The organism is Ruegeria sp. CH8 (assembly GCF_056536985.1).
Window position 1 is genome coordinate 225218 of the sequence record NZ_JBQFQR010000004.1, and the last position, 57062, is coordinate 282279.

The window sequence follows — 57062 nt, forward strand, 5'->3', positions numbered from 1 at the left end:
GCGGATCGGGACCATCGCGCGCATCCGGTCGGCATTGCTGTCGGTGATGACCAGCACCGGAACGTCTGACACGGTCAACTGGAACCCCGGCCCACGCGGCTGTGCCTCGGGGTCGAGCGCGAAGATGATCTTGCCCAGACGTTCATAGTCCATCGGCGGCTCGGCTTCCTGAGCAGCCAGGCTTCCGGCCAGAAAAATCAGCGTTAGGGCTAGTCGGATCATCGCATCTCTCCTGCAGGCTATGCCCCAACCATAGGTGCCGGCTGACAGGCTGACCAAACAAAGCTTGGTGAAGAGCTTAATCCGTCCGACCGCAAGTTTGAACGATCTGCAAGGTTTGACGGCCTTGCTGCGATAGCCCGTTCAGGACCGCCCCTCTACCTATGTTTCAGCGGTTGGCCATCCGGTTAACCGAAACCTGAACAGGAAAGGAAATTCCAATGAAGTCTCTGGTTCTGACCACCCTCATCGCCGCTCTGCCGCTGGTCGCGGCCCCGGCCTTTGCCGCAGACGAAATCAACGTCTCAAACGGTATCTCCGCCGCAGGCGCGCCGCTGGCCGCGCATGGTGTCGATCTGGTCGCGCTGGTGAATGACGGCAACCCTGTCGAGGGCTTTGCCACCCATTCCGCCACCTATGACGGCGCGTCATACTACTTTACCAGCACCGCGAACCGCGAAGCGTTCGAAGCCAACCCCGCCGCCTATCTGCCGCAGCATGGTGGGTTTTGTTCGTTCGGCGTGTCCGTGGGCAAGAAGTTCGACGGCGACCCGGACCAGTATTTGGTTGCGGATGGCAAGCTGTACCTGTTCCTGAACGCTGAAACCCGCGCAGCCTTCCTGAAGGACGTGACAGCCACGGCAAAAACCGCTGACGATCAGTGGGCGAATATCAAAAGCGTCGCCGTCGGCGAATTGTAATCGTGAAAGCCCGCGGCGTTATGGCGTCGCGGGCATTTTCTGTTCGATGAAGGCCACGGCCTGAGACAATGCCGCCTCGATACTCAGTTCAGAGGTGTCCAGCAGAACGGCATCTTCGGCGGGCTTCATCGGCGCGGTGCTGCGCTCTGCATCCCGCGCATCGCGTTCGCGCACATCGGCCAGCACCTGTTCACGGGTGACGTCCGACCCCTTGGCGCTCAGCTCCAGAAACCGCCGTTCGGCCCGCACCTCAGCGCTGGCGGTGACGAACAGTTTCACCTCAGCCTCAGGGCAAATCACCGTTCCGATATCGCGCCCGTCCAGAACCGCGCCCCCGGCACGTTGGGCAAAAGCACGCTGAAAATCGACCAGCGCCGCGCGGACCTCGGGGATCACCGCCACCTTCGACGCTGCCTGTGCAATCTTGGCCGTGCGCAGATCGCCCTGTTCCAACTCCTCAGCGGTCAGTGCCTGCGCCGCCTCGACAGGATCGCTGCCGTCCAGCGTCCGACGTCCAACCGCGCGGTAGAGCAATCCGGTATCCAGATGCGCGAACCCGAAATGCGCAGCTACGCCTTTCGAGATCGTGCCCTTGCCCGCCGCCGCAGGGCCGTCAATGGCGACCGTAAAGCTCACGTGCGTTCGACCTTGGCACCCAAAGACGCCATCAGCGGTTCGAAAATCGGGAACGAGGTTGCGATCGGGCCGCCGTCATCCACGGAAACCGGGGTTTTCGCGCCCATCCCCATCACCATGAACGACATGGCGATGCGGTGGTCCAGAAAGCTTTCGCAGGTGCCGCCGCCGGGGACGTTGCCGATGCCCAGCCCGTCGACCGACCACCATTCCTCGCCCTCTTCCACGGTCACGCCGTTGGCGCGCAGCCCGCGTGCCATGGCGTCGATCCGGTCGCTTTCCTTGACGCGCAGCTCTTTCACGCCGCCCATCATCGTGGTGCCGGTGGCATTGGCCGCGACCACGGACAGAACCGGATATTCGTCGATCATCGAGGCCGCCCGCTCCGGCGGCACGTTGATGCCCTTCATAATGGGCGAGTACTTTGCGCGCAGATCGGCGACGGGTTCACCGCCCTCTTCGCGTTCATTTTCATAGGTCAGATCGGCACCCATTTCACGCAACGTGGTAAACAGACCCGCGCGGGTCGGGTTCAGGCCGATACCCGGCACCAGAACGTCCGAGCCGGGCGTGATCAGCGCCGCACAGACCGGAAAGGCCGCGCTGGACGGATCGCGCGGTACGGCGATGACCTGCGGCTTCAGTTCGGGGCGACCGGTCAGAGTGATCACCCGGCCTTCGTCAGTGTCTTCAACGGTTATTTCGGCACCGAAACCGGCCAGCATTCGTTCCGAATGGTCGCGGGTGGCCTCTTTCTCGATCACCACCGTCTTGCCGGGGGCGTTCAGACCGGCCAGCAGAACGGCGGATTTCACCTGCGCAGACGGCACTGGAACTTCATAGCGGACCGGAACGGGTTCTGCCGCGCCCACGATGGTCATCGGCAAGCGCCCTCCGGAACGGCCCACGGATTGCGTGCCAAACAGCTCCAGCGGATCGGTCACCCGCGCCATCGGGCGTTTGTTCAGGCTCGCGTCGCCGGTGAATGTCGCCGTGATCGGGCAGGTCGCCATCGCGCCCATGATCAGCCGCACCCCGGTGCCAGAGTTGCCGCAGTCGATTACCTGATCGGGTTCGGCAAAGCCACCGACGCCAACACCATGCACGGTCCATTCACCGCCGCCGTGATCCGTCACCTCGGCCCCAAAGGCGCGCATCGCCTTGGCGGTATCCAGAACGTCTTCTCCTTCAAGCAGGCCCGAGATTTTGGTCTCACCCACCGCCATAGCACCCAGAATCAGCGACCGGTGCGAGATCGATTTGTCGCCGGGCACCTCAGCCGTGCCGGTCAGCGGGCCGCAGGGATGCGAGGTCATCGGGATGGGCGTGCCGTGTCCGGACATGGGGGCTCCTGTTTTCGCTATCAGTGCCCAAGCCGATTAGCGAATTGGCGCCGGTTGGTCCAGCGGCAATGACGCGCCACTTGGGTGCGAAAGCGTCTGTCAGGCCTCACCCAGCCATTTCGAGGGGTTTTCTTCCGCGATCTGCCGGAAAATCTCTTCCCCCAATACATTCCGCAACCGGATACAGACCGCCTTTTCCGACAGCGCCTCCAACCGGGTCATGTAGTAATCCGACCCGAACAGAACCCGGGACCTGAGCCTTTCGCTTTCGTCATCTTCGCCGGTCAGGAACATTCTCAGAAACGGGGCGTATTCCTCGAACTGAAACAGTGTGTAGGAAATGTCGGTCCACAGGCCCGGATAGTCTCCGCTGCCGATCATGCGCCGAATCGCGACCTGCCAGTTTCGGCCAAAAGCATCGTCCAGAGGATCCTCAAGGTCCGGATTGATGTAAGCATCCCAATCACGCTGCCCACCAAAATGCGCTAGGCAAATCCGAAGTTTTGGATGCGCACGCATGACCGGAATAAAGGCCTCTGGCTCCGTGTATCGATCTGCCCAATGGTCTGAAAGATATCGCCCCTGTACGCCACCGCGCGAGCAATGAGACATTACGGGCAGGTTCTTTTCCTCCAACCGGGGGTACACTTTCTGCATCAGGACCGGATCGTCAGGCGCAAACCCCAATCGCGGATAGAGCTTGAGGCCACGGAACTTCAAACCGTCAATTGCGCGCCAAAGTTCCTGTGCCTGAGGGTCGGCCCGTGGGTCAATCGTTGCAAAAGGGATCACTGACCGACCAACCTCTGGATCACCGGAAAGCTTTGCCAACTGGTCATGTTGCACGCTCAGTGGGACCTCCGGCCTACCGAACCCAAACGCCGACATTTCCATTGGTAGCGCCACAAACCGAGTATTGTTCGGATAGTGTCGTCTCAGGTTGTCCAAAATATCGCGTTGGCTGGCCTCGTCCGCTTCCTTCTGAAAGCGGTACAGTCGAGCCAGTTTTTCAGAGACAGATTGTTGGCCGATCAGGTGTGCGCCAAATGACAAGGCCTTTATCAGCCATGGCATCTTCCTGAACGGTTTGAGCGCCGGGTACGGGTAAGCCGCCGGCACATGACGCGAATGGAACAAGTGCGTGTGACAGTTCGTGATCCGAATATCAGACATGGCAATCCTGGAAAAAAGCTAAGCTAAGAAACACACTCAGCCTAGCACAGCGTTCAGGATTACAGAAATTTGAAACGGATCAGACCCCGGTTCGGCGGAAGGTCAAATAATGCGGCGTCCGCCCTTCGCGCAGAGCCTTTTGTTCATAACGGGTGGAAATCCAATCCTCCCAAGGCTCGCGCCAATCAACAGGGCGCTCGGCCAACCATTCGAAGCCGGCACGCGGCACCTCTTCCAACGTCTGGCGAACATAGTCGGGGATGTCAGTGGCCACGCGGAAAATCGAGCCGGGTTTCAGCACCCGCGCCAGAGGCTCCAGATGTTCCTGAGTCACAAAGCGGCGGCGATGGTGCCGGGTTTTGGGCCACGGATCAGGATACAGCAGGAACGCGCGAGAGATGCTGGCTTCGGGCAGCACGTCAAACAGATCGCGTGCATCACCGGGATGGACAGCAAGGTTCTCGACCCCCGCCTGACGTATCTTGCCCAACAGCATGGCAACACCGTTGATATAGGGCTCGGCGCCGATGATCCCGATATCAGGGTTACTGGCGGCCTGATGGACCAGATGCTCACCGCCGCCAAAGCCGACCTCAAGCCAGACCTCCTTGCCTCCGAACAGCGCCTTCAGGTCCAAAGGATGGCGTTCGGGGTTGGCCTCCCAATCGACAGCGCCCGGCGACAGGGTGTCGAGGTCTTCGTTCAGATACGTCTTTTGGCTGGGCTTGAGGGACTTGCCCTTGAAGCGACCATAGAAGTTTCTGCGGGGGCGTTGTGGTGTCTGGGTGCTCATGGCGGTGCCCATACTGCGCGGGTCTCCACGTTGCAACCCCGGCGCAGAACCGAAAAGCGCGCCGACCCCGGCGCGCTTTCATTGGTTTCAGATCAGACCGCCGCTTTCAGGGCATCGGCCAGATCGGTGCGTTCCCAACTGAAACCACCATCGGCATTCGGTTCACGACCGAAATGACCATAGGCCGCGGTGCGCTGATAGATCGGTTTGTTCAACTCCAGATGCTGACGAATGCCGCGTGGCGTCAGGTCCATCACCTGACCGACGGCTTTCTCGATCACCGCGTCCGCAATCTGACCCGTACCGTGCGTGTCCGCATAAATCGACAGAGGTTTGGACACACCGATCGCATAGCTCAACTGAATGGTGCAGCGTTCAGCCATGCCAGCAGCGACCACATTCTTGGCCAGATAGCGCGCGGCATATGCGGCTGAACGGTCCACCTTGGTCGGGTCTTTGCCCGAAAACGCACCACCACCGTGCGGCGCGGCACCGCCGTAGGTATCGACAATGATCTTGCGCCCTGTCAGACCCGCATCGCCATCCGGTCCGCCAATCACGAACTTGCCGGTGGGGTTTACGTGCCATTCAGTTTCTGCGGTCAGCCAGCCCTCGGGCAAGGTTTCGGTGATGTAGGGTTCGACGATGGCGCGGATGTCCTTCGAGGTCAGCGTCTCCTCCAGATGCTGGGTCGACAGCACGATCGAGCTGACACCGACCGGCTTGCCGTCTCTGTACACGACCGACAATTGCGACTTTGCGTCCGGCCCCAATGCGGGCTCGGTCCCGTTCTTGCGCACCTCAGCCAAACGACGCAGAATCGCGTGCGAATACTGGATCGGAGCCGGCATCAAAGCGGGCGTTTCGGTCGTTGCATAACCGAACATGATACCCTGATCGCCTGCACCCTCGTCCTTGTCTTCCGACGCGTCCACACCCTGCGCGATATGGGCGGACTGTTCGTGCAACAGGTTCGTCACCTCGACGGTCTCATGGTGAAACTTGTCCTGCTCGTATCCGATATCCTTGATACAGGCCCGCGCGATTTCGTCGATTCGACCCATATAATCGTGCAGCTTTTCTTGATCAGAAAGACCTACCTCTCCACCAATCACCACACGGTCGGTCGTGGCAAAGGTTTCGCACGCCACGCGCGCTTCGGGTTCTTCGTTAAGAAAAGCGTCAAGTACGGCATCGGATATCCGGTCGCAAACCTTGTCCGGGTGCCCTTCGGAAACGGATTCCGAAGTAAAAACATAGTTCTGTCGGGACATAAAAGTGCTCCATTAAGATTTCCCCATCACGCCAGGAAGCCGTTGTGACAGGCATGCGAGTGGATACGCCCACAGCAACACGGGGTCAATCGGTAATTAAACCCGTTCCCGTCGAGCGTTGCGCCAAAGCAGCGCATACAGTACCGCCAGCAGTGCGAAGACCGGGATATCCCCGATCCGGGCAAATAATGTCCGGGGCAGCGGTGCCGGTAATTTTGCGTCCACAAAGCCCGCCTGCCCCAAAGCCAGTGAGTCAGTGACGCGCCCCAACGGATCTATCATCGCCGACACCCCGGTGTTGGCCGAACGCATCATGGGCAGGCCCTGTTCAATCGCCCGCATCTGCGCCTGAGCCAGATGCTGATACGGTCCGGACCGCGTGCCGAACCAGGCGTCATTGGTGATTTGCAGCAGGAAATCCGCGCGCCCAGGCGCGGAAAAAACATCCTGCGTGAAAACCGCCTCATAGCAGATCAGTGGCAGGGCCTTACCCAGCTTTCCAGCGTCCATCAGTGCAGCGCCCGGTCCCGAACTGAACCCGTGACCAGCGGTGGTGGCCATCCCGTGGATGCCGAACCTTGCCATCAGGTTTCCGAACGGCACATACTCTCCGAACGGTGCAAGATGGTGCTTGTCATACAGGCCCTGCTGCTGTCCTTGCTCGTCCAGATAGATCATCGAGTTGTAGATGCGCGGCCCGTCACCCCGTTGAACTCCCAGAAACACCGGCACGCCCTGCGCTGCATCGGTAACGGCAGTCAAATACGGCTGCGCGCTGCCCAGCCAGGCCGGGATTGAGGTTTCCGGCCAAACGATCAGATCTGGCCGGGGATGTGCGGCAGTGAACTCGATCTGGCGCGCAAAGAACAAGGGCGCATAATCCGGGTCCCATTTCTGATGCTGTGGCGCGTTAGGCTGGATCAGGCGCACGGTGTGGTCGGTTTCTATGACAGGCGGGCGCGTTACAGCATAGCCCAGCGCCAAACAGGCCGCGCCAACCGTCAGTCCCAGTGGCAGTGCGAACCCGCTACGTTGCGCCAGCGCCGCGCCTAGGGGCAAGGTTGCCAGCAGAGTCACCGCCCCCAGACCATACGGCCCAAATAGGGACAGAACTTGCGCCACCGGCGTGTCGACCCAGATCTGCGCCAGACCAGCCCAGGGGAACCCCGTCAACACATAGCCCCGGGCGCATTCCGCCAGAGACACTGCGACTGCAAGAAAAACCGCCTGCCCGACAGGGTGTCCACCCGGTCGCTTCGCGGCCCAAAAGGCCAGCGCCCAAAACAGGGCCAACCCACCTGCCATGAAGATCAGGGCAAAGGGGGCCATCCAGGCGTGACGCTCGGCGTCTACGAAAAACGGCTCGACAATCCAACTGAGACCGTGGGCAAAGTACCCGGTGGCGAAGGCCCAGCCCAGCCAAGCGGCCCGTCCGCGCGTTTCCGTGGACAGAAACAGTGGGGCCAGCAACATCAGCGCAACCAGCGTCGTCGCCCAAACGCCATAGGGTGCAAGACCAAACGCCGCCAGTGCACCCAATAGGGCCGACAGCGAGAACCTTACCCAAAACGGCCAGCCCCGCGATGGGTTCATGCAGCAAGATCCGGCAACATGACACGCAGCCGCTTGATCCGGCGCGGGTCAGCGTCGATCACCTCGAATTCCGGGCCTTCGGGATGCAGAACAACCTCGCCCCGTGCTGGCACGCGACCCGACAGCATGAAGACCAATCCACCCAGAGTGTCGATCTCTTCCTCGTCCACGTCCTCGTGACTGGTTAGCGAGCGCCCGATCTCAGCCTCGAACTCTTCTAACGGCACCCGTGCCTGAACGATGTAGCAACCGGGCTTTTCCTGTACCCAAAGCTGATCCTCGTCAGCGTCGTGTTCGTCGGCAATCTCACCGACCACCTGTTCGATCAGATCCTCGATAGTCAGCAAACCGTCGACACCGCCATATTCGTCGATTACCAGCGCCATGTGGCGGCGTTCTGTCTGCATTTTCGTCAGCAGCACACCTATCGGCATCGAGGGCGGCACAAACAACAATGTCCGCAGCATGGACACCAGATCAAACTCGGTGCTGCCACCGTTGAACCCATGAGTCAGGGCGAAATCCTTGAGGTGTACGAACCCCAAGGGCGTGTCCAACGTGCCCTCATACACCGGTATCCGGGACAACCCGCTGTCGCGAAACAGTTGCGCCAGTTCATCTTTTGAAATTGTTGAAGGGACTGCGATGATCTCGGCCGTTGGAATGGCCACATCCTCGACCCGCATCCGCCGCAGGTTGATCATACCACGCGGCTGCGCTTTGTCGGCCTCGTGCCCATTGGCTACGTGGACTTCATCCTCGTCCGGTGGCGAGAACGCATCCACTATTCGAGAAAACAATCCGGGTTTCTCTTTGACATTGTCACCGCCGTTCTTTGGTTGCGCGCTCTGCGCCGCCATAGAACTGCCGTCTGTATCGCCCATAATCCTGTTCCAATTAATCGGCCGTATAGGCCCGTCTACGCGTTATATGGGTCATCAAGACCCAGTTTGCCAAGTATATCGACCTCGACGGCTTCCATCAAATCCGCGTCTTCATCACGGATGTGATCGTATCCCAATAAATGCAAAGTTCCGTGAATGATCAGGTGCGTGACGTGATCATCCATGGGCTTGCCCGCCTCGTCCGCCTCGCGCGCGCAGGTGTCATAGGAAATCGCAATATCCCCCAGCGTGATTTCACCTGTGAAGTCTGGTTCGGGCTGCAGCGGCGACTGGCCCGGTTGGTCAGCAGCCAAATCCTCGGCTGGCCAACTGAGCACATTGGTCGGAGTGGGCTTTTCCCGAAACTCGGCATTCAGATCGGCGATCCGGGTGTCGTCACAGGCCAGCAGACTGATTTCACAAAGATCAGCGTCCAGATTGCAATGATCCAATACCGCCTGAGTGGCCCGCGTGGCCAAGGGCTCCAGCCGCTGCCAGCGCGTGTCTTCGATCGTAATTTCAAGGTTCATGTCACTGTGCCCAAAGCCCACGGCTCTGGACGATTACCCCGTCTCACGGCCTGAGTCGGCCTCATACGCTTCGATAATGGCGGCGACAAGCGGGTGGCGTACCACGTCTTTCGAGGTGAAATAGTTGAAGCTGATATTCGGGATCGTCTTCAGCAACCGTTCGGCATCCGCCAGCCCCGACTGAACCCCGCGCGGCAGGTCTACCTGCGACCGATCTCCGGTGATGACCATACGGCTGCCCTCACCCAGACGGGTCAGGAACATCTTCATCTGCATGGTGGTGGCGTTCTGCGCCTCGTCCAGCACCACAAAGGCATTGGCCAGAGTCCGACCGCGCATGAACGCCAGCGGAGCGATTTCGATTCGTTTTTCTTCGATCAACTTGGCCAACTGCTTGCCGGGCAGAAAATCGTTCAGCGCGTCATAGAGCGGTTGCATGTAAGGATCGACCTTATCCTTCATGTCGCCCGGCAGATAGCCCAGCTTTTCACCAGCCTCGACGGCGGGACGGCTTAGAATGATCCGGTCCACATGCCCTCCGATGAACATCGAAACGCCGACAGCCACCGCCAGATAGGTTTTGCCGGTGCCCGCAGGACCGATTCCAAAGGCCAATTCGTTGTTGAACAGCGACTGAACATAAGCCTTTTGCGCATCTGTGCGTGGCTCAACCAGTTTTTTGCGGGTTTTGATTTCAACCGTACCACCCTTGAACATCTCAAGCTGGTCGCCGTCGCGGCTGCCGGTTCCTGTCTCAGAGCCGCCCATCCGAAGCTCGCGGTCCACGTCCGCAGCCTCTACATCGCGACCGCCCTCAAGACGGGTATAAAGCGCCTGCAGCACCTCGATGGCCTGTTTTTGCGAGTCTTCGTCGCCCATGACAACCAACTGATTGCCGCGTCGCACGATCTGCACAGACAGCTTGTGTTCGATTTCGGTCAGGTTGCGGTCATACTCGCCGCACAAATCAATCAACAAACGATTGTCAGGGAATTCAACAAACGCCTCGCTCTGGGGCATGTCATCTTGCGGTGGGGTAAGGGCACCGATGGCCAATCCGTTCTCCTGTCTTGGCGTTTCACCTTGAGCGTAGACAACAAATCTTGGTGGGCGCAAGCCACAGATTCAAATTTTCACCAATGGATGGTAAAACCGCCGACGCGGGACACAGATCGCTAAGACCCGCGCCATCAGAATGTATAGTTCAAACCAAATCTCAGGCCTCGGTAACGAGGTGTGGATTTCGTAGAAAATCCGTTGTCAAACTCAACGGTACGCGAATCGAACTGTACGTATTCATACTCGCCTGTGATCGACCAGTTTTCATTCAGCTTGTGCTCCGCCCCAATACTGGCCGAGAACCCGCCGCGCGTGTCACTGTCTTCAAAGCGTTGTGGGATGGGCCCAAGGGCCAGACTGCTGGTGGTTTCAACGTCGCCTTGCACATACCCGACTGAAACAAAGTAAAGGACAGAACCGCTTTTGTTGGTCAGACCATTGCGTAACCGTATCGAGAGAACGTCCGAGACCTTCGAACCTCCGGTGGCCGCGATGCCGCCAATCTCGGTTGAGACCAAATCATCAATCGTTCCAGTATCATAACCCAGTTCGACCCCATAGACATAGTCACGCCCGCCCGCGGCCGGAAGAACACCACGCCAGCCACCTCGAATACCGAAATACCCTCCGCGCAGGTCCAATTCACCAACTTGGAATGTTCCCGCCGGGGTCCGCAGACCGAATCGGTCCGACCCGTTTGAGGCATGACCGCCACTGAGGCCCAAATAGAAAGCGCTTACGTCATTACCAAGGCGCTTGGAACTGACAACCGGGGGATCAGTCACGCCCTGTTCGAGATTGCCCGCAACCGTTGCGTTAGAACAAAGTGAAAGGACCAAAACCGCAGTTAAAGCAACTCGGCTATTTGATCCAAAGTAACGCGTTAGAAAAAGCACTCGAAACCTCCATCGTCCCAGCCCGCAATTCGGGTCAGCACATACTTGGGTCTTAATGAACGCGCAAAACTAGCGTCCGAAAAAACCTGAGCTTTCTCGGACCATAGTTACCAGTGATAAATCAAGGGTTAAAAACGGAAACAAATGCTGACTATGGTTTTCAAACAGCACTTGCCCACAGGATCAAACCAGCGCCCCTGCTAACGAATTGGCCCCAGAGTCGGTGATCAAAACCTCTCGCAAATCACCCACGTCGACATTTGCATCAGACACATGAACCGAATGCAAATACTCAGACTTTCCAACCATTTGCCCCGGCAAACGACCAGTTTTCTCGAACAGTACGCGGACCTTGCGGCCAACCATCGAGTCCTGAATTTCTCGTTGATGCCGGGTGATCATTTCCTGCAGGCGCTGTAGGCGATCATCCGCCGCCGCAGGATCGACCTGAGGTCGTTCGGCCGCTGGGGTTCCGGGGCGTGTCGAATATTTGAAGGAATAGGCATAGCCGTATTTGACCTCTTCCACCAAATCCAGCGTGGCCTGGAAATCCTCTTCGGTTTCTTCCGGGAAGCCGACGATAAAGTCACCGGACATAACAATATCTGGGCGTGCGGCACGAATACGCTCGATCAGACGCAGATAGCTCTCAGCCGTGTGGCTGCGGTTCATGCGCTTGAGGATGCGGTCCGATCCCGACTGCACCGGCAGGTGTAGATAGGGCATCAGCTTTTCGCAGGTTCCATGCGCCTCGATCAGGTCCTCCGCCATGTCATTGGGGTGCGAGGTGGTAAAGCGGATACGCTCCAGCCCGTCGACCTTGTTCAACTCCCAGATCAGACCGGCCAGCGTCATGTCTCCGTTCAGGCCCGAACCATGGTAGGCGTTGACGTTCTGACCCAGCAGAGTGATCTCGCGCACGCCGCGTTCGACCAGATCATGCGCCTCACGAATGATGCGATCCGCCGGGCGGCTGACCTCGGCACCGCGGGTATAAGGCACCACGCAGAAGGCGCAGAACTTGTCGCAGCCTTCCTGCACGGTCAGAAACGCCGTCGGGCCACGCTTGGCCTTGGGGCGGTTCTTCAGCTTTTCGAACTTGTCCTCCTCGGGGAAATCCGTGTCCAGCGCCTTGGCACCGGTGCGGGTCTTGGCCTCCATCTCGGGCAGGCGGTGATAGCTTTGCGGCCCAACCACCAGATCGACCAGCGGCTGACGGCGCATGATTTCCTCGCCCTCGGCCTGCGCCACGCAACCCGCCACACCGATCTTCAGATCAGGCTTTTCCGCTTTCAGCCCCTTGAACCGGCCCAACTCGGAATAGACTTTTTCGGCGGCCTTTTCCCGGATGTGGCAAGTATTCAGCAGAATCATATCCGCATCGTCGGGGCTTTGGGTTTCGACATAGCCCTGCCCGCCCAGCGTCTCGGACATGCGCTCGCTGTCATAGACGTTCATCTGGCAACCATAGGTTTTGATGTACAGCTTTTTGGGTTCTGACATGGATATGGCCTTTGCGTTCGCGGGATCGGCGTCATCTATACCTTACGAACGCCGCTTGCAATGCCGGGGCGGATACCCGATTTTGGCCGAAGATTCCAGCAAAGTGGAACCGAACAGGCAATGCAATACGACTCACTCGACGTTTTCCTGAATTCAGGCAAATCGGCGCTGGCCAAAGGCCCCGTCGCCCTGATCTTTGCCGAGGACATGGTCGAGATCGACAGCACCATCCGGCATCACCTGCATCTGGGGTTCAAATCCGTAATCGCCTTCATGCCGCAGGATTTCGCGCTGGATCCCGAACTGTCCAAGCGCATTCACCGCGTCGCCCTGACCTGCGTGCCCAGCGCCGTTGTCTTCGACACCATCAACAGAATTATCCACGCCGCCCCCGGCACCTGGATGTATTATTGTTATAACGCCGAATACCTGTTCTTTCCGTTTTGCGAGACCCGAACGGTAGGCGAATTGCTGGCCTTTCACGCCGAAGAACGCCGCGACGCGATGCTGAGCCATGTGATCGACCTCTATGCCGACGACCTGAACGCCTATCCGAACGGAGTCGCCCCGGATCACGCGATGCTGGACAGCACCGGCTATTACGCACACACCCGCCACAACGCCGAAGGCCACCCGATCGAGCGGCAATTGGACATGTCCGGCGGCCTGCGCTGGCGGTTCGAGGATCACATTCCATACGAGCGCCGCGGCATTGACCGGATCGCCCTGTTCAAATCCCGCAAGGGTCTGGAACTGCGTCCCGATCACACCTTCAACGAGCCGGAATACAACACCTATTCCTGCCCGTGGCACCACAATATGACGGCCGCCGTCTGCTCATTCCGCGCCGCAAAGGCGTTGAAAAGCAATGCCGGGTCCACCTTCGATATCCCAAGCTTTTGCTGGCACAACTCGGTTCCGTTCCAGTGGACGTCGGGCCAATTGCTCGATCTGGGGCTGATCGAATCGGGCCAGTGGTTCTGACCCTAGCGCCGCAGCAGAACCGGGAACCAGTCTTCACGCAGGCGCTGGCCAGGGGCCATATCGTGACCTGGAAACGGCGGAGACGTCCGGCCCGGGCGTTCCACATAGCGCGCATCATCTCCAACCAGACGCAGCGAAAACGCCCGGCGGCGGCTGTCGGATTGGTTGCCACGCGCACCGTGCAGCGTGCGGTAGTTGAATGCCACCGCGTCACCCGGCTCCATCTCGAATTCCACCACCTTCATCCCTTCGGCATCCGGGTCTGGGACGGGAATGTACTGACCTTCATCTGAGAAGAAGCCCTCTTCGCTGACCCAGCGAGTCGGCAGAACCTCTTTCTCCCACCGATGAGAGCCCGCCACACAACGCAGCGTTGCCTGTTTCACCGGGTCTAGTGGGGACCAGAAGCTGATGGTTTGCTGCCCTTCGACAAAGTAGTACGGCCCGTCCTGATGCCACGGCGTCGCCATTGAGGTGCCCGGCTCCTTGACCAGAACGTGGTCGTGGAACATCTGCACGGTCTGCGATTTCATCAGATCCGCCGCAACCTCGGCCGCCGGAGAGGTTTCGATCACTTCGCGAAAATGATCAATCCGCGACCAATTGCAGTAATCGTCAAAGAACAGGCCGGTCTCGCCCTGTTTCTTGTTGTCCGACGCATAAGGCCCGGGGTCGGACATATTCGCGGCAACGCCGTCGCGCAGAGCCTCGACGTGATCGGCAAACAGCCCTTTGATCAGGACAACACCGTCCTGTTGGTAGGTGTCGATCATCTCTTGTGTGACCAGAGGGTGCGTCATGTCTGTCTCCGTGCCTTTGGGTGCTGTGATCTGCACATGGGGATGCCCTCTGTTCAAGTCATATCTTTCAAAGATACACTTAACTTCATGTTATATATTTCACTGCGCCAATATAAATATGTCTGCGCCATCGGACGGCATGGCAGCCTGTTGGCCGCCGCGCATCACCTGAACGTTTCGCAACCAGCGCTGTCTAACGCACTGACCCGGGTCGAAGAACAACTGGGCTATCCCCTGTTCGCACGCCGGCGCGGTGCGGCAATGGCGCTTACCCCACAGGGCCGCAGTTTCATCGAAGAGGCCGAGGCCTTACTGGCCAGCGCCGCCCGATTGGAAAATGCCGTCGAAACCAGCACGGGCAAGGCCCGGTTGCGGCTGGGCTGTTTCGTCGATCTGGCTCCGTTTCTGCTGGCCCGTGCGCTGCGGCAATTGCGCGCCGAGATGCCGGATGTGGTGGTATCTTACAGGGTGGACAGTTTCGAAGGGTTGATTTCCGGCCTGATCGACGGGCGGATCGACCTCGCGCTGACCTACGGGCTGAGCATGGACGCGACGTTCACCCGGCACACGCTGTACACCAACTCTCCGCGCGCGCTATTTTCGCCGGATCACCCTTTGGCCTCGAATAGCCAGGTTTCCCTGCGCGACCTAGCCACCCATCCGTTGATCCTGTCCGAAGAAGGCCTATCCGCACAACACGTGTTAGGGCTGTTTCGGCAGATCGGAGAAAGCCCGAAAGTGGCCCACCGCGCGGCCTCGCTGGAAATTCAACGCAGCCTCGCGGCCCACAATGAGGGCGTTGCGATCAGCTATGCCAACCCACCTGCCGAGGTCAGCTATGACGGGATGCCCCTGCTAAGCCTGCCGATTTCAGACCCGTTTGCAGCCGAACCCGTGGTACTGGCCCGACATGGCACAGGCCCCACCGATGCGCATACGTCGCTCGCCGAGCGGGCACTGACAGGACTGGTGACGTGAGGTTATTTCTTCCGCAGACGGATCACGACGTCGACCGAGGCGATCTCGACCCCGTCGGGGGCCTCGGGCAGGCGCTGAATCACCAGCTGATCTGAAGGCGCGTCGCTCAGGCGGCTTTCGTCTTCCCAGTAGAAATGGGGGTGATCATGGGTATTGGTATCGAAATAGCTTTTGGAACCGTCCACCGTGATTTCCTGCAGAACACCGGCCTCGCAAAACGCGCGAAGCGTGTTGTAGACCGTTGCCAGAGACACGGCATCGCCGTTCTTCTTAGCCGATTCAAACAAGCTTTCCGCCGTGACATGGCGGTGACGGCCGTCGCCAACCAGCAGCTCCGCCAAAGCCATACGCTGACGCGTCGGGCGCAATCCCGCATCGACCAACCAATTTGTGGCTCTGCTCTGGCTTTGAGGTGTCATCAATCCGATACCCGTTTGTTGCTGACTTATATATAAGTGCTCATGTCAGGTAATTTCAAATGAAATTCATTCGCAAAGATTGCCCTGAACACAACATGATGTGGGCGACCGCTCTTGCAGGACCTTGCATACGGGTGCTAGGTGAGGCCAGATTATAGAAACGGACCCCTGGCAGGAGAGGCGGCAGAATGGCCCAATTCCCGAGCAGCTTTGACAAGGACGATCTGCTGAAATGCGCCCGAGGCGAATTATTCGGCCCCGGCAATGCGCAGCTGCCTGCTCCGCCGATGCTGATGATGGACCGGATCACCGATATCTCGGCTGATGGTGGCGCGCATGGAAAAGGTCACGTTCTGGCCGAGTACGATATCACCCCGGACTTGTGGTTTTTTGACTGCCATTTCCCCGGCAACCCGATCATGCCGGGCTGTTTGGGGCTGGATGGTCTGTGGCAGCTGACCGGCTTCAATCTGGGCTGGCGCGGCTGGCAGGGCCGCGGCATGGCCGTGGGTGTGGGTGAGGTCAAGCTGACTGGCATGGTACGCCCGGACCGCAAGATGTTGACTTATAAAATCGATTTCAAAAAGGCGATCCAGACCCGCCGCCTGACCATGGGTGTGGCGGATGGTATCGTCGAAGCGGACGGCGAAATGATTTACGACGTCAAAGACATGAAAGTCGTTCTGTCCGAAGCCTAAGCCGGACCGGCCTGAAATAAGGAGCACGCACATGCGTCGAGTAGTTGTCACCGGTCTGGGGGTTGTCTCCTCCATCGGGAACAATGCCGAAGAGGTTCTGGCCTCGCTGAAGGCCGGCAAGTCCGGCATTGAGGCCAATGAGCAGATGGTTGAACACGGCTTTCGCAGCCAGATCGCCGGATCGCTGAAGATTGACGTGTCCGAGCATGTGGACAAGCGCACCCTGCGGTTCATGGGACCCGGTGCCGCCTATGCTCATATCGCGATGAGCCAGGCGATTGCCGATGCCGGCCTGACTGAAGAGCAGGTGGTGAACCCGCGCACCGGTCTGGTTGCCGGTTCGGGCGGCCCGTCGACCAGTGCGATGCTGACCGCACATCAGACGGTGCTGAAAACCGGTGCGACCAAGCGGATTGGTCCGTTTGCGGTGCCGAAATGCATGTGCTCGACGATATCCGCAAACCTTGCGACCGCGTTTAAGATCAAGGGCATCAACTACTCGATCACCTCGGCCTGCTCGACCTCGTTGCATTGCATCGGTAACGCGGCAGAACAGATCATGCTGGGCAAGCAGGACGTTATGTTTGCTGGCGGCGGCGAGGAATTAGATTGGACCCTGTCCTGCCTGTTCGACGCGATGGGTGCGATGTCTTCGAAATACAATGACGCGCCCAAGAAGGCCTCGCGGGCGTTCGATCAGGATCGCGACGGGTTCGTAATCTCGGGTGGCGGCGGCATCGTCGTGCTCGAGGATCTGGACCACGCGCTGGCGCGCGGCGCCAAGATTTACGCCGAAGTCACCGGCTATGCCGCCACTTCGGACGGTCACGACATGGTGGCCCCCTCGGGCGAAGGCGGCGAGCGCGCGATGCGTCTGGCGCTGGGCACCCTGCCCGAAGGCCGCAAAGTCGATTATATCAACGCTCACGGCACCTCGACCCCGGTTGGCGATGTGGGCGAGGTCGAAGCCGTCCGCCGCATCTTTGGCGAAGGCAACGTGCCGCCGATTTCATCGACCAAGTCGATGACCGGCCACGCGCAGGGCGCTGCTGGCGCGCTAGAAGCCATCTTCTGTCTGCTCATGCTGGACAATGACTTTATTACTCCGTCGATCAACGTCGACACGCTTGCCGAAGGCATCCTGCCCGGTGAAATTGCAACTCAAGTAGTTGAAAACGCAGGTCTGGACAGTGTCATGACCAATAGCTTCGGCTTTGGCGGCACTAACGGGTCCATGGTTCTGTCAAAATATAACGGGTGAAAATGATGTCGGATCTTCTCAAGGGCAAACGCGGCCTGATAATGGGCGTGGCCAACGACCGCTCGATTGCTTGGGGCATTGCCAAAGCCATGCACGAGGCCGGCGCGGAACTGGCATTCACCTATCAAGGTGAAGCATTCGGCAAACGGCTGGAACCCCTGGCCCAGAGCCTTGGCAGCGATTTCATGGTGGACGCCGATGTTACCGACGACGAGTCGCTGGACCGCGCGTTCAGCGAACTGGGCGAACGCTGGCCGACGATTGATTTCGTGGTCCACGCGATTGCCTATTCGGACAAGTCAGAACTGACCGGTCGCTTCCTGAACACCACGCGGGCAAACTTCAAACATTCTATGGATGTGTCGGCCTATTCCTTTATCGAGGTTGCACGCCGCGCCTATCCGCTGATGAAAGACAATGGCGGCTCGCTGCTGACTCTGACCTATCAGGGCTCGAATCGGGTTGTGCCGAATTACAACGTAATGGGCGTAGCGAAAGCAGCGCTGGAATCGGCAACGCGCTATCTGGCAAACGACCTTGGACCCGAAGGCATTCGCGTCAACGCCATCTCACCCGGCCCGATGAAGACGCTGGCGGGCGCGGCTATTGGTGGCGCACGCAAGACTTACAAGTTCTGCGATCAAAACGCGCCGTTGCGTTCGAACGCAACGCTTGAGGCCGTTGGCGGCACCGCCGTTTATCTTGCATCCGAAGCCGGTGCCTGCACCTCGGGCGAGATCATCAAAGTCGACGGTGGCTTCCACGTTCTGGGTATGCCGCAGCCAGATCACATGTGACCCGATCTTTCCCTGCCCGCGCCAAGATTTAACCATCTTTCGCGGGCACGGATAGCGGCATGAGCAAAGCAGAACACATCATCGCAAACACCTCTCGGGCCTCCCGTCGCAAACAAGGTTTTCTGGGACAACGTGGGCGGATCGCCTTGTTGACCCTAACCATGCTGCTAATGCTGTTTGTGTTCTATACGCAGGCAGATGTACGCGCAGACTTCGCATCCTGGACCAGCCTGATTTCAGGCTGATCCAACTCACTGGCCCAACGCGGTCAGTTGACCGAGACGACCTCAATATCGAAAATCAGGTCCTGACCGGCCAGAGGGTGGTTTGCGTCAAGCGTAACAGTTGCCTCGTCGGAATCGACCACCGTCACCGGCACGGCCTGCCCGTCTGGTGTCTGCATCTGCAACTGGGTGCCGGGGTCTAGCGGAACGTCATCCGGGATGCCTTCACGCGGAATTTGCTGACGTGCCGCGGGGTTGATCGGGCCATAGGCATCCACGCAGGCGATCTCAACCCGCTTTTTCTCACCCACGGTCAGACCCGGCATGGCCGTATCCAGCCCGGGGATGATCTGGCCTGACCCGACCACGAATTCCAACGGATCGCGCCCTTCGGAACTGTCGAACACATTGCCGTCCAACAGCGTCCCTGTGTAGTGGATGCGAACCGTGTCGCCTTCTTTGATTTCGGTCATAGGTGGCCTCCGGCCGTTATTGGTTTAAGCGGCCAAGCCTAGAGTGTGACACGACATTGTAAACCCTCCCCCCCTTTTGCGCCTGCAGCTCTTGTGCCAACCTGCGCGCGACTAAGGGAGGGGTAATGATGCCAATTACAACATGCGTATTCGACGCCTATGGCACGCTATTCGACGTCGCCGCAGCCGCGCGGCAGGCGGCAGCCGAGCCCGGTTTCGAGAAGCTGCAGCAAAAATGGCCCGAACTGGCCAATCACTGGCGTCTGAAGCAGTTGCAATACACTTGGCTGCGCGCAATCACTGACGCCCATGCCGATTTCTGGGACGTGACACAGGACGGGCTGGACTGGGCGCTTGAGGCCACCGGGCTGGACGGCGACCCGGGTATGCGCCAGCGGCTGCTGGATCTGTATTGGGAGTTGCAGGCCTACCCCGAAGTTCCCCAAATGCTGGCTGATCTGAAAGCCGGAGGGTTGAACACCGCGATTCTGTCGAATGGATCACTGCCTATGCTGGATGGTGCGGTGCAGTCGGCTGGGATCGGCGGGGTGTTGGATGACGTGCTGTCGGTCGAAAGTGTCGGCGTCTTCAAACCCCATTCCAACGTCTATGATCTGGTTCAACAGAGATTTGGCTGCGCCCGTGATGAAGTTCTGTTTGTCAGCTCAAACGGCTGGGATGCTGCAGGTGCCAGTGGTTATGGCTTCGTAACCGCGTGGGTGAACAGGGCAAAAGAGCCAATGGACCGCTTGCCATGGGAACCAACGCATGTACTGTCCGACCTGACAAGAATCCCTCAACTGGCTAGACTTTAATGGCATTTTTCACGACTTCCGACGACAGGCGCCTCTACTACTCCGATATCGGGTCCGGAACCCCGGTGCTGTGCCTTGCCGGATTGACCCGTAACAGCCGGGATTTCTCGTTCCTCGCGCCGCATATCTCTGACCTGCGGATGATCACGATGGATTACCGGGGCCGCGGGCAGTCGGACTACGATCCGGACTACATGAACTACAACGTTCTGCGCGAATCCCATGACGCAATCGAATTGCTGGATCATCTGGGGTTGGATCGCGTGGCCGTTCTGGGCACCTCACGCGGCGGCCTGATCGCGATGGCTCTGGCGGCCAGCCACCCCGAACGCCTGTCAGCCGTAGTCCTGACAGATGTGGGTCCGGTTATCGAAACCTCGGGTATGGCCAAGATCATGGATTATGTCGGGCGGCAACCGGTGGCGAAGACCTATGACGAAGCCGCGCAAACTCTGCAGCAGGTTATGGAGCCACAATTCCCTGGCGTCCCGCTCAGCAAGTGGCACGCGCAGGCCGAGGTGCAGTATGAACAGACCGAGGACGGTTTGGCTCTGCGCTATGATCCCGCCTTGCGCAAGGCCTTGCTGGATCAGGCCGCTGCCGGGGCCATCCCGGATATGTGGATGTTCTTCGAGGCGCTACGCGACATCCCGACCGGCGTCATTCGGGGCGCGAATTCGGACGTTCTCGGCAAAGAAACGCTGAGTGAAATGCATAAACGCCATCCCGGTCTTATCTCAGTAGAGGTTCCGGATCGCGGGCATGTTCCGTTTCTGGATGAACCGCAGTCGCTGGACCTTATTCGCAAGGTATTGGACGCCGCATGAGCACTTTGCAGATGATCGAAGCCGCCGCCGAGCGGCTGAAGGGCCACGTTCGGGAAACGCCCCTTCTGACCTCGCCGTTTCTGGATGAACTGGCGGGGCGCCGGGTGCTGGTGAAACCCGAATGCCTGCAACATACTGGCAGCTTCAAGTTTCGTGGCGCGTGGTCGGCGATCTCGGCTTTGGACGAGGCGGATCGGCAGCTCGGGGTAATCGCCTATTCCTCGGGCAACCATGCGCAGGGTGTGGCCTATGCTGCCGCGCAACACGGGATTTCATCGGTGATCGTCATGCCGTCGGACGCGCCGCAGCTGAAGATCGACAACACTCGCGCGCTGGGGGGCGAGGTGGTTCTGTACGACCGCGCCAATGAAAGCCGCGAAGAGATTGGCGAGTCGCTGGCTGCCGAGCGCGGCCTGACCCTGATCCGCCCTTATGACGAACCGCAGGTGATTGCCGGTCAGGGCACCACCGGGTTGGAGCTTGCCCGGCAAGCCGCCGAGATGGGCGTCGAGCAGGCCGATGTACTGGTCTGCTGCGGGGGTGGCGGGCTGACCTCGGGGATTGCGCTGGCACTGGAGGCTCATGCGCCCGGCCTGCGCGCCCGCCCGTGCGAGCCCGAAGGGTTCGACGACGTTAAACGCTCGCTGGCAACGGGCCGGATACAGAACAACAATGCTGCTTCGGGAAATATCTGCGATGCGATCCTGACACCGCAGCCGGGGCAGATCACCTTTCCGATCCTGAGCCGCCTGTGCGGGCCGGGCCTGTCGGTCACCGAAGAAGAAGCGATGCGGGCCATGGCACAGGCCTTCCTGCGACTGAAACTAGTGTTGGAACCGGGCGGTGCGGTGTCACTGGCCTCGGCCCTGTTTCGTCGTGACGAGATCGAAGGCGAAGCGGTGATCGTTGTGGCATCGGGGGGCAATGCAGACCCAGAAGTATTTGGAAAAGCACTGGAATTCCTGACCTGACATGAATCAATGATTGGGTCAATGTGATGTCTTAACGTATGGCGACGGGGATTGAGTCATGCAGATCTTGGATCTTGGCGAAGTGCAGTTGCACTATCGGGTCGATGGTGATCCGGATGGTGCGCCGATTGTTTTTGCCAACTCACTGGGCACCGATCTGCGTCTTTGGGACTCCGTGCTGCCTCACCTGCCCGCGGGCCTGCGGATCATCCGCTATGACAAACGCGGGCACGGGCTTTCGTCACAGCCCCCGGCTCCCTATTCCATGGGTGCGCTGGTGCGTGATGCCGAGGCGCTGCTGGATCATCTGAACGTGCGGGATTGCGTTTTTGTCGGCCTGTCCATCGGCGGGCTGATCGCGCAGGGTCTGGCGGTGAAGCGGATGGATCTGGTCCGTGCGCTGGTTCTGTCGAACACGGCCGCCAAGATTGGCATCCCTTCGATCTGGCAGGATCGGATGGACGCAGTGCGTCAAGGCGGTATCGAAGCACTAGCCGATGCAACGATGGAGCGGTGGTTTTCGAAGAAATTCCGGGCCTCACCAGAGCATCTGCTGTGGCGTAACATGATGGTGCGGCAGCCCGTGGACGGGTATCTGGGCTGTTGCGGCGCGATCTCAGGCACGGATTTCTACACCCCCACCAGCGGCCTGCGCCTACCCACGCTGGGGATTGCAGGCAGCGAGGACGGCTCAACCCCACCCGATCTGGTGCGCGAAACGGTCGACCTGATCCCCGGCTCGAAATTCGAACTGATGCGCCGGGCCGGTCACCTGCCCTGCGTCGAACAACCAGTTGAATACGCGGCCCTGCTACGCGATTTCCTGACCGAAACCGGACATATAGAAGGAGCGTGACAATGGCAGATTTCCTGTTGGTCCATGGGTCCTGTCACGGAGCCTGGTGCTGGCGCGATCTGATCCCCGCGCTTGAGGCCTTGGGCCATACGGCGCGCGCCATCGATATGCCGAGCCACGGCGCGGATCCGACGCCGATTGCCGATGTCACGTTGGATAGCTGCCGGGATGCGGTGCTGTCGGCCTCAAACCCGCAGACGATTATCGTCGGCCATTCCTGGGGGGGTTATCCGATCAGCGCGGCCGCAGAGGCCAACCCCAAAGCCATGCGAGCGCTGATCTACCTGTGCGCCTATGTTCCACAGGACGGCCTGTCTATGGTCGAGATGCGCAGGAGGGCCCCGCGTCAATTGATCATCGACGCTGTCGAAAAATCCACCGACGGTCTGTCTTACGCAGTAAGGCCAGAGAAGGTGCGCGACCTTTTCTACCACGATTGCGCACCGGAAATCGTGCCTTATGCCTTCGCGCGTCTTTGTCGGCAGGCCGTTGCCCCGCAGGAAACCCCTCTTCCCTTGTACGGCAATTTCGCACGCGTCCCCAAGGCCTATATTCGCGCCACAGACGACCACACGATTCCGACAGAGTACGAAGAAGAAATGAGCCACATCGCGCCCGAAGAGTTACGCGCAACGATCAACAGCTCTCATTCTCCGTTCTTCTCGCACCCCCGCCATCTGGCGGAAATTCTGGACGATCTGGAACAAAAATTGCCGGCGGCCTAACCAAGCGTAACGGGTGCTTCACACGTGAACCAAGCGTGCTAGGGTCCGGTTAAAACTTGCGACTAGGTGCCATGCGTCTGCCTTTTCTCTTCGTTCTCGGTACGGTCATGATCGACGCAATGGGCATCGGCCTTGTGTTGCCAATCATGCCCGACCTGATTGTCGAGATTCAGGGGGGTACCCTAGCCGATGCCGCAATCTGGGGCGGCGTTCTGAGTACTGCCTTTGCCGCGATGCAGTTCGTATTCGGTCCGATTCTGGGCAACCTCTCCGACGCCTTCGGGCGGCGCGCGGTTCTGTTGGTGTCGCTGTTCGTGATGTCGCTGGACTACGTGGTGATGGCCGTTGCAGGCAGCATCTGGCTGTTGCTGGCGGGGCGCATCATCGGCGGCATCACCGCCGCCACCCATGCCACGGCCGCTGCCTTCATGGCCGATGTGTCGAAACCGCATGAGAAAGCCGCGAATTTCGGCCTGCTGGGCGCGGCCTTCGGTGTCGGGTTCGTATTGGGCCCGGTGATCGGAGGGTTGCTGAGCGAATACGGCACCCGCGCGCCTTTCTGGGCCGCCGCCGCCCTATCCGCGCTGACGTTTCTAGCAGGTCTGCTGGTGATGCCGGAAACGGTGACCGACAAAACCCGCCGGGCCTTCAGCTTGCGCCGTGCCAATCCGGTAAACTCCCTCCGCGCAATCGCCTCACTGCCCGGTATTCGCCCGATGCTGTGGGTCTATTTCCTGTATTCGGTGTCGATCTACGTCTACCCCGCGATCTGGGCCTATTTCACGACCGAACGTTTCGGCTGGTCGCCACAGATGATCGGCCTGTCGCTGGGTGTCTACGGCATCGGTATGGCAGCCGTTCAGGGCGGCCTGATCCGCCCCGCAACCCGGTATCTGGGTGAGCGGGTCACGATCATCTTCGGCATGGGGTTCGAGATCGCCAGCTTCCTGCTGCTGGCCTTCCTGACCAACGGTTTCATTGCCCTGATGCTGATACCGGTTACTGCGCTGGGGGCGGTTGTCACTCCGGCTCTGCAGGCCCTGACGTCTCGTGCCACGCCGGACTCGCAGCAGGGTGAACTGCAGGGGGTGCTGACCTCCTTACACGCGTTGTCGATGGTGATCTCTCCACTGGTGATGACAAGCGTGTTCGCGCAGTTCGTGAAACCCGATGCAGCACTGTATCTGCCCGGGGCACCGTTTCTGCTGGCGATGCTGTTGATGGTCTTCGGGTTTGCACTCTTTTTGCGGTCGCGCCCTATCGCGGCGTAACAACGACCTCTGAATGACGGTTTCCGTCTTGCGACACAAAGTTTCTCGCGCCACCGTGGACCAAAGGGAATGAGGGACAAGAATGCAAACCATCAAAGCCGCCGTCTGCCGGGCGTTCAACGAACCTTTGATCATTGAAGACATCCAGATCGCGCCGCCGGGCACCGGTGAGGTCGAGGTAACGCTGGATGCAGTGGCGATCTGCCATTCCGACATCACTTACGCCACCGGTGCGTGGGGTGGGCATTTGCCAGCCGTCTATGGGCACGAAGCCGCAGGCGTGATCACCGCAACCGGAGACGCGGCCGGAGGGTTTCAGGTAGGCGACGCGGTCGTGGTCACCCTGATTCGCGCCTGCGGGTCCTGCCAATCCTGCGCAGGTGGTCAGCCGACGATCTGCGAGACGCCCTATGACTCGGTCAACGGTCCGCTGCGTACAGCGGATGGCGGGCCTCTGGATCAGGCAATGGCCTGCGGAGCATTTGCCGAGAAAGTCGTCGTCAGCCACCGGCAAATCGTGAAAATCCCCGAAACCATGCCCAAGGATGTCGCCAGCCTGCTGTCTTGTGGGGTGATCACCGGGGTTGGTGCAGCGGTGAATGCAGCCAAGCTCCGCCCCGGTCAGGACGTGGTTGTCATCGGTGCAGGTGGCGTCGGACTGAATGCCATTCAGGGCGCACGCCTCGCTGGCGCGCGGCGGATTGTGGCAGTCGACATGACCGAAGAGAAACTGGAAATTGCCAGGGAATTCGGCGCTACCCACGGCATTCTGGCAAGCCAAGAGCAACCATGGAAAGCCGCCTATAAGGCATTGGGCGGTCGCGGCGCCGATGCGGTTCTGATCACCGTTGGCGCGATCCCGGCATATGATCAGGCCCCGCGTTATTTGGGCCGTGGCGGCAAGGCGATCATGATCGGCATGCCGCATTCAGGCGATATGTCCAGCTATGAACCCGTTGTTCTGGCGGCGCTGGGTCAGGGGCTTGTCGGCTCGAAAATGGGCGATGTGGTTATTCAGCGCGATGTTCCGTGGATGATCGACCTCTATGAACAGGGGCGGTTGAAGCTGGATGAACTGATCTCGGGCCGTTGGTCTCTGGACCAGATCAACGAGGCAATTGAGAACACCAAAACCGGATCGGCCAAGCGCAACGTGATCCTGTTCGACAGGGGTAACGGCGGATGAAACTGCAGGACCTCGACATCATCGTCACCGCCCCGCCCGCGCCGGGCTGGGGTGGGCGCTATTGGATACTGGTGAAAGTCACCACTGATACCGGGATCACCGGTTGGGGCGAATGTTATGCGTCCTCGGTTGGCCCCGATGCGATGCAGCATGTCATTCGCGACGTCTTCGAAAGGCATATGCTGGGTGAAAATCCGGAAAACATCGAGCTGATGTTCCGTCGCGCCTATTCCAGCGGTTTCACCCAGCGCCCGGACCTGACCGTGATGGGCGCATTCTCGGGGCTTGAGATCGCGTGCTGGGACATTCTGGGCAAGGATCGCGACCGCCCCGTCTATGCCCTGCTGGGCGGGCTGATGAACAAGCGTATCCGGGCCTATACCTACCTCTACCCCCTACCCCAGCATAACCTGACCGATTTCTGGACCTCGCCCGAACAGGCCGGGGAATGCGCGGCCGAGATGGTGCGGCGCGGGTTCACGGCGGTGAAATTCGATCCCGCCGGCCCTTACACCATTCGCGGCGGGCATATGCCGGCGATGTCCGATATTTCGATGTCGGTCGCCTTCTGCAAAGCGATCCGAGAGGCCGTGGGTGACAAGGCCGATCTGCTGTTCGGCACACATGGCCAGTTCAACACGGCGGGCGCGATCCGGCTGGGCCAAGCGCTGGAGCCGTATTCTCCGCTCTGGTTCGAAGAGCCAACCCCGCCAGACATGATCGAGGACATGGCCCGCGTTGCCCGAAACGTCCGCATCCCGGTAGCCACCGGCGAACGCATGACCACCAAGGCCGAATTCGGCGCCGTCCTGCGTGCAGGGGCCGCCGAAATTCTGCAACCTGCTTTGGGTCGCGCCGGTGGCATTTGGGAGATGAAGAAGGTCGCCGCCATGGCCGAGGTGTTCAACGCCCAAATGGCCCCCCACCTTTATGCCGGGCCGGTCGAATGGGCCGCCAACATCCATCTCGCCGCGTCGATCCCGAACCTGTTGCTGCTGGAAACCATCGAAACCCCATTCCACGATGCCCTGATCAAAAGCACCCTTCGTGTGGACGAGGGCTTTGTGACCGCCCCGACCGCGCCCGGTCTGGGGATCGAAATGGACGAAGATCTGGCCCGCGCGCATCCCTACACCGGCGACGGGTTACACCTGCAAATGCAGGAAGAGCCCTGCGACTATGTCAACGGCAACGCCTTTCAGGGCGGTGCGCCAGCGACCGAGGGGTGACAATCAAAACCGGTTTGGGTCATATTGGTCCAACCCCAAGTTGCGAAACAGGCCGCTCGTGACCACCATGCCAGAAGACATCAAAAGCGCTCAGGCAGATAGTCCTGCCGATATGAAAGAAAGCGCCGCCCAAGCTGCGGCCTTTCTGAAAGTGCTGGCGCATGAGGGGCGGCTGATGATCCTGTGTCATCTGGGCGAAGGTGAAAAATCGGTCAGTGAACTTGAAGACCTGCTTCAAACCCGTCAGGCAGCTGTCAGCCAAATGTTGGCGCGACTGCGTCAAGAACGGTTGGTCTCGACCCGCAGGGAAGGAAAAACGATCTATTACTCGCTGCAGGACGGCAATACCGCGCAAGTCATCGGGCTGCTGTATAATCTGTTCTGCAAGCCGGACAGTTAGTTCGAGACATAGCCCGCAATCACCTGCAACAGCTTGAACGCGGTTGCAGCGTCGTTTTCGACCACAGCCAGGAATTCCTCCTCACCGATCCGCAGACAGGAAAGCTCGGTCTCGGCAACCATGCTGAGCGCGCGGGGTTCCTTGCGGATCAGCCCCAGTTCCCCAACCAGCGCCCCCGGCCCGACCTTGGTGATCAGTTGGTCGGGTCCTTCCTTCTGCGGCAGGTACAGCCCTGCCTCCCCTTCCAACACCACATAGGCGCCGTCGGTGGGCTGGTCGTCCTTCAGGAACACGACCTCGCCCGGCTGGGCATCATACCAGCGCGCACCAAAGGCCAGCAGACGCAACTGTCTGCGGTCGAGACCGGAAAACAGCGGTGTCTGCTCCAACGCGCGCAGCTTGCGCGCCAGGTCGGCCGAGGCGGCGCTGTCCTCTTCCACCGTGGTATCCCCTTTATCTGAAACCACACGACCTTGCCGGATTTCAACAAAACTGTCGAACTTGTCCGGGTTTTCAAAATGGTCATTCAGATAGATCACGGTCGTATCCGGCAACAACTCGCGCAGGTTTTTGTAGACCGCGACCTGAGTTGCCATGTCATAGCTGGCAAGCGCATTTTCCAGGATCAGAATATCTGGCTTCTTGATCGTCGCACGTGTAAAGGCCAACGGTTCGGCAAAGACGGCAGGCAGGTTCTGACCACCGATCGCGACCGGCACGTCGTAAATCAGCTCGACCACCAGCGGACGCGCACCGTTTGCGTCCAGAACATCGACAATCAACTTGCGCGCCTCGTCCGAACGACCGCCGCCAATTTGGCTGACCTTGCCGAACAGAGCATTCTCCATCACCGTCAGGCCGGGCGCGAAAGCGTCTTTATGCAGTGGCAAAAAGACATCCTGCAAGCCTTCTAACAGCTTTTCCGAGTGGCTATGACGCAGTTCCAGAATGCGGTTCTTAAGCTCATCCGTGAAGGCGGGCCCAATCTGTTCAGCCGAGATCACAAACGGCACCGCCAGAAGGTTCGCCAGCTTTTCGTCATCCAGCCCCGACACGCCCTCGTTCCGGGTCTTCTCGACAAGCTCAAGTGCGGTCTCGTAGGTTTTGGCTTCCAGACCAAGCTTGCGGAACAACGGATGGTCCGTTCCATCCAGACCAAAGATCTGGCGCAGCATCTCAATCACGTCGCGGGTCAGACTGACCAGCGTTTTGTCCAGCCCTAACTCGCGCAGCTGCCCAAGGAACACGGTCTGGCGGGCCAGCAAGTCCTGCGTCACCGGAACCCGAGGCGTCGCGAACAGCAGATTTTCCGCGACCGGTAGTGCCGAATTATAGGTGCACCAGTCAAAGACCAGCGCCTGTTGATCCAGCCCGGATTTTTGCACTGCCTGTTGCACAACAGGGCGCAGCTCAACCAGTTTCTGCGCAAGTTCCGGATGTTCGGCGGCGACGAATACCTGATCCGATCCACGTTGGAACAAAGCGGCCCCCGACCCCATTCCATCAATCAAATGCAACCACCAGTCCCGTAACGCTTCGGGGCTATCCAAACCGGCCAGCGACGGGTCGAGCCAGTCTGCTTGGTATGGATCGGCGCTGTTGCCTGCGCGTTGCGTCTCGGCAAAGTCGGGGTCGTCGGATTGGGTTGTCAGTGGCCTTTGTCGCATCGGCATCATGACATTGTCGCCCAGCGTGCCCTGAAACATGATCGGGCGTGACGAGGCATAGCCGATGCGTGCGGCAACGACGCTTTGGTGCAGGGCCGCCAGGTTTTCGCCACCCACCTCAACCCGGCCCGAGCTAGGCAGGATTTCCCGCGTCAGCAACTCGGCGACAGCGCGTCGATCCTCTTCGCTGGGGGCAGCAATGCCGATGGTTTGCCCGCCCGCAAATGTCAGGTTCAGATCATCCAAAACCTGATTGCCGTCCATGTCCCGGACCGAGACCCGATCCAGCACAATATCGCCGTTCAGACGCGGGCGGGTTTCGGGCTCGCCCTCGAACAGCTTTTCATCCGGCATCCCCGGAGGCGCAAAGCGTTCGATCACCACGTCCCAGCGCAGCGACATGTCCTGCGTCTGGTTGTAATAAGTCAGCAGTTCCTTCCACGGCGAGCTCAGATCCTTATACGCCGCCAGAGCCGCCACCAGCGCGCCCAGCGAGACCGAGCCCTGCAGCACCAGAAGACCACCAACCAGATAGAACATGAAAGGCGTCAACTGCGAGATGAAGTTGTTGATGAACTTCATAAAAAACTTTTTCTGGTAGATCTCGAACCGGATACCGAACAAACGCCCCAACTGTTCTGAGATCATCGCACGTCGATAGCGCCAACCGCCATTACCCCGCAGGGTCGAAGCCCCTGCGGCGTTCTCGCCGATCTGAGCGGCCAGAATGCGGACTTCCTGAATGCGTTTCTTGTTCAGCAGGTTGATCTGCCGCTGCAGCTTGGGGATCAGCCACGCCTGCAGCGGGATCAACGCTACGGCGGCAAGGCCGAACCAGACACTTTGCAGAAACAGGAAGGACAGGATCGTGATCATCTGCCCGGCCTGCAAAACGGGCTGGCTGATCGCGTCACCCATCAAACCGCCCATCGGCTCGCTTTCGGCGGTGATCATCGACACCATCTCGCCCTGGCTAACCCGTTCGAAATAAGGTTGCGGAAAGCGCAGGGCGCGGTTGATCAGTTGGTACCGGAACCGGCGCAACATCCGTTCGCTCAGCACGCCTTTCATGGTGTTGATGCGCATCTTCATCAGGCCATGCGCAAGCACCGCCACCAGAAAGGCACAGCAAAGGATGATCAGGAATGTCGTTTGCGGTAGCTCATATCCCAGAAAGTCGACCACAGGACTGGCCGCACCGATCGCATCGTTGATGATGCGCTTGGGCAGTTCCAGCGTTAAATACAACAATGGAAATAGCGTGGACGTCACGGCCAACAGGATCAGTTGATCGCGTTTTGAGTATTTCCAAATAAACCGGAAAATCGAACGTTCTATGGAACCTGCCCCTGTTGTGGATAACTGATCCGATCCTGAAGAAAGTGCCGCAAATCCAACACTCTGAATTTACAGCAATCGTGACCTGTGACGCAAATGGTTTCCAGTTAGAAATTATCCGCCATGTGTGAACAAGTTCATTTGCGCCGCAACGGTTTAGCCCGTAAGCTTCGCTTCAGGACGATATCGGGAGGAACAATTTGACTGCCAGCATAGGCGCAGTGCTATTGATGCTCTGCTTATTGCAGATCAAACATATGTTTGCGGACTATTTTCTTCAGACTCCAAAAATGTTGTCCGGGCGCGGTGAATACTTTCACTGGGGCCGCGCACAGCATGCAGGTGTGCATGTTGTCGGGTCAATAGTCGTCTTCCTGCTGTTCGGGGCGGCGTGGTCTTTTATTCTGATCATTTCCGCGCTGGAATGGATCGTCCATTTCAATATCGACTTTGCCAAGGCCAATTATTCGGACAAGAAAAAACTGTCGCCCGCACAGGCAGCTTTCTGGCGTGCCACCGGACTGGATCAGTTGATGCATAACCTGACCTATATCGCGATGGTCTGGGCCTGGGTGAAATTCGCCGCCTGACCGGCACTGTGCCTACGGCGAATTTCCGGATCGGCTAGCCCAAAACCGAAAAACTGCTTTCTTCATTGATCGGACGTTTGCGGGAATAGAAGCCGACATCGATCATCCGCTTGATATAGGGCAGTTCGAACTGCAGCGGCTGCGCATCGTGATCCGCCCCGCCTTCGCAATAGTCGATCAGAGCGGCCATCATCTTGCCCGCAATCGGCGCGTTCTTGTACTGGTTTCCACTGGTACCGCAGGCCATGTAGAACCCCGGCAGGCTGGATTTATCATAAATCGGAATCCAGTCGGTTGAGGCGTCATACAGATCGACCACTCCGCGTGTCTTGGACGGGATGCCGAGGCTGGGCACACGTTGCGCATAACGCATCGCCTGTGTGGTCCACTGGTCGGTGAAGTCGTGATTGTAGTGCACGTCATCCTCGCACCACTGATGCGGATCGCATTCCGGATCTTCCGAGCCGACCAAGATGTGGTTGCCATGCTCGGGGCGGCAGTAACAGGCGATGTCACTGTCCGAAACAATGGTACCATTGTTTTCGAAATCGAACCCTTCGGGCGCGGGGACGTGTACCACTTCTTGCCGCAGGGGGCGGGTTTCGATGGTCATATCGTCCAGCACACCCGCCATCTTGTTGATGATCGCCGAACCCGGCCCGGCCACATTCACCACCACCTTGGCGCGGAGTTCCTCGCCCGAAGCCAGTTTGACGCCGGTCACGCGCCCGCCGTTGGTCAGAATCTCCATCACTTCGGCGCCGGTACGCACCTCGGCTCCGTGCTGCTTGGCGGCATCCATAAGGTTTTGGGCCGACAAGGCCGGGTCGGTGACATAACCCGCCTGAGGCCAATACACAGCGCCTTGCATCTTGCCCCCGTTCGGTTGGCCGAATTCCGGGTCATCCATGCGGCGCGGCGGAGCGAAACTCTCCAGAGAATAGACCGGCAGGCGCTCGGTGATTTGTTCGGGCGACCATTCCTCGAACGGACAATCCAGATCAGCACTGTTCTTAATGTGCTTTTCCAACATCCCATTGGCGTCTGTTTTCATCACCAGACATCCCGTCTCGCGGAACTGCGCCAGATTGGCATCTGCGGGCAGGCCTAGATACGCGGCCCAGTCGCGCCAATAGTGATACCCCTCCCACGCAAATGCGGTGCCATCGAAGGTCGAGTAATGCATCCGAATGATCGCACAGGACCCTGCGGTCGACCCATGGCCCACCTGAGAATTGCGATCCAACGACAGGGTTTTCCACCCGGCTTTTGCCATCTCGAACGCGATGGCGGCTCCGATGACACCAGTGCCGATGATGATTGCGTCTGGTTGGCTCATGACAGGTCTCCTTTCCAGCAGCGCAGGGAATATACGCTGAATTCCTCAACTTCTTCAGGTTTTGGTTCGACGCCGGTGAACGCGTACAGGTAGTGCGGCACCATCGAAATCCGTGTTTCTATCGGCTCGTTCAGTTGAGCCAGATCGTACCCGATCTGCATGTAGTACAGCACGCGGGCACGGGTTTCGGCCTCGACCTCAGGATACCCGTAGCGGGCAAACATGGCGTGCAGAGCCTCAAGCCGCCGGGCGTCCGATTGATCCAAAGCGCGGCGTACCTTGCCCGATTTGCGTGCCCAGTCCCGCACGGCAAAGTCCAGTGCCGTATCGAACAGATCCGTGTTCACCACGCAGCGATGCACGTTGCAGACCGCCGCCGTGATGGTCTCCGCCGGGGCTTCAGCTTGTGCAACCAGACCCGCCGTATTCGTGGCCTGCCAGCGGGCCAGCAAAGCGTCCAGCAATTCTTGCCGCGACTTGAAGTACCAATAGAACGAGGACCGCGACACCGCCATCCGCTCAGCCAGGCTCAGAACCTTGATCTGGTCCACCCCGTCCGAGATCAGCACATCCATCGCCACGTTCAGCCAGTCGTCACGCGTGACCTTGATGTTGCCGACCAGAGGTTCAGCCTTAGGGTCGTCCCTGTGCAGGATCGGTTTAGTATTCATTCAACTCTCCGGCGGTGCGCCGCCTTCGGCAGTACGGCGCGTGATAAAATCCTGCAAGGCGCCCAGTCGGTCACTGTCACCGGTAGGTGGTTTGAAGTCGTTGAGAATACCCTTCCATACACCGGTTGCGCGGTGATTTGCATCAACCGAGCCGCGCTCGGTCCAAGTGCCGAAATTGGCATAATCGTGGACATGGGGCTGATAGAATTCGGTATTGTACCGCTCCATCGTCTGGCTCGTGGCGAAGAAGTGACCGCTGGGTTCAACCTCACGCAAGGCGGTGTCGTAACCGATCTCAGCGGTTTCGGCCTGCGCCCCGTGGCACAATTCGGCGACCATGTTCAGTACCTCAGCATCGCAGACCAGCTTTTCGAAGGATACGGTCAGCCCGCCCTCAAGCCACCCGGCCGAGTGGATGATCACCGTCGCCCCAGCCATCAGACAGCCCCAAAGACCGAACTGGTTCTCATTCGCCGCTTGCACGTCGTTGATGTTTGACGCCGAGCCGGCAGCGGACCGCCAGGGCACCCCCAGAAACCGCGCCAACTGTCCCGCCGCCAGCGACGCCTGAAAATGCGAGGGCGTGCCAAATGCTGGCGCGCCTGACTTCATGTCCACATTGCTGGTGAACGTGCCATAGCACACTGGCGCACCGGGGTTGGTCAGTTGGGTCAGTGTCAGCGCGGCCAACGCCTCGGCGTGGGATAGCGTAATCGCGCCCGCCACGGTGATCGGTGCCATTGCCCCCATCAGGGTAAAGGGCGTGATGATCGACATCTGACCATGACGGGCAAAGTCGATCAGGCCCTGCGCCATCGGGATATCCAATGTCCGTGGGCTGTTGGTATTGATGATCGTGTAGCAATGCGCATTGCCGCGAAACTCGTCATCCGACAGGCCCCGCGCGGTGGACAGCATCTCAAAGCAATCCATCACCTGCGGCGTGCCGCGCGAGAAGAAGAACGGGAACTTGTCCGTCAACTCCATCTGCGCCTGCGTGGTGAAGTAGTGGCGCAGGTGGGTCGGCACGTCTTGCGGCTCGACCTGGGGTGAGATCATCTGGAACACGTCGAAATTATGCGTGAGCTTCAGGAAGTCCAAATAGTCCTGCCCGGTCGCGGGGCGGCGGCCCCGTTCCAGATCGGTGGCATTTGGCGCCCCTGCCCCCGGCTGAAACACCAGACTGCCGAGTTCCAGCATAAAGTCGCGATGGCGTGCTCCGGCCTGGCAGGCGATCGATTTCGGGGCCGAAGCAACAGCGGCCTCGACCATATCGCGCCCGATGAAAACCATTTCGGTGTCTTCATCCACGCGCGCACCGCCCACAGCAAAGATCCGGCGCGCTTCGGGCAACAGGACCTTAACGCCCAGTTCCTCCAGCATGCGGAGGGACGTTTCGTGCATGTCCGCGATCTGATCCGCAGGGAACACTTCCATCTGCGGGAACGGGTTCCTGAGCTGACGATAGTTCACGTCGCGTTGGGGCGGGGGCGAAGCCTCAACCCCGCGCCCACGCCGTCGCCTGCCGCGTTCGGATGTTTGCGAGATCATCCTCAGCCCCTCATCGCTTTGCCCTGCGGGTCGTAGGGCGACGGCAAGATCACCCGCGCGGGGCGTTCGACACCGACCACGTGCACAGTCAGTTCGGTGCCTGGTTCAGCCTTATCGCGGTTGACCAGAGCCATCGCCAGCGACTTGCCGGTATAGTGGCCGTAACCGCCCGAGGTCACAAAACCCACGCGGTCTTGGCCCGACCAGATCGGCTCGTACCCGCTGGCGTCGGCGTCCAGAGCGTCCACCTGTAGCGTCACCTGAACCTGTGCGGGGCCGTTGCCGTCTCGTTCAGCCATGGCAGCGTCCTTGCCAACAAAGTCCTTGTCCCAGTCGATCCAACGGTCCATTCCGGTCATCCCCGGCGTGTAAAGTTGCGTGAATTCCGCCGACCAGATGCCAAAACTCTTTTCCAACCGGGTCGAGAGCATCGCGTTGAAGCCACATTCGCGGATACCCTCATCCGCTCCGGCTTCAAGCAGCATGCGCCGCAGCTCAATGTGATCGCCATAGCGGCAGTTGATCTCATACCCCTTCTCACCGGTTACCGACATGCGCGCGACGCGGGCGCGCACCAGACCAATGTCGAAATCACCGCAGCCCATGAATTTCAGGCCCGAGATATCCTGTTCCGCCAGATTCTCGACCACCGCCTGCGACTTCGGTCCGACCACGGCAAAGCCGCAGTATTCCTCACCCAGATCGCGGATAGTTACGCCGTCGATCATGTGATCGTCGAACCAGCGCATATGCCAGGCACGCAGATAGTAGCTGCCCATGATCCACCAGGTGCCGTCGCCCCAGTTGAGCACGGTCAGATCACCCTTGAGCCGCCCGTTCTCGCCCAGCATCGGAGCCAGTTTGGCGCGACCCGGTGCAGGCAGTTTCGATGCCATGACTTTATCCAGCCAGACCTCGGCGTTCGGCCCGGTGACCTCGAACCGCGAAAAGCCTGAAATATCCAAAAGGCCAACACCTTCGCGGATCACCTTGCATTCATCGGCCACTATTTCATGCGCGTTCGAACGCTTGAGCGTCGGCGTTTCCTCGAACCCTTTGGGTGCGAAGTACAGCGGCACCTCAAGGTCCCAACTGACACCCCATTTGCACCCGGCTTCGGTCATCGCATCATGCGCTGGCGCCATTTTTAGCGGACGACCTGCAGGCAGTTGCTCGTTCGGATAAGTCATCACGAAGCGACGGGAATAAAACTGGCCCGTCGTCTCGCGGATGTAGCGTTTGTTCTGGGCGAAATCGCCATAGCGCGCCACGTCCATTGGCCAGGCATCCGCCTCTGGTTCACCGTGGATCATCCATTCAGCCAGCGTCTTGCCGACACCGCCGCCCTGCAGGAAGCCCGCCATCACTGCACAAGCCGACCAATAGCCGGGTTTGCCCGGAACCGGGCCGACCAAGGGGTTCCCGTCCGGCGAAAACGTAAATGCGCCGTTCACCCATGTTTTGATGCCGACGTTTTGGATTGACGGATAGCGTTCAAAGCCCAGCGTCAGCTCATTCTCGATCCGGTCGAGCTGTTCCTGAAACAGTTCCTCGCCATAGTTCCACGGCGCGCCGTCCATGGCCCAGTGTTCGTGGTCAACCTCGTAGATACCAACCAGAACGCCTTTCTGGTCCTGCCGCATATAGGTAAAGCCTTCGAGGTCCACGGTCATCGGCATCTCAAAATCCGCCTCGGCCACTTCCGGAACAGTATCGGTGATCAGATAGTGGTGCTTCAGCGGAGAGACCGGCAATTCCACCCCGGCCATGCGGCCCACCTGCTTGGCCCAGAGACCCGCCGCGTTGACCACATGCTCGCACGTGATCGTGCCCCGGTCGGTCACCACCTGCCAGCCATCGGCAGTCTGGATCAGTTCCTCGACCTTGGTTTCTTCATAGTATTCGGCGCCGCGTTTCTTGGCTGCTGTGGCATAGGCCTGCACAGTGCCGGTCGTGTCGATATAGCCCTCACGATCCGCCCACATCGCGCCCAGAACGCCCTCGGTAGACATGATCGGGCAGCGTCTTTGCGCCTCTTCCGGGGACAGCAATTCGCAATCGTCGATGCCGATGGATTGGAAGATGCGATAGTTTGCCTGCAGCCATTCCCACCGCTCGGGCGTGCCAGCCAGCGTCAGGCCTCCGGTCATATGCAGACCGATATTCTGGCCGGATTCCTTTTCGATCTCACTGAGCAGGTCGATGGTATAAGACTGCAACGCCGCCATGTTTGGGTCGGCGTTCAGCGCGTGGACCCCTCCGGCCGCGTGCCATGACGAGCCCGACGCCAACCGCCGCCGCTCCAGCATCACCACATCCGACCAACCAAACTTTGCCAGGTGATACAGAACCGAGGCGCCGACGACGCCGCCTCCGATGACCACAACGCGATACTGAGATTTCATCTTGCTCTCCCCTGCATGGCTTGCAGTGGACGCTAAACGCACTGTTCACTTCTGTCTAGACATTTCTGTACAGTTCGGATCGCAAGACATCTGCGCACACAAATCGCCGTTTTAAAGTTGAGCGCTGGGCCGGGCAGCGACTTGTTCAAACCACGCCAGCGTGGCCCGGTTTTCCTGTGGAATCCGCCGCTTGATCACGCGGGCAAAGTCGACAAAGACAAAGGCGGTGATATCGGCCAAAGTGAATTCCACCCCGGCCAGATAGGGGCTGTCCGTCAACCGTGTTTCCAGCAGATCGAAGAAATATCCGACCCGCGTCGCACCCCGTTGCGCCAGTTCGGAAATCTGGGCGTGATTCTCGGGGCCCGGAACCGCACGGTTGGCAAAGGCGGGGTGGGTATTGCGCAGTACCTCGGCAATCGGCAGACCGCCCTGTTGTTCGACAATGCTGTTCCACATCAGAACCAGCCCCTGTTCGTCCGGGGTGCGACCCATCAGTGGCGGCTCGGGAAATTGCGCCTCAAGATAAGCAGCGATGCCAAGATTCTCGGACAGCACCGTGCCTTCATCGGTGACCAGAACCGGAAGGGTCGCGTTAGGATTGACCGCTTTGAACGCATCGCTCAGTTGTTCGCCCTTGGCGATTGAAACTTCGCGAGTTTCGATTTCCAGCCCTTTTTCGGCGATGAACATGCGAGCGCGACGCGGGTTCGGTGCGGTCGAGCAATCATAGAACAGCATCGCTTTCCCCTTATCTGCGATAAATGAAACACCGTCCCTCGACTGCGTCTGGCGGCAAGGGCAGTTCGGTTAGCGTATCAAAATACATCCGATCGCTGGACACCATCAGCCCGCCGGTCGCCAGCAGCGGCTCGATCAGGGGTGAGACGAACCGGGCGAACGCATCGTTCTTTTCCCGGTTATGTCCGCCAAGATCAGCGTGAATCAGGCTGGCGGTCGCGCCAAAACGATCCAGCGCGGCGGGTAATGTCTCGCGCACGTCCCCCAGTATTACGCGATCTTCGGGGGGTGTCGAATCCGGGTGAGACGCCACCGCACGTTCGAACACATAGACCGGGCGGTTTTTCACGTATTGCACCATGTGATGATAGGTGCGCCCATTGCCCAGCCCCAGTTCGAACACCGGCCCTGCCAGACCTCGCGTCTCGGCGATGGCGAAATCCAGACAGGCGCGCTGCGACACCATGCGGTCAATAAACAGATCTAGGCGGCTTTGATTGTCGGACACGGGGAAATCTCTCCTTGATACCAGTCGACTTGTCAGATGGCGCCGACAGGACGTTTGATGACAAATCCTCAAGACTTTGTGTAGGCAAATTGGCGTCAGTTTCACAATTCCGCGACATTTCACCCCAAGAACGGGTTTGACTAGCCAGCACCAACCGCGCGAAACTGCGACAAAAAACACGGGGAGTTGATCAAGCGCATGCCGAGCTACGGCCCAACGGGTGGAACACCTGAATGACGGCGTTGTTGTCCGTCCGCGATCTGAGCATCGGATTTGGCAAGGGTGAGCCCGTTGTCAAAGGCGTCAATTTCGATGTCGAGGCCGGGCAGACGCTGGCTTTGGTCGGTGAATCCGGATCAGGCAAAACGATCTCGTGTCGGGCGGCATTGCGGATTTTGCCGCGCACCGCACAGATACGCAGCGGCACGATTACGCTCAACGATTCCAAGGGCACCGAGGAACTGACCCGGATCAACGAAAAGCAGATGCGCGGTATTCGCGGCAACCGGATTTCGATGATCTTTCAGGAGCCGATGCGGTCCCTCTCGCCCTTGCACAAGATCGGCAATCAGGTCAGTGAGGTTCTGTGGTTGCATCGCGGCGCGTCCGAAGCGCAGGCCCGCAAAGAGGTGCTGACCCAGTTCGAACGCGTGGGCTTTCCCGATCCCCAGCGCGCTTATGATTCTTACCCGTTTGAATTGTCCGGTGGCATGCGTCAGCGCGCCATGATTGCGATGGCGATGGTCTCCAAGCCGGAACTGCTGATCGCGGATGAGCCGACCACTGCACTTGACGTAACGACACAGGCGCAGGTGCTGGGCCTGATCAAAGAGCTTCAGCGCGAGACCGGGATGGCCCTGATCCTCGTCACACACGATCTGGGTGTGGTCGCCAATATGGCCGAGCAGGTCGTCGTCATGCACAAGGGCCGCGTGATGGAGGCCGGTGCCGCCGCCCCCATCCTGACCGCACCCGCGCACCCCTATACGCAGCAGCTGTTCAACGCCGCGCCCGAGATTCCGGACGAGGAATCCGTCGGCATCCCTATGCCCGACGAAGACCTGATCCTGCAGATGAAAGGCGTGTCGAAAACCTACACCATGCGCTCCAGCAAGGGATGGCAGGGCGATAAGCTGATCCATGCCTGCCGCGGCGTCGATCTGAATCTGGCACGCGGCAAGACGCTGGCGATTGTTGGCGAAAGCGGGTCCGGCAAAACCACCGCAGCCCGCATCGCCTTGGGCGCCGAGCCGCCTGATCGCGGCGGAGAGGTCTTGTTCCGCACGTCACCGGACGCGGACCCGATCACCGTACACCACATGACCCGCGCCCATCGCACCGCCTTTCAGCGCAAGGCGCAGATGGTGTTTCAGGACCCCTACAGCTCGCTCAGCCCCAGAATGCGCATCCAGGACGCGATGACCGAACCGCTGGAAATTCACAATATCGGATCGACCTCGGAACAGCGGGACAAGGCAGCCGAGATGTTGAAGCGAGTCGGCCTAAACGCGGATATGCTGAAACGCTACCCGCACGCCTTTTCCGGCGGTCAACGTCAGCGCCTGTCGATTGCACGCGCCATGATGCTAGACCCGCAACTGATCGTCTGCGACGAGCCGACCTCGGCGCTGGATGTCTCAGTTCAGGAGCAAATCCTGACGCTGCTGGAAAACCTGCAGGACAGCCTGAACCTGTCCTATTTCTTCATCTCGCACGACCTTGCCGTCGTGGCGCGCATTGCCGACGAGGTCGCCGTGATGCGCCGGGGGCTGGTGGTCGAACAGGCCCCGCCCGAGACACTTTTCTACAATCCCCGCCACCCCTACACCAAGGCGCTGATTGCCGCTCAGCCAGAACCTGACATCAACCGTCCCATTGACCTGAAACTGGTTGCTTTGGGCGCAGGTTCGCCAGACAGTTGGGATGACGCCTTCCGATTTACCGACTCCGTGATACCTTCACTGGTAGAGATGGAGCCCGGCCATAAGGTAAGATGCCATGTTTAAGACCACTCGCCCCCTGTTTCTGGCCGCCACGCTGGCCGCCGCATGGATGCTGCCCGCCACGGCAGACACCCCAACTCCTGTTGAAGGAGAATTCTGGTCCACCGAAGTGAACGCCGGCAACCTGCCCCCTGTTCAGGACCGCCTTCCGGACGAGCCGCTGGTGGTTGATCTGGCCGCCAAAGGACGTGAGTTCGGAACTCCCGGCGGCACACTGCGGACCATGGTCACCCGGTCCAAGGACATCCGCCAGATGGTGGTTTATGGCTACGCCCGGCTGGTGGGGTTCAACGAGAACTACGAACTGGTGCCCGATCTGCTGGAGTCCTTTGAAAGCGAAGGCAATCGCAAGTTCACGCTGCATCTGCGCGAAGGGCACAAATGGTCGGACGGGTCACCCTTCACCTCCGAGGATTTCCGCTATTGGTGGGAAGACGTGGCGAATAACGAACTTCTCAGCCCCTCCGGCCCGCCGGATTTTCTGATCGTCGAGGGCAAGCTGCCCACCGTGTCCTTTCCCGACGAGACCACCGTTGTCTATGAGTGGGAAGACCCAAACCCCGATTTCCTTCAATCACTGGCTCAGGCGCGCCCACCCTTCATCTACCGGCCATCTGCGTTTCTGAAGAAATACCACGAGCAATATGCGGATACCGAAGAGCTTGCTTTTCTGGTCAGCGATGCCCGCGTTAAAAGCTGGGCGGCACTACATAACAAGCTGGACAACCTGTACAAATACGACAACCACGAACTGCCGACCCTGCAGCCTTGGCTGAACGCAAGCTCGGGCAAGAAGATCCGGCATAACTTTGTGCGCAACCCCTATTACCACCGCATCGACAGCAAGGGCGTGCAACTGCCTTATATCGACGTGGTCGAGATGGAGATCGTCGCCCCCGGTCTGGTTGCCGCCAAGGCAAACGCCGGTGAAACCGATCTGCAGGGCCGTGGGCTGGCATTCAGGGACGCCTCGATCCTGAAAAAGGGCGAAGAGGTCGGGAACTACAAGACCCGCCTGTGGAAGACCGGTGTGGCCTCGCAAATTGCGATCTATCCGAACCTGAACTTTGCCGATGACGGCTGGCGCGAGGTTCTGCGCGATGTGCGTGTACGTCGCGCATTGTCGCTGGCCATTGATCGCAAGACAATCAATCAGGCACTGTATTTCAAGCTGGCGCAACCCGGTGCCATGTCGGTTTTGCCTGCGTCTCCGTTCTACAGTGAGAAAAACGCGCAGGCCTGGGCACAGTTCGACGTCGAACAGGCCAATGCTCTGCTGGATGAGGCCGGTCTGACCGAGCGCAACAAAAACGGCATTCGCCTGCTGTCCGATGGTCGTCCGATGGAACTGATCGTCGAAACCGCCGGTGAACGGCAAGAGGTTGAGAACGCCCTGCAGATCGTCACCGACACCTGGCGCGAGATCGGTGTCGATCTTGTCATGCGCCCACTGGACCGCGATATCCTGCGTAACCGCGTCTTTGCGGGAAACACCATGGCCTCGGTCTGGTTCGGCTGGGATGACGGCATCCCGCAGGCTCATACGTCGCCCGCCTATTTGGCTCCAACCGATCAGGTCTTTCTCGCCTGGCCGAAATGGGGCCAGTATTTTCAAACAAGCGGCGATGTCGGCGAAGCGCCTGACATGCCCGAGGCCGAACGCCTGATGCAACTGGCCCATGATTGGGAGGTCGCTACATCCGATGATGAGCGTAAGGCAATCTGGACCGAGATGCTGAACATCCATGCCGACCAGTTGTACGCCATCGGCATCCTGAACGGCGCACCGCAGCCGGTCGTGGTTTCCAATCGCCTCCGCAACGTACCTGAACAAGCTATGTGGGCATGGGAGCCCGGCGCGCATTTCGGCATTCACCGGCCGGACGAATTCTTTTTCGCCGACTGATCAGGAGCAGCTAAATGGTCATGCTGCGCTACGCAGTCTATCGCTTTTTCACGATGCTGCTGACGCTGCTGGTGGTGTCGGTTCTGATCTTCGTGATCATCAACCTGCCGCCCGGCGATTACCTCAGCAACCAGATTGCGGAGTTGCAGGCGTCTGGCCAATCGGCGGGTGTGGCCAAGGCCGAATTCCTGCGAACGGAATACGCGTTGGATAGGCCCATCTGGGAGCAATACCTGATCTGGATGGGTTTCTGGCCGGGTCCGCATGGCTTTGAAGGCCTGCTGCAGGGCAACTATGGCTGGTCCTTCGAATTCGACCGCCCGGTGGCCGAGATCGTGGGCGACACCCTATGGCTGACCGTGGTGGTCAATCTGGCAGCGATCCTGTTTGTCTACGCCGTGGCGCTGCCGTTGGGCGTCATCGCTGCGGCACGGTCGCGGACGTGGATCGATTATACATCGGCTTTTGTTGGGTATCTGGGACTGGCTACGCCGAACTTTCTGCTGGCGCTGATCCTGTTCTACTACGGCCACCGCTATTTCAACCTACCCATTGGTGGACTGATGGACCCGGTCTACGAAGGCCTGCCGATGAGCTGGGACAAGTTCAAGTCCATCCTTGTCCACCTGATCGTCCCAACTTTCGTGATCGGTACATCCGGCGCTTCGGCCATGATGCAGCGTCTGCGGGCCAATATGCTGGACGAATTGGGCAAACCTTACGTGGAAACTGCTATCGCCAAGGGCATGGCCCCGTCGCGGATGCTGACGAAATACCCGCTGCGCGTGGCGTTCAACCCGTTTGTGGCCGACATTGGCAACCTGCTGCCCTCGATGGTCTCCGGCTCGGTTCTGGTCTCGGTCGTGCTGGGCTTGCAGACCATCGGCCCGACCCTGCTGACGGCGCTGAAAACGCAGGATCAGTTCCTGTCCGCCTTCATCCTGATGTTCGTGGCACTGCTGACCCTGATCGGCACCATGATCTCGGACATTCTGCTGGTCATGCTCGACCCGCGCATTCGGTACGAGGGGCGTGAAGCATGACACAACGCCCTGACGACCGCTATGTCGACGATGCCCCTTATGACCCGAATGTCTCTCTGCAACAGCTTGAGCGTGCCGATCTGGACGCGCCGAACTGGGTGCTGGTCTGGCGCAAGTTCAGAACCCACAAGCTGGGCCTGATCTCGGGCATCTTCCTGCTGTTGTGTTACCTGATGCTGCCCTTTGCCGGGTTCATCGCGCCCTATGGGCCGAATGAACGTAACGGAGAGCATCTCTATGCCCCGCCGCAAAGCATCAGTTGGTTCCACGAGGGCGAATTCATCGGCCCCCACGTCTATCCAATCGTAGCCGAAGCCGATCTTGAAACCTTCCAGTGGAAGTTCGTGCCAGATCTGGAAGACCCCCGCGCGATCAAGTTCTTCTGTGAAGGCGCCGAATACAAACTCGCCGGTCTGATCAGGTCGGACACCCACCTGTTCTGCGCGCCCGAAGGGGCGACGCTGTTCCTCTGGGGTTCGGATCGCTTGGGCCGGGATGTATTCAGCCGCATCCTCTACGGCGCACAGCTGTCTCTGACTGTGGGCCTGATCGGCATCACCGTGTCTTTCGTTCTGGGCATCTTCTTCGGCTCGATGGCCGGGTATTTCGGCGGCAGGATCGACTGGGTCATCAACCGCGTGATCGAGGTTCTGCGTTCACTGCCGGAACTGCCCCTGTGGCTGGCCTTGTCCGCTGCAGTGCCGTCGAACTGGAGCCCAGTCGCGGTGTTCTTCATCATCTCGATCATCCTCGGCATCCTCGATTGGCCCGGTCTTGCCCGCTCCGTACGAGCCAAATTCCTGTCGCTGCGCGAAGAGGAATACGTACGCGCGGCCGAAATGATGGGTGCAAGTTCAGGCCGGGTGATCCGAAAGCACCTGCTACCGAACTTTATGTCTCACTTGATCGCCTCGGCCACGTTGTCGATCCCCGCGATGATCCTTGGGGAAACGGCTCTCAGCTTCCTCGGCCTAGGCCTGCGGGCACCAGCCGTCAGTTGGGGGGTGATGCTGAACGACGCGCAGAACCTCGCCTCGATCGAAATCTATCCGTGGACAGCCATTCCGATGCTGCCGATCATCGTTGTAGTGCTGGCCTTCAACTTCCTCGGTGACGGTTTGCGGGACAGTCTGGACCCCTATCAGCAATGAGCCTGTTCTCCGCCCTCCCCGCCGCTGACAACTATAAAACAACCGACAAGGGCACGCGGCCCAGCGCGTTTGCGGTGTCGGAACTGGCCACGGCCAGCTTTGCCGCCGTGGGTCAGGAGCTGGCGCGTCTGGTGACCGCATTGAACCTTGCTCCCGAAGCGCCCGAGGTTTCCGTCGATCACCGTCTGGCCTCGCTGTGGTACGGGTTTTCGTTCAAGCCAGACGGGTGGGAGATGCCCAGCCTCTGGGATGCTGTAGCCGGAGATTATCAAGCCTCGGACGGCTGGATCAGGCTGCACACAAACCTGCCGCGCCACAAGGCGGCGGCGTTGAAGGTTCTCGCGGTTCCGGGCAATCGTGACGCCGTGGCACAAGCGCTTAAAGAGTGGTCGATATCTGATCTGGAAACCGCGATTGTGGCCGAGGGCGGCGTTGCCGCCGCCATGCGCAGCCGTACCGAGTGGCTGGAACATCCGCAGGGCCGTGCTGTGTCACGCGATCCGCTGGTCGGCTGGCAAAACCCAAGGCACATCACGCTGCGCGACCGCCCTCAGGCCACGGCCAGCCGCCCTTTGGCAGGCCTGCGCGTTCTGGATCTGACGCGCGTACTGGCGGGCCCGGTCTCCACCCGAACGCTGGCGGGTTTCGGTGCCGAGGTCCTGCGCATCGACCCTCCCGGATGGGACGAGCCCGGTGTCATCCCGGATATTTCTCTGGGCAAACACTGCGCCTATCTGGACCTGAAATCGCCCGACGGCCTGACGAAACTGCAGGACCTTCTTGCGCAGGCAGATGTCTTCATCCACGGCTACCGGCCCGGAGCGCTGGATGCGCTTGGCCTGAGCAAGGTCAAACGCGATGAGCTGGCCCCGAACCGGGTCGAAGTCACCCTTAACGCCTATGGCTGGCAGGGTCCGTGGTCTACGCGGCGCGGATTTGACAGCCTCGTGCAGATGAGCGCCGGGATCGCGGATGCCGGCCGCGCCTGGGCCAAGGCTGACAAACCGACGCCACTGCCGGTTCAGGCGCTGGATCACGCGACGGGCTACCTGATGGCCGCAGCCGTCTTGTCCGCACTGGCTGAGGCCGCCTCCGGCAACTCGATCATGCTGGCCCAACTTTCGCTGGCCCGCACAGCAGAACTACTGACTGCACTGGCGAAATCCGAACCCGACGGTGATATTTCCGGCCCATCACCCGCAGATTACGAGCAACAGCCCGAAGAGTCCGGTTGGGGAACAGGCCACCGCCTGAAACCCGCATTGGCCGTTGGTGCCGCGCAGATGTCCTGGTCCTTGCCCGCCGGGAAGCTGGGCACCTCCCATCCGGTCTGACCGTCGCTGTCCACCTGACACACCCGCCGCGCGGCACGCGCTGCTTGGCCCAACGCTTTGGGTGGCGTCTCGTCAGAGAGGCAATTCAAAGGGGCGGGAGCCGACCCTAGCGGTCATCCCCGCCGGGGCCGATATCGTCCAGATAATCCTCGTCAATCGCAGCCTGCACCGCACCGGTTACCGCTTCGCGCTGCTTAGGAGACAAGTCTTCGGGGTCCTTCCCTTCAGCCAACCGCACCGTGACTTCCCGGTGCGCGAACTTGATACCTTCCCGGGCAAACAGTTCGCGGATTTCCTGATAGACCTTCTTACGCACCAGCCACTGATCGCCCGGCTTCGTCATGAACTTGACCCGGATGATCATCGCCGAATCCTGCATCTCGATCACGCCCTGCGACTTCAGCGGCTGGATAAAGTTCTCGCCGATCACCGGGTCGCTCAGCAATTCCTGACCCAGCTTCTTGATCAGTTTCCGCACCTTCTCGACATCCGTGTCATAGGTCACCCGCAGCGGCAGCTTCATGATCACCCAGTCGCGGGAATAGTTGGTTAGCACCTTGATCTCGCCAAACGGGATCGTGTTCAGCGCGCCAAGATGGTGGCGCAGTTGAAACGACCGGACCGAAATTTTCTCAACCGTCCCCTTCACATCCCCGATATCGATATATTCCCCTTTGCGGAACGCATCATCCAACAGGAAGAACGCACCTGAAAAGATGTCCCTCACCAGCGTCTGCGAGCCGAAGCCAACGGCCAGACCCACTACGCCCGCACCTGCGAACAGCGGGCTGACATTGATGCCCAACTCCATCAGAACGATCAGAACGATGGTGACAACGACAACGGCCAGGATCGCCCCGCGAAACAGCGGCAGCAGCGTAGCCAGACGGCTTTGCCCACCTTCACCGCCTTCGTCGCCCAGTTCCGCCTCTTCACCACCATCGTCGATCTCTTCTGCTATTTTCGTGTCGATCCAGATGCGGAAAAAGTGGAACAGGATGTACCCGATAAACAGGATGACCATCACGTCCAAAGCCCGGTCAATCGGCAGGTCCTCGCTCCAGCTGGCGTCGGGGTTCCAGATCACGACCAATGCATAGAGCCCGACCACAAAGGCCAGAATGCCAGCCACGCGACGGGCCAAGTCCTCATAGGTCAGCATGCTGTGCTTGCGCACCTCGGCTTCAACGGTTTCCACCGGTTCTTCAACATCGCCCAAAGCGTCTTCGGTGTTCATCTCCTCCATCTGGCGATTGCGGTCGAAGTAACGCTCAAGCAGGTAATTCATGGCCCCGTAGGCCACGACCACCGACATGAAAATCGCATAACTACTGGCCACAATCGGCAGCGAGTTCTCGTTCTCCAGCACCAGATCAACCGCCAGCTTGAACCAGCTGAAGACGATGTAGACGATCAGAACGGGCGACCAGGCAAAGGAAATAAACCGCACTATCCACGAGACCGCATCCGCAGCCCGCCCGCCGCGGATGGCGTTGGAAATGGCGCGGGCATTGAACAGGATCATCAGCACGTTGCCCAACGCCCCAAACATGGTCAGCCCGCCATAAACCATGGCGTAAACGTTGTAGTTCAACCCGAAATCCGCCACCCAGGTCGCAAACAGCACCACCGAAATGTCATAGGTCGCCAGCGCCGAGGCCCAGAAATACAGCCTTTTTGCATCCCGGTCGGAAAAGGGCGGCAGGCGGTATTGACTCAGGTAGGGCGACAGCACCATGCGCCACAAATCGGAGACCGTGCGCGACAGGAAAAACGCCGTGAATATCGCCGTGACCGTGAACTGGATCGAGATGTCCTCAGCCTCGCCAAAGAAAAGGTACCCCACGATCAGGGCCATGAGCATCGCAAATACCGTGCCTCCGATCCCCATGAAGAACCGGAACACCAGAAACGGCATTTTCTCGCGATAGCCCTGCGGGTTCTCCTTGGATCGTGCCACAACCAGCTTTTTGGCCATGCGCTTGCCGTAAATCTCGGTGGACAGCCAGCGCCCAAGCAGCAAGAACAGGATATTCCAGAACAGAACCTCGACATAGGTCTGGATGCGGCCATCAGGGCTGGTCTGGCGCAGGATGTACTGCACTTCGAAGATTGAATAGGGCAAAGCTTCTAGTCGAGAATTCATTGACTCGCGGAATTTCGAGAACCTCTCCTGCGCCTTCATCAGCTGAGAGCCTTCGGCCATCGGATCATGGGGTTCATCCGCTGCGGCGCTGGCACCACCCGAGGACACAATCTGCCCCGCGCTGTCGATAACGATCACGCTGGCGCCGGCCTCGGTCGCGGTGCGTATCGCGGCGGCAAGATCGCCCTCGGCGCTTGTATCCGCCTCGGAACCCGAACTGTACCCAGGGATCAAGGACGTCTGCGCTGCCGCTCCGGTGACAAAGGCCGCTGTCAACGCCCAGATCACCAGGGCCATTCCAGCTAAAAGTTTGAGTTTCATCGAGTTATTCGTCCAATCCGCATGATGCGCCACAGAATACCGAAGCACCTGAGTATATTCAAATATTCAGCCTTTCTCTTCCCAAGATCGTGTCAATTCGTGTTCCCTGTGCAATGCTGGCGACTTGGGTGTTTGCAACCTCGAAAAAACTGAATATGACCAACCCTGAAAGTTGGGTGGAATTGTGGGATCGAAGACAAGCTCAAACGGTGGAAAGTTCTTTGGTCGCAAGGACCGGGAATGTTGCCAATTCACAATGCTTGTCAAATTTGCACAATTTCGTCGCCCCCTTTGGCAAGCGACGGCAAAGAATATACGGTAACGGGTGTAAACGCGCGGATTTGCACCGAGAAACACGGCAGGCGAAAGCATGAGCCTAAGAATACAAAACGACACCACCGGCCGGGCGCCGCGCATTCTGTTCTACAGCCATGATACGTTCGGATTAGGGCATCTGCGCAGGTCGCGCGCTTTGGCTGCGGCTATCACGCAGGCCAACCCCGAGGCCTCTGCCCTGATCTTGACCGGGTCCCCGGTAGCTGGCCGGTTCACCTTTCCGCGCCGGGTCGACCATGTGCGCCTGCCAGGCGTGACCAAACGCGCCGACGGGTCTTATGCGGCCCGGACAATCGGCATGGGCATCGAAGAGGTGACCGAGCTGCGCGCGGGCCTGATCCAGACCGCCGTGCAGCAATTCGATCCCGATATGCTGGTCGTCGACAAGGAGCCCACCGGCTTTCGGGGCGAGTTGTTGCCGACGCTGGAAAGCCTGCTGCATTCACAACGCACAAAACTGGTGTTGGGCCTGCGCGACGTGCTGGACGAGCCCGAGGTTCTGGCCGCTGAGTGGGAGCGGAAGGAGGCTCTGGCCGCTACTGAACGTTTCTATGACGAAATCTGGGTCTATGGGCTGCGTTCGATCTATGACCCGACGCAGGGCCTGCCACTCAGCCACGCGGCGCAGTCGCGCATTCACTGGACGGGCTACCTGCGCCGCGATCTCGGCCCGGTCGGTGAGCCGCCCGAACAGCCCTACATTCTGATCACACCGGGTGGTGGCGGAGACGGCAAGGCGATGGTGAACCTTGTTCTTTCGGCCTATGAAAAAGACCCGACACTGTCGCCGCGTGCCGTGTTGGTCTATGGCCCCTTCCTGTCCGGTGAACTGCGCGAGGATTTCGAAACCCGCGTTGCCGCGCTGAACGGGCGGGTGACCGCCGTTGGCTTTGAATCCCAAATCGAAACACTTTTTGCCGGGGCCGCCGGGGTGGTCTGCATGGGCGGCTACAATACGTTCTGCGAGGTTCTCTCGTTCGACAAACGCGCCGTCATCGTGCCCCGCACGACGCCGCGGCTGGAACAGTGGATCCGTGCCTCACGCGCCGAAGGTCTGGGCCTTGTCCGGATGTTGGACGAAAACCGCGACGGACTGACACCGGATGCGATGATACAGGCGATCCGCAGCCTTCCGCACCTACCTCTGCCATCGCAGGCCATCCAAGGGGGTTTGTTGGACGGGCTGGATTACGTCACTGACCGGGTTGATGCCCTGCTGAGCCAGGAACAGGAACGGGCCACCGGATGACAACGCCTCAGCCGAAACTGGCGGTGCTGGTCAAGGGATGGCCGCGCCTCTCCGAGACGTTTATCGCGCAAGAACTCGTCGCCTTGCAGGAGGCCGGGCACAGCTTTGACATCTGGTCCCTGCGCCACCCGACCGACGTGAAACGGCACCCGCTGCACGACCGGTTCCGGGGTCAGGTGCGGTATTTGCCCGAATACCTGTACGAAGAGCCCCAGCGCGTCTGGGCCGCGCGCCAAGTGGCACAGGCGCTGCCCGGATATGCAGAGGCCTACCGGGTCTGGCGTGCCGATCTGCGCCGCGATCCAAGCCATAACCGCATCCGCCGCTTTGGTCAGGCCTGCGTTCTGGCAGCCGAATTGCCCGAGGCAACACGGGTGATGTACGCGCATTTCATGCACACCCCCTCCTCGGTCGCGCGCTATGCCGCCATCATGCGCGACCTGCCGTGGAGCTTTTCGGCCCATGCCAAGGACATCTGGACCTCGCCCGATTGGGAGAAGACCGAGAAACTGCAGGCGCGGACCCATGGCGCGGCCTTTGGCGCGACCTGTACCGCCATCGGGGCAGACCACCTGCGCAGTTTGGCCGATGATCCGGCGCGGGTTGACCTGATCTATCACGGGCTGGATCTGGCACGTTTCCCCGCCCCGCCAGACCGCGCCCAGCGCACGCCAGATGCACCGTTTCATATGCTATCGGTCGGCCGTCTGGTCGAGAAAAAGGGCTTTGACCGCCTGATCGACGCTTTCGCCATGCTGCCGGACGCGCTGGACTGGCACTGGACCCATATCGGCGGAGGTACGCTCGGCGACACCCTGCGCACCCAGGCCGAGGCTGCAGGCGTAGCGCACCGGATCACATGGAAAGGCGCCTGCGACCAGCCCGAGGTGATCGCGGCGATGCGCGTGTCCGACCTGTTCGTGCTGCCTAGTCGAATAGCAGCGGATGGCGACCGTGACGGACTGCCCAACGTACTGATGGAGGCCGCGTCTCAACTCTTGCCTATCCTGTCGACGGCGGTGTCGGCCATTCCCGAGTTCATTGAATCCGGAAAGCATGGGATGCTCTCCGACGACGACCCCGCCGCACTGGCTTTGGCCATAACCAACATGGCCACAGCGCCCGAGCACACCGTGTCGATGGCCAATTCCGCCTATAACCGCCTGATCGCCGAGTTCCGCATGGACCCTGGCATCACCCGCCTGTCCGAACGACTGCGCGCACTGGGTGCGGATACGGTCTGATGGCAAGGATCGCTTTTTACGCGCCCATGAAAGCGCCCGACAGCCCGGTGCCGTCGGGGGATCGTGAGATGGCCCGCAATCTGATGCAGGCGATTGGGGCACAAGGCGATACGGTCGAATTGGCCTCTCGGTTGAGCATCTATGACAAGGTTGGGGACACGCAGGCACAGGCTGCCTTGCGCGCCGAAGCCGACACCGAGGTACAGCGCTTGATTAGCGACCTGCCTGCGGACACTGCGCTTTGGGTGACCTATCACAACTATTACAAGGCACCAGATCTGCTGGGCCCACGCGTTTGCGCGGCCCGGAACATTCCTTACGTCCAATTGGAGAGTACCCGCGCAACCAGCCGTCTGAACGGCCCTTGGGCTGAGTTCGCCGCATCTGCGCATGACGCCTGCGACGCGGCGCAGGTGATTTTCTACCACACCGCCAATGATCTGATCACACTGGAACGGGAAAGATTCGGGGAACAGCGCCTTGTTGAACTGCCCCCTTTTCTGCCCTTGTCGGACCTGCCGCCCGCCTCAACCTGCGATGGCCCGATGCTGACGGTGGGCATGATGCGTCAGGGTGACAAATTGGCGTCCTATACCCTTCTTGCTCAGACCCTTGCGCTCATGCCGGGCGACTTGACCCTGAACATCGCGGGTGACGGCCCCGCCCGGTCGGAGATTGAGGCCATGATGACCCCTTTCGGATCAAAGGTCCGCTTTCTGGGACAGTGCGACCGAGATGCTCTGCGGGAACTCTACGCGAAGGCTTCGGTTTTGGTTTGGCCGGGTGTCAACGAGGCTTATGGCATGATCTATCTTGAGGCACAGGCCAGTGGCGTACCCGTTGTCGCGCAGGATCGGCCCGGTGTACGCGATGTGTTAACCCCGTCCGACTACCCCACCGCAGAGGAAGGGCCAGAAGGGCTGGCAGCACGGCTTCGCACTTTGTTGGGCGACCGGAACCTCCGCCTTTCATTGGGCTCCGACGCCCGCGATCGGATGGCTGAACGCCACCTGATGCCAGCCGCCACCGACCGGTTCTGGCAGGCCATTCGCCCGTTGCTGGAGGCCGCCCGATGACCCGTCTGGCCCTGCTGCGACATGGACACACACACTGGAACCGCGCGGGCCGCATTCAGGGGCGCAGCGACATTCCACTGGACGATGACGCCCGGGCAGAACTGGCTGCCACGCGCCTGCCTGCATCGTGGGACAGCGCAACCCTTTGGTCCAGCCCGTTGCAGCGAGCCAGTGAAACCGCCCGTCTGGTGGCCGGTCGCGATCCGTCAACCTCGGACGCGCTGACCGAGATGAATTGGGGCGATTGGGAAGGTTTGTGTGGGGTCGATCTGATCGCAGATCCCGTCAGCGGGTACCGCCATATCGAGGACTGGGGCTGGGAGTATCGCCCTCCAAACGGTGAGACCCCAGCCGAGGTTTGGGCCCGGCTACAGCCCTGGCTGGCAAACCTGTCGGGCGACACGGTCGCAGTCTGCCATATCGGCATCATGCGGGTCATCCTCGCCCGTGCCTGGGGGTGGGATTTCGACGGCCCCGCCCCCTTTAAAATCAAGCGCAACCGCCTGTATATCGTTGATATGCCGGACATGACGCCCCTGCCCGAACCGATCCGCCTGATCAGGCCCGAGGCCTCCTCATGAAGGTCATGGTCGTTGTCACGCACCTGTTGGGCACCGGGCATCTGAGCCGCGCCCTGACATTGGGCCGGGCTTTTCTAAGTGCCGGACACGAGACCTTTGTCGTCACGGGTGGAATGCCAGCACCGCAACTGGATAGCACGGGCATGACTCTGCTGGGGTTGCCACCGCTTCGTTCGGATGGCACCGATTTCACCCGACTGTTGACCCAGAAGGGTGACATGGCAGACGCGACTTATCTGGCGGCCCGCAAAACCGCACTGGTTGAGGCCGTTCAGAGTTTCGAACCAGACGTACTGATCACTGAACTGTTCCCCTTTGGCCGCCGATCATTGGCATCCGAGTTTATTGCAGCGCTGGAAGCGGCCCACGCTCTGCCACGTCGTCCGATTGTTCTGGGATCGATCAGGGACATCCTCGCGCCGCCTTCGAAACCGTCGAAAGCTGTGCGCGCGGAAGAGATCGTGTGTAGGTACTATGACGGCATCCTCGTCCATTCCAACCCCGCTGTTGTTCCGCTGGAGGTCAGCTGGCCAGTGACCGATCGGTTGCGCGAGCGGTTGTTTTATACCGGCTTTGTCGCCCCTGAAGCCCCTGCACCGCACCCCGATGCGGTAGGGAAAGACGAAATTCTGGTCAGCGCAGGCGGTGGGCCGGTGGGCCAGCCGATCTTTCGCGCGGCCATCGAGGCCGCCCAAAAGATGCCCAACAGGCGCTGGCGCCTGTTGGTGGGGGGACAGGACGCACCCGCACGCATAGAACAATTGCAAAAGCTGGTTGGTGATGCCCCGGTTGCTCTTGAACCCGTACGCCCAGATTTCCGACAGATGCTGCCCCTTGCCGCGACCTCAGTCAGCATGTGCGGTTACAACACTGCTCTGGACGTTCTGCAATCGGGAACACCCGCCGTGTTTGTGCCGTTCGACGATGGTAAGGAGGTTGAGCAGAGCCTGCGGGGAGAGAGTCTCTCGGAACTTCTTGCCATCGAGGTTTTGCCCACCAAGAAACTTGACGGAACGGCTTTGGCGCTGGCCATCTCCTCCGTTATGTCAGAAGGCCCCCGCCCGGTTTCCACCGACGGCTTTGATGGCGCCGTCAAATCGGTTGAAATCGCATGTTCCTTGAGGAGGCAGGCATGATCTTCGACTGGCGCCCTTTGGAAACCGAACTGGACATCTGGCAGGCGCAGGGTCTGACACTGCCCCTGTGGTGGCGGGACGATGACGCGGTATCGGTAACGCCGCAGCTTGAGACGTTGTCAGAGCTTTCCCAATCTGTCGACCTGCCCGTCCACCTTGCGATAATCCCTCGCCATGCAGATTCCGGATTGGTGGAATATGTCGCGGACCGCGCGATGCTGATCCCGGTTGTGCACGGTTGGGCGCATCAAAACCACGCCCCGCCAGAGGAAAAGAAGTCCGAATTCCGGTTGCACAGGCCAATACCGAATATTCTAGACGACGCGCGCGCAGGGTTCGAGCGATTGCACGCGCTGTTCGGGGACAAGCTGTGCCCGATCTTCGTACCGCCTTGGAACCGCGTTGCGCCCGAGGTGGTGCGTGAACTGCCAGAACTGGGTTACCGCGCTGTCTCAACAGCTACGCCACGCAAGACGCGAATGCCTACGCTCGGGCTAGAGCAGATCAACACCCATCTTGACCCCATTGATTGGCGCGGAACACGGGGGCTGGTTAGCCCGGATAAGCTGGTCACCCAAACGGAGGTTCTCTTGCGGGACCGCCGCGAAGGGCGGACGGATAATACCGAGCCCTTCGGCGTATTGACCCATCACCTGGTCCATGATCCCGACATCTGGACTTTTACCGAAGACCTGCTGCGCAGGCTTCTGAACGGCCCCGGTATTGCCTGGGCCTTACCAGCCAACACATCAACCGGAGACCCCGAATGAGCCGACTGGATTCCATGCTGCGCCGCCTGACCGCGCAACGCGACGGGCTGAACTGGGCGGTCGCTCAGATCAGCGAGATGGAGGGTGACGTGCTGGATATGGGGCTGGGCAACGGCCGCACTTATGATCACCTGCGGGAGATTCTGCCAGAGCGCCGCATCTGGGTGATGGACAGGGTGCTGCAAAGCCATCCGTCCAGCACGCCCCCGGTCGAGGATTTTTTGCAGGGCGAAGCAGAACCCATGTTGGAGAAGCTGGCCGCTGGCGGGGCCAAGATCGCGCTGGCGCATTACGATTTCGGGCGCGGCATCAAGGAAGAGGACGTGGCCGAAGCCGCGCGCCTCAGCCCTCTGATTGCGCGGGTGATGCGACCCGGCGGGTTGTTGATCTCTGGTCAGCCTCTGGTGGGGTTCGAACAAATCAGCGGCCCGGACACCATCGCGCCCGACCGATACCTGTTCTACCGCGCCTGATCAGGCGACGCGCCGGCCGCGCGACCAGACGCCGTTCAACGCGGGCGCGCCTTCGCGCAAGCGGAAGCGGATGACGTCCGCGCGCGCGCCTTGGCGCAATTCTCCGCGATCTTCCAGCCCAACAACGCGCGCCGGGGTCTGGGTCACTGTCCGCAAACCGCGCGCCATATCCCCCCAACTTTCACCCAAACGCGCCGCCGACAGCAGCAGCGCCGCGGGGACGTAGTCCGAGGACAGAATGTCGAGGTGACCCAAATCGGCCAGCTCCTGCGCGGCGACGTTGCCGGAATGCGACCCGCCGCGGATCACGTTTGGCGCACCCATCATCACCTTGATGCCGTGGTCGTGACAGGCACGGGCAGCTTCAACAGTGGTGGGAAATTCAGCCAACCGAATGCCGTGACCAGCGGACACCGCCACCTGTTCCTGCGTGGTATCATCATGGCTGGCCAGCATCGCACCGAAACGCTGGGCGGCCTTGACGGTTTCAACCTCATGCCGGTCGCCATACCGATCCCGCAGCGACTTGAGCTGCGCGACATGCTGCAGAAAATCGTCATCGGTCATACCGTGCTTGCCCTTCATGTAGGCCTCAAGCTGCGACATGTCTCGGAACTGCCTCTGTCCGGGCGTATGGTCCATCAATGATACCAGCCCCACTCGGTCTTCGGGGCCGAACTCATCCAATTCAGCGACCAGAGTTTCCGAACAGACCTCGGCCCGCAAATGCAGGAAGTGGCTGATCTTCAACGCATCCTGTTCACGCAACTCCCATAGCTCACGCGACAGATCGCGGGCGTATTTTTTGTACCGGTTGCCGCTGGGGATCGATCCAATGCGCATCGCATCGAAGACCGTCGTGATCCCGGTGCTGGCCAGTTCGGCGTCATGGGCCAGAATCGCCGCCGCGTGGGGCCAGTCGACCTTTGGGCGCGGTTGGATGTGGCGCTCAAGATTGTCTGTGTGCAGTTCAACCAGACCGGGACTGACATAGTCGCCGCCGCAATCCACCGCGCCTGTCGGAACTGCCGCGCCCGTGGCGATTTCGGCAATGGTTTCACCCACAATCCGCACGCTGCCCGTAACGGTCTCATCCGGTAGGACAAGCGTGGCATTGGCAAGGATCATTTCTTCTGTCATCTGAACTTCACACGGTCTGAGCTATTGGGAAGGCCACGCATAGGAGGCCAATGTGACATTCACGCGATACGCGATATATTTTGCACCACCGGCCGAAGCTGAATGGACGAAATTCGCCACCAGTTGGCTGGGCTGGGACACGGAAACCGGCAATGATGTCGCGCATCCGTTTATCGACGGTGTGGACGTTGCGGCCGTTAGCAACGTGCCGCGCAAATACGGTCTGCACGCGACGATGAAACCGCCCTTTCGCCTGCATGACAGACAGTCGGTGGAGGCGTTGACCGAGGCCTGTGCTCAGCTTGCGCAAAAGCAGCCTCCGGTCACGCTGGACGGATTGGGGATTGCCCGCCTCGGCCGGTTTCTGGCCCTGCGCCCTTTGGGCGATGAAGCCGCGCTGAATACGCTGGCCGCCGCCTGCGTGCGTGATCTGGACAGTTTTCGGGCGCCCGCGTCCGAGGCTGAACTGGAACGCCGCCGCGCCGCTGGTCTGTCGCCCGAGCAGGACGCCAATCTGGTGCAATGGGGCTACCCCTACGTGATGGACGCCTTCCGCTTTCACATCACCCTCAGTGGCAAGCTGAGCAAACCGACGCTGGCGACAGTTCAGGACGCCCTGCAAACACGGCTTGCGCCCCTGCTGCCCGCCCCGTTCGAAATCACCGATCTGGCCCTTGTGGGCGAGGCAGAAGACGGGCGTTTTCACCTGATCCATCGCTACGCCCTTTCCGGTTGAAGCTGGGACAGGATGGCGGCAACCGTAGCCTTCAGAGGCCCTGAATTGTCAATCTGGATGACCCGCGCCAATCCCTCTGGCAAAGGTTT

The 57062-nt window shown here is 59.9% G+C and carries 55 protein-coding genes and 1 riboswitch (2 of these 56 running past the window's edge); of the genes, 30 read left to right on the forward strand and 25 right to left on the reverse strand.

Annotated features, from left to right (window positions below; all coding sequences use genetic code 11):
* Positions 1–222 carry the beginning of a hypothetical protein gene (locus tag ACR0ER_RS06450; RefSeq protein WP_480768196.1) on the reverse strand. Its footprint begins 294 nt before the window's first position, so the window shows 222 of its 516 coding nt (coding positions 1–222); the start codon lies at positions 220–222; its stop codon lies beyond the left edge, outside the window.
* 218 nt (positions 223–440) lie between these two features.
* Between ACR0ER_RS06450 and ACR0ER_RS06455 the strand changes: the two genes are divergently transcribed.
* Positions 441–920: a YHS domain-containing (seleno)protein gene (locus ACR0ER_RS06455; protein WP_480768197.1), complete on the forward strand. Its 480-nt coding sequence runs from the start codon at positions 441–443 to the stop codon at positions 918–920.
* A gap of 18 nt (positions 921–938) precedes the next feature.
* On the opposite strand, the gene cmk is transcribed toward ACR0ER_RS06455, so the two are convergent.
* From cmk to miaB, 11 genes are all read right to left on the reverse strand, one after another.
* Positions 939–1556, reverse strand: a complete 618-nt coding sequence (cmk, locus tag ACR0ER_RS06460; protein WP_480768198.1) for a (d)CMP kinase — start codon at positions 1554–1556, stop codon at positions 939–941.
* The gene (gene aroA / locus ACR0ER_RS06465) at positions 1553–2899 is read right to left on the reverse strand and encodes a 3-phosphoshikimate 1-carboxyvinyltransferase (protein WP_480768199.1); all 1347 of its coding nucleotides are present in this window, start codon (positions 2897–2899) and stop codon (positions 1553–1555) included. The genes cmk and aroA overlap by 4 nt, the downstream gene beginning before the upstream one ends.
* Before the next feature lie 99 nt (positions 2900–2998).
* Positions 2999–4072, reverse strand: a complete 1074-nt coding sequence (locus tag ACR0ER_RS06470) for an amidohydrolase family protein (RefSeq protein WP_480768200.1) — start codon at positions 4070–4072, stop codon at positions 2999–3001.
* A gap of 79 nt (positions 4073–4151) precedes the next feature.
* Positions 4152–4865 carry a tRNA (guanine(46)-N(7))-methyltransferase TrmB gene (trmB, locus tag ACR0ER_RS06475; RefSeq protein ID WP_480768201.1) on the reverse strand — a complete coding sequence of 238 codons (714 nt, stop codon included), beginning with the start codon at positions 4863–4865 and terminating at the stop codon, positions 4152–4154.
* 92 nt (positions 4866–4957) lie between these two features.
* The gene (gene metK, locus ACR0ER_RS06480) at positions 4958–6139 is read right to left on the reverse strand and encodes a methionine adenosyltransferase (protein WP_170332919.1); all 1182 of its coding nucleotides are present in this window, start codon (positions 6137–6139) and stop codon (positions 4958–4960) included.
* Positions 6140–6144: 5 nt separating this feature from the next.
* A riboswitch (SAM-SAH riboswitch) is annotated at positions 6145–6193 on the reverse strand.
* Positions 6194–6235: 42 nt separating this feature from the next.
* A complete protein-coding gene (lnt, locus tag ACR0ER_RS06485) occupies positions 6236–7732 on the reverse strand; it encodes an apolipoprotein N-acyltransferase (RefSeq protein ID WP_480768202.1) in 1497 nt (498 codons plus the stop codon).
* Positions 7729–8616, reverse strand: coding sequence for a hemolysin family protein (locus ACR0ER_RS06490; protein WP_170332923.1), 888 nt, complete (start codon positions 8614–8616; stop codon positions 7729–7731). The genes lnt and ACR0ER_RS06490 overlap by 4 nt, the downstream gene beginning before the upstream one ends.
* 35 nt (positions 8617–8651) lie before the next feature.
* Positions 8652–9146, reverse strand: coding sequence for an rRNA maturation RNase YbeY (gene ybeY, locus ACR0ER_RS06495; protein WP_480768203.1), 495 nt, complete (start codon positions 9144–9146; stop codon positions 8652–8654).
* A gap of 33 nt (positions 9147–9179) precedes the next feature.
* Positions 9180–10202 carry a PhoH family protein gene (locus tag ACR0ER_RS06500; protein WP_480768204.1) on the reverse strand — a complete coding sequence of 341 codons (1023 nt, stop codon included), beginning with the start codon at positions 10200–10202 and terminating at the stop codon, positions 9180–9182.
* Between the two features lie 134 nt (positions 10203–10336).
* Positions 10337–10990 (reverse strand): outer membrane protein, encoded by a 654-nt coding sequence (locus ACR0ER_RS06505; protein WP_480768205.1) that lies wholly within the window; start codon positions 10988–10990, stop codon positions 10337–10339.
* A 294-nt stretch (positions 10991–11284) separates the two neighbouring features.
* Entirely contained in the window at positions 11285–12604 is a 1320-nt protein-coding gene (miaB, locus tag ACR0ER_RS06510) for a tRNA (N6-isopentenyl adenosine(37)-C2)-methylthiotransferase MiaB (protein WP_480768206.1), read from the reverse strand.
* Between the two features lie 120 nt (positions 12605–12724).
* On the opposite strand from miaB, the gene ACR0ER_RS06515 reads away from it, so the two are divergent.
* A complete protein-coding gene (locus tag ACR0ER_RS06515; RefSeq protein ID WP_480768207.1) occupies positions 12725–13588 on the forward strand; it encodes a hypothetical protein in 864 nt (287 codons plus the stop codon).
* A gap of 2 nt (positions 13589–13590) precedes the next feature.
* On the opposite strand, the gene ACR0ER_RS06520 is transcribed toward ACR0ER_RS06515, so the two are convergent.
* Positions 13591–14388: a phytanoyl-CoA dioxygenase family protein gene (locus ACR0ER_RS06520; protein ID WP_480768208.1), complete on the reverse strand. Its 798-nt coding sequence runs from the start codon at positions 14386–14388 to the stop codon at positions 13591–13593.
* Positions 14389–14475: 87 nt separating this feature from the next.
* On the opposite strand from ACR0ER_RS06520, the gene ACR0ER_RS06525 reads away from it, so the two are divergent.
* On the forward strand, positions 14476–15366 hold the full coding sequence (locus tag ACR0ER_RS06525; RefSeq protein WP_480768209.1) for a LysR family transcriptional regulator: 891 nt from the start codon (positions 14476–14478) through the stop codon (positions 15364–15366).
* A gap of 2 nt (positions 15367–15368) precedes the next feature.
* Here the strand turns inward: ACR0ER_RS06525 and irrA are convergent, their stop codons facing one another.
* Positions 15369–15785 carry an iron response transcriptional regulator IrrA gene (gene irrA / locus ACR0ER_RS06530; protein ID WP_480768210.1) on the reverse strand — a complete coding sequence of 139 codons (417 nt, stop codon included), beginning with the start codon at positions 15783–15785 and terminating at the stop codon, positions 15369–15371.
* A 188-nt stretch (positions 15786–15973) separates the two neighbouring features.
* On the opposite strand from irrA, the gene fabA reads away from it, so the two are divergent.
* Genes fabA through ACR0ER_RS06550 form a run of 4 tightly spaced genes read left to right on the forward strand, consistent with a single transcriptional unit; the run spans position 15974 to position 18786 of the window.
* On the forward strand, positions 15974–16483 hold the full coding sequence (gene fabA / locus ACR0ER_RS06535) for a bifunctional 3-hydroxydecanoyl-ACP dehydratase/trans-2-decenoyl-ACP isomerase (protein ID WP_480768211.1): 510 nt from the start codon (positions 15974–15976) through the stop codon (positions 16481–16483).
* A gap of 31 nt (positions 16484–16514) precedes the next feature.
* Entirely contained in the window at positions 16515–17744 is a 1230-nt protein-coding gene (fabB, locus tag ACR0ER_RS06540; protein ID WP_480768212.1) for a beta-ketoacyl-ACP synthase I, read from the forward strand.
* Between the two features lie 5 nt (positions 17745–17749).
* Positions 17750–18541, forward strand: coding sequence for an enoyl-ACP reductase FabI (locus ACR0ER_RS06545; protein WP_480768213.1), 792 nt, complete (start codon positions 17750–17752; stop codon positions 18539–18541).
* Between the two features lie 59 nt (positions 18542–18600).
* The gene (locus ACR0ER_RS06550; protein WP_480768214.1) at positions 18601–18786 is read left to right on the forward strand and encodes a hypothetical protein; all 186 of its coding nucleotides are present in this window, start codon (positions 18601–18603) and stop codon (positions 18784–18786) included.
* Positions 18787–18809: 23 nt separating this feature from the next.
* On the opposite strand, the gene ACR0ER_RS06555 is transcribed toward ACR0ER_RS06550, so the two are convergent.
* Positions 18810–19238, reverse strand: coding sequence for an FKBP-type peptidyl-prolyl cis-trans isomerase (locus tag ACR0ER_RS06555; protein ID WP_480768215.1), 429 nt, complete (start codon positions 19236–19238; stop codon positions 18810–18812).
* A gap of 128 nt (positions 19239–19366) precedes the next feature.
* Between ACR0ER_RS06555 and ACR0ER_RS06560 the strand changes: the two genes are divergently transcribed.
* The 9 genes from ACR0ER_RS06560 (at position 19367) to ACR0ER_RS06600 (ending at position 27518) form a co-directional block, all read left to right on the forward strand.
* The gene (locus ACR0ER_RS06560) at positions 19367–20053 is read left to right on the forward strand and encodes a haloacid dehalogenase type II (protein WP_480768216.1); all 687 of its coding nucleotides are present in this window, start codon (positions 19367–19369) and stop codon (positions 20051–20053) included.
* Positions 20053–20880, forward strand: a complete 828-nt coding sequence (locus tag ACR0ER_RS06565) for an alpha/beta fold hydrolase (protein ID WP_480768217.1) — start codon at positions 20053–20055, stop codon at positions 20878–20880. Before ACR0ER_RS06560 ends, ACR0ER_RS06565 begins: the two co-directional genes overlap by 1 nt.
* Positions 20877–21851, forward strand: coding sequence for a threonine ammonia-lyase (locus ACR0ER_RS06570; RefSeq protein WP_480768218.1), 975 nt, complete (start codon positions 20877–20879; stop codon positions 21849–21851). Before ACR0ER_RS06565 ends, ACR0ER_RS06570 begins: the two co-directional genes overlap by 4 nt.
* Before the next feature lie 58 nt (positions 21852–21909).
* Complete coding sequence (pcaD, locus tag ACR0ER_RS06575; RefSeq protein ID WP_480768219.1) at positions 21910–22707, forward strand: 3-oxoadipate enol-lactonase; 798 nt, start codon at positions 21910–21912, stop codon at positions 22705–22707.
* A 2-nt stretch (positions 22708–22709) separates the two neighbouring features.
* Positions 22710–23432, forward strand: coding sequence for an alpha/beta fold hydrolase (locus ACR0ER_RS06580; protein WP_480768220.1), 723 nt, complete (start codon positions 22710–22712; stop codon positions 23430–23432).
* Between the two features lie 71 nt (positions 23433–23503).
* The gene (locus ACR0ER_RS06585) at positions 23504–24703 is read left to right on the forward strand and encodes a TCR/Tet family MFS transporter (RefSeq protein ID WP_480768221.1); all 1200 of its coding nucleotides are present in this window, start codon (positions 23504–23506) and stop codon (positions 24701–24703) included.
* Between the two features lie 82 nt (positions 24704–24785).
* Complete coding sequence (locus ACR0ER_RS06590) at positions 24786–25889, forward strand: Zn-dependent alcohol dehydrogenase (protein ID WP_480768222.1); 1104 nt, start codon at positions 24786–24788, stop codon at positions 25887–25889.
* On the forward strand, positions 25886–27118 hold the full coding sequence (locus tag ACR0ER_RS06595; RefSeq protein ID WP_480768223.1) for a mandelate racemase/muconate lactonizing enzyme family protein: 1233 nt from the start codon (positions 25886–25888) through the stop codon (positions 27116–27118). Before ACR0ER_RS06590 ends, ACR0ER_RS06595 begins: the two co-directional genes overlap by 4 nt.
* Before the next feature lie 112 nt (positions 27119–27230).
* Complete coding sequence (locus tag ACR0ER_RS06600) at positions 27231–27518, forward strand: ArsR/SmtB family transcription factor (protein ID WP_480768265.1); 288 nt, start codon at positions 27231–27233, stop codon at positions 27516–27518.
* Here ACR0ER_RS06600 and ACR0ER_RS06605 read toward each other — a convergent pair.
* Positions 27515–30511, reverse strand: coding sequence for a cyclic nucleotide-binding domain-containing protein (locus tag ACR0ER_RS06605; RefSeq protein ID WP_480768266.1), 2997 nt, complete (start codon positions 30509–30511; stop codon positions 27515–27517). The two genes, ACR0ER_RS06600 and ACR0ER_RS06605, sit on opposite strands and share 4 nt — an antisense overlap.
* 212 nt (positions 30512–30723) lie before the next feature.
* Between ACR0ER_RS06605 and ACR0ER_RS06610 the strand changes: the two genes are divergently transcribed.
* Positions 30724–31113, forward strand: coding sequence for a DUF3307 domain-containing protein (locus ACR0ER_RS06610; protein ID WP_480768224.1), 390 nt, complete (start codon positions 30724–30726; stop codon positions 31111–31113).
* Positions 31114–31147: 34 nt separating this feature from the next.
* On the opposite strand, the gene ACR0ER_RS06615 is transcribed toward ACR0ER_RS06610, so the two are convergent.
* The 6 genes from ACR0ER_RS06615 to ACR0ER_RS06640 form a co-directional block, all read right to left on the reverse strand.
* Entirely contained in the window at positions 31148–32452 is a 1305-nt protein-coding gene (locus ACR0ER_RS06615; RefSeq protein WP_480768225.1) for an NAD(P)/FAD-dependent oxidoreductase, read from the reverse strand.
* Positions 32449–33123, reverse strand: a complete 675-nt coding sequence (locus tag ACR0ER_RS06620; RefSeq protein WP_480768226.1) for a TetR/AcrR family transcriptional regulator — start codon at positions 33121–33123, stop codon at positions 32449–32451. The genes ACR0ER_RS06615 and ACR0ER_RS06620 overlap by 4 nt, the downstream gene beginning before the upstream one ends.
* Positions 33124–34674, reverse strand: a complete 1551-nt coding sequence (locus ACR0ER_RS06625; RefSeq protein WP_480768227.1) for a trimethylamine methyltransferase family protein — start codon at positions 34672–34674, stop codon at positions 33124–33126. It abuts the gene before it with no gap.
* A gap of 2 nt (positions 34675–34676) precedes the next feature.
* Positions 34677–37079 (reverse strand): GcvT family protein, encoded by a 2403-nt coding sequence (locus ACR0ER_RS06630; RefSeq protein WP_480768228.1) that lies wholly within the window; start codon positions 37077–37079, stop codon positions 34677–34679.
* A gap of 111 nt (positions 37080–37190) precedes the next feature.
* Positions 37191–37820: a glutathione S-transferase family protein gene (locus ACR0ER_RS06635; protein ID WP_480768229.1), complete on the reverse strand. Its 630-nt coding sequence runs from the start codon at positions 37818–37820 to the stop codon at positions 37191–37193.
* Between the two features lie 10 nt (positions 37821–37830).
* Positions 37831–38328 (reverse strand): class I SAM-dependent methyltransferase, encoded by a 498-nt coding sequence (locus ACR0ER_RS06640; protein ID WP_480768230.1) that lies wholly within the window; start codon positions 38326–38328, stop codon positions 37831–37833.
* 233 nt (positions 38329–38561) lie between these two features.
* Between ACR0ER_RS06640 and ACR0ER_RS06645 the strand changes: the two genes are divergently transcribed.
* From ACR0ER_RS06645 to ACR0ER_RS06665, 5 genes are read left to right on the forward strand one after another with little or no spacing between them, the layout of a single operon-like run.
* A complete protein-coding gene (locus tag ACR0ER_RS06645; protein ID WP_480768231.1) occupies positions 38562–40334 on the forward strand; it encodes an ABC transporter ATP-binding protein in 1773 nt (590 codons plus the stop codon).
* Positions 40327–42237, forward strand: a complete 1911-nt coding sequence (locus ACR0ER_RS06650) for an ABC transporter substrate-binding protein (protein WP_480768232.1) — start codon at positions 40327–40329, stop codon at positions 42235–42237. Before ACR0ER_RS06645 ends, ACR0ER_RS06650 begins: the two co-directional genes overlap by 8 nt.
* A gap of 14 nt (positions 42238–42251) precedes the next feature.
* Positions 42252–43280 (forward strand): ABC transporter permease, encoded by a 1029-nt coding sequence (locus ACR0ER_RS06655; RefSeq protein ID WP_170332988.1) that lies wholly within the window; start codon positions 42252–42254, stop codon positions 43278–43280.
* Positions 43277–44431, forward strand: a complete 1155-nt coding sequence (locus ACR0ER_RS06660; RefSeq protein WP_480768233.1) for an ABC transporter permease — start codon at positions 43277–43279, stop codon at positions 44429–44431. The genes ACR0ER_RS06655 and ACR0ER_RS06660 overlap by 4 nt, the downstream gene beginning before the upstream one ends.
* Positions 44428–45765 (forward strand): CoA transferase, encoded by a 1338-nt coding sequence (locus tag ACR0ER_RS06665; protein ID WP_480768234.1) that lies wholly within the window; start codon positions 44428–44430, stop codon positions 45763–45765. The genes ACR0ER_RS06660 and ACR0ER_RS06665 overlap by 4 nt, the downstream gene beginning before the upstream one ends.
* Before the next feature lie 106 nt (positions 45766–45871).
* Here ACR0ER_RS06665 and ACR0ER_RS06670 read toward each other — a convergent pair whose 3' ends face one another.
* Complete coding sequence (locus ACR0ER_RS06670) at positions 45872–48232, reverse strand: mechanosensitive ion channel domain-containing protein (RefSeq protein WP_480768235.1); 2361 nt, start codon at positions 48230–48232, stop codon at positions 45872–45874.
* A gap of 370 nt (positions 48233–48602) precedes the next feature.
* Between ACR0ER_RS06670 and ACR0ER_RS06675 the strand changes: the two genes are divergently transcribed.
* From ACR0ER_RS06675 to ACR0ER_RS06705, 7 genes are read left to right on the forward strand one after another with little or no spacing between them, the layout of a single operon-like run.
* The gene (locus tag ACR0ER_RS06675; protein WP_480768236.1) at positions 48603–49817 is read left to right on the forward strand and encodes a glycosyltransferase family protein; all 1215 of its coding nucleotides are present in this window, start codon (positions 48603–48605) and stop codon (positions 49815–49817) included.
* Positions 49814–51061, forward strand: coding sequence for a glycosyltransferase (locus ACR0ER_RS06680; protein WP_480768237.1), 1248 nt, complete (start codon positions 49814–49816; stop codon positions 51059–51061). Before ACR0ER_RS06675 ends, ACR0ER_RS06680 begins: the two co-directional genes overlap by 4 nt.
* Entirely contained in the window at positions 51061–52137 is a 1077-nt protein-coding gene (locus ACR0ER_RS06685; RefSeq protein ID WP_480768238.1) for a glycosyltransferase family 4 protein, read from the forward strand. Before ACR0ER_RS06680 ends, ACR0ER_RS06685 begins: the two co-directional genes overlap by 1 nt.
* Positions 52134–52718 carry a histidine phosphatase family protein gene (locus ACR0ER_RS06690; RefSeq protein WP_480768239.1) on the forward strand — a complete coding sequence of 195 codons (585 nt, stop codon included), beginning with the start codon at positions 52134–52136 and terminating at the stop codon, positions 52716–52718. The genes ACR0ER_RS06685 and ACR0ER_RS06690 overlap by 4 nt, the downstream gene beginning before the upstream one ends.
* A complete protein-coding gene (locus ACR0ER_RS06695; RefSeq protein WP_480768240.1) occupies positions 52715–53854 on the forward strand; it encodes a glycosyltransferase family protein in 1140 nt (379 codons plus the stop codon). Before ACR0ER_RS06690 ends, ACR0ER_RS06695 begins: the two co-directional genes overlap by 4 nt.
* On the forward strand, positions 53851–54624 hold the full coding sequence (locus ACR0ER_RS06700) for a polysaccharide deacetylase family protein (RefSeq protein ID WP_480768241.1): 774 nt from the start codon (positions 53851–53853) through the stop codon (positions 54622–54624). Before ACR0ER_RS06695 ends, ACR0ER_RS06700 begins: the two co-directional genes overlap by 4 nt.
* Entirely contained in the window at positions 54621–55097 is a 477-nt protein-coding gene (locus tag ACR0ER_RS06705) for a class I SAM-dependent methyltransferase (RefSeq protein ID WP_480768242.1), read from the forward strand. Before ACR0ER_RS06700 ends, ACR0ER_RS06705 begins: the two co-directional genes overlap by 4 nt.
* Here the strand turns inward: ACR0ER_RS06705 and ACR0ER_RS06710 are convergent, their stop codons facing one another.
* Positions 55098–56237 (reverse strand): alpha-D-ribose 1-methylphosphonate 5-triphosphate diphosphatase, encoded by a 1140-nt coding sequence (locus ACR0ER_RS06710; RefSeq protein ID WP_480768243.1) that lies wholly within the window; start codon positions 56235–56237, stop codon positions 55098–55100.
* Between the two features lie 52 nt (positions 56238–56289).
* On the opposite strand from ACR0ER_RS06710, the gene ACR0ER_RS06715 reads away from it, so the two are divergent.
* Positions 56290–56973 carry a DUF1045 domain-containing protein gene (locus ACR0ER_RS06715; protein WP_480768244.1) on the forward strand — a complete coding sequence of 228 codons (684 nt, stop codon included), beginning with the start codon at positions 56290–56292 and terminating at the stop codon, positions 56971–56973.
* Here ACR0ER_RS06715 and phnN read toward each other — a convergent pair.
* Positions 56955–57062: the 3' end of a phosphonate metabolism protein/1,5-bisphosphokinase (PRPP-forming) PhnN gene (gene phnN, locus ACR0ER_RS06720; RefSeq protein ID WP_480768245.1), read on the reverse strand. It continues 441 nt past the right edge of the window; only the last 108 of its 549 coding nucleotides appear in the window; its start codon lies off the right edge, out of view; its stop codon occupies positions 56955–56957. The genes ACR0ER_RS06715 and phnN overlap by 19 nt on opposite strands.

Coding starts and splice junctions, on each gene's coding strand:
- ACR0ER_RS06455 (WP_480768197.1), top strand. CDS start 441: ATGAAGTCTCTGGTTCTGACCACCCTCATCGCCGCTCTGCCGCTGGTC.
- aroA (WP_480768199.1), bottom strand. CDS start 2,899: ATGTCCGGACACGGCACGCCCATCCCGATGACCTCGCATCCCTGCGGC.
- ACR0ER_RS06470 (WP_480768200.1), bottom strand. CDS start 4,072: ATGTCTGATATTCGGATCACGAACTGTCACACGCACTTGTTCCATTCG.
- trmB (WP_480768201.1), bottom strand. CDS start 4,865: ATGAGCACCCAGACACCACAACGCCCCCGCAGAAACTTCTATGGTCGC.
- metK (WP_170332919.1), bottom strand. CDS start 6,139: ATGTCCCGACAGAACTATGTTTTTACTTCGGAATCCGTTTCCGAAGGG.
- lnt (WP_480768202.1), bottom strand. CDS start 7,732: ATGAACCCATCGCGGGGCTGGCCGTTTTGGGTAAGGTTCTCGCTGTCG.
- ACR0ER_RS06490 (WP_170332923.1), bottom strand. CDS start 8,616: ATGGGCGATACAGACGGCAGTTCTATGGCGGCGCAGAGCGCGCAACCA.
- ybeY (WP_480768203.1), bottom strand. CDS start 9,146: ATGAACCTTGAAATTACGATCGAAGACACGCGCTGGCAGCGGCTGGAG.
- miaB (WP_480768206.1), bottom strand. CDS start 12,604: ATGTCAGAACCCAAAAAGCTGTACATCAAAACCTATGGTTGCCAGATG.
- ACR0ER_RS06515 (WP_480768207.1), top strand. CDS start 12,725: ATGCAATACGACTCACTCGACGTTTTCCTGAATTCAGGCAAATCGGCG.
- ACR0ER_RS06520 (WP_480768208.1), bottom strand. CDS start 14,388: ATGACGCACCCTCTGGTCACACAAGAGATGATCGACACCTACCAACAG.
- ACR0ER_RS06525 (WP_480768209.1), top strand. CDS start 14,476: ATGTTATATATTTCACTGCGCCAATATAAATATGTCTGCGCCATCGGA.
- irrA (WP_480768210.1), bottom strand. CDS start 15,785: ATGACACCTCAAAGCCAGAGCAGAGCCACAAATTGGTTGGTCGATGCG.
- fabA (WP_480768211.1), top strand. CDS start 15,974: ATGGCCCAATTCCCGAGCAGCTTTGACAAGGACGATCTGCTGAAATGC.
- fabB (WP_480768212.1), top strand. CDS start 16,515: ATGCGTCGAGTAGTTGTCACCGGTCTGGGGGTTGTCTCCTCCATCGGG.
- ACR0ER_RS06545 (WP_480768213.1), top strand. CDS start 17,750: ATGTCGGATCTTCTCAAGGGCAAACGCGGCCTGATAATGGGCGTGGCC.
- ACR0ER_RS06550 (WP_480768214.1), top strand. CDS start 18,601: ATGAGCAAAGCAGAACACATCATCGCAAACACCTCTCGGGCCTCCCGT.
- ACR0ER_RS06555 (WP_480768215.1), bottom strand. CDS start 19,238: ATGACCGAAATCAAAGAAGGCGACACGGTTCGCATCCACTACACAGGG.
- ACR0ER_RS06560 (WP_480768216.1), top strand. CDS start 19,367: ATGCCAATTACAACATGCGTATTCGACGCCTATGGCACGCTATTCGAC.
- ACR0ER_RS06565 (WP_480768217.1), top strand. CDS start 20,053: ATGGCATTTTTCACGACTTCCGACGACAGGCGCCTCTACTACTCCGAT.
- ACR0ER_RS06570 (WP_480768218.1), top strand. CDS start 20,877: ATGAGCACTTTGCAGATGATCGAAGCCGCCGCCGAGCGGCTGAAGGGC.
- pcaD (WP_480768219.1), top strand. CDS start 21,910: ATGCAGATCTTGGATCTTGGCGAAGTGCAGTTGCACTATCGGGTCGAT.
- ACR0ER_RS06580 (WP_480768220.1), top strand. CDS start 22,710: ATGGCAGATTTCCTGTTGGTCCATGGGTCCTGTCACGGAGCCTGGTGC.
- ACR0ER_RS06585 (WP_480768221.1), top strand. CDS start 23,504: ATGCGTCTGCCTTTTCTCTTCGTTCTCGGTACGGTCATGATCGACGCA.
- ACR0ER_RS06590 (WP_480768222.1), top strand. CDS start 24,786: ATGCAAACCATCAAAGCCGCCGTCTGCCGGGCGTTCAACGAACCTTTG.
- ACR0ER_RS06595 (WP_480768223.1), top strand. CDS start 25,886: ATGAAACTGCAGGACCTCGACATCATCGTCACCGCCCCGCCCGCGCCG.
- ACR0ER_RS06600 (WP_480768265.1), top strand. CDS start 27,231: ATGAAAGAAAGCGCCGCCCAAGCTGCGGCCTTTCTGAAAGTGCTGGCG.
- ACR0ER_RS06615 (WP_480768225.1), bottom strand. CDS start 32,452: ATGAGCCAACCAGACGCAATCATCATCGGCACTGGTGTCATCGGAGCC.
- ACR0ER_RS06620 (WP_480768226.1), bottom strand. CDS start 33,123: ATGAATACTAAACCGATCCTGCACAGGGACGACCCTAAGGCTGAACCT.
- ACR0ER_RS06625 (WP_480768227.1), bottom strand. CDS start 34,674: ATGATCTCGCAAACATCCGAACGCGGCAGGCGACGGCGTGGGCGCGGG.
- ACR0ER_RS06630 (WP_480768228.1), bottom strand. CDS start 37,079: ATGAAATCTCAGTATCGCGTTGTGGTCATCGGAGGCGGCGTCGTCGGC.
- ACR0ER_RS06635 (WP_480768229.1), bottom strand. CDS start 37,820: ATGCTGTTCTATGATTGCTCGACCGCACCGAACCCGCGTCGCGCTCGC.
- ACR0ER_RS06645 (WP_480768231.1), top strand. CDS start 38,562: ATGACGGCGTTGTTGTCCGTCCGCGATCTGAGCATCGGATTTGGCAAG.
- ACR0ER_RS06650 (WP_480768232.1), top strand. CDS start 40,327: ATGTTTAAGACCACTCGCCCCCTGTTTCTGGCCGCCACGCTGGCCGCC.
- ACR0ER_RS06655 (WP_170332988.1), top strand. CDS start 42,252: ATGGTCATGCTGCGCTACGCAGTCTATCGCTTTTTCACGATGCTGCTG.
- ACR0ER_RS06660 (WP_480768233.1), top strand. CDS start 43,277: ATGACACAACGCCCTGACGACCGCTATGTCGACGATGCCCCTTATGAC.
- ACR0ER_RS06665 (WP_480768234.1), top strand. CDS start 44,428: ATGAGCCTGTTCTCCGCCCTCCCCGCCGCTGACAACTATAAAACAACC.
- ACR0ER_RS06670 (WP_480768235.1), bottom strand. CDS start 48,232: ATGAAACTCAAACTTTTAGCTGGAATGGCCCTGGTGATCTGGGCGTTG.
- ACR0ER_RS06675 (WP_480768236.1), top strand. CDS start 48,603: ATGAGCCTAAGAATACAAAACGACACCACCGGCCGGGCGCCGCGCATT.
- ACR0ER_RS06680 (WP_480768237.1), top strand. CDS start 49,814: ATGACAACGCCTCAGCCGAAACTGGCGGTGCTGGTCAAGGGATGGCCG.
- ACR0ER_RS06685 (WP_480768238.1), top strand. CDS start 51,061: ATGGCAAGGATCGCTTTTTACGCGCCCATGAAAGCGCCCGACAGCCCG.
- ACR0ER_RS06690 (WP_480768239.1), top strand. CDS start 52,134: ATGACCCGTCTGGCCCTGCTGCGACATGGACACACACACTGGAACCGC.
- ACR0ER_RS06695 (WP_480768240.1), top strand. CDS start 52,715: ATGAAGGTCATGGTCGTTGTCACGCACCTGTTGGGCACCGGGCATCTG.
- ACR0ER_RS06700 (WP_480768241.1), top strand. CDS start 53,851: ATGATCTTCGACTGGCGCCCTTTGGAAACCGAACTGGACATCTGGCAG.
- ACR0ER_RS06705 (WP_480768242.1), top strand. CDS start 54,621: ATGAGCCGACTGGATTCCATGCTGCGCCGCCTGACCGCGCAACGCGAC.
- ACR0ER_RS06710 (WP_480768243.1), bottom strand. CDS start 56,237: ATGACAGAAGAAATGATCCTTGCCAATGCCACGCTTGTCCTACCGGAT.